Below are 57478 nucleotides of genomic sequence, written 5' to 3' on the forward strand. Positions count from 1 at the left end.
CCAGGCCTCCAAAGGTTAAATGCGGGTGTAGTTCAGTTGGCTAGAACGTTTCCTTGCCAAGGAAAAGGTCGGCGGTTCGAATCCGCTCACCCGCTCCATCCTTCGCTTGCGAAGGATGCCATTCGAAGCCTTGGCGAAGAATGGAAATCAACGCCTCTAAATTATTTAAAGATACCAATAGACCAAAGCATAAGGGCGAGTGGCGGAACTGGTATACGCGATGGACTTAAAATCCATTGGTGTTTATCCACCTTGTGGGTTCGAGTCCCACCTCGCCTACCACAAAATAAAAATGACCCCAAACATCTGGGGGCATTTTTTCTATTTCAGAATTTCAATTTATTTTTCAAAATATTTCTTCGGGCCAAAATCATCCGGCCAGTGTTGCTGATTTTTTATTTCTTCTGCACTGCTGTTCGGCGCATATTTGTAATCCTTGCCGTAATTTAAATCTTTCATTAATTTTGTCGGTGCATTGCGCAGGACCAATGGCACACCCAGACTGCTGGTTTCTTGTGCGTCTCTCGCCGCTTTCTCGTAGGCAGTATAGAGAGTATTAGATTTTTTTGCCTGGGCCAGATAAACCACCACCTGCGCCAGAGCAAGCTTGCCTTCGGGCATACCAATAAAGTGCACGGCGTCTTTCGCGGCATTGGCATAAACCAAAGCTTTGTTATCCGCCAAGCCGATATCTTCCGAAGCAAAGCGTACCAGCCTCCTGGCAACATATAATGGATCCTCGCCGGCTTCCAGCATTCTGGCCAGCCAATAAAGGGCCGCGTCTGCATCCGAGTCTCTCAAACATTTATGCAAAGCGGAAATAATATTGTAATGCTCTTCACCATTTTTATCGTAGTATAAAATGGTATTCTGGATTGCTTCTTTTATATCTTTTTCATTCAATTCATAGTTCTTCTTTCCATTACTGGCGATCTCAATCGTAGTTAAAAGACTGCGCGCATCACCACCGGAAAATTTAATCAGAACATTCTTCCCTTTACGGTTTATTTTTAATTTTTGCTCGCCCAGTCCGCGCGTTTTATCTTTCAGCGCCAGGTTAATAATTTTTTCCTGATCACTTCCGGATAATGGCTTAAAAGTCAGCACTCTGGATCTGGATAACAGCGCTGAGTTAATAGTAAAAGACGGATTCTCTGTTGTAGCGCCGATCAGCGTCAAAATTCCCTTCTCTACATAAGGTAATAATACGTCCTGCTGAGCTTTATTAAATCTGTGTATTTCATCCAGAAATAGAATTGTTTTCTGTTTCAAGAATTCCGCATCTTGTTTTGCATTTTCAGCGATCTTTTTTATTTCAGCCACTCCAATCAAGACGGCACTACTGGCGACAAACCGGCACTTAAATTCATTACTGAGTATCCTGGCTAGAGTTGTTTTACCGATCCCCGGCGGCCCCCAGAAGATCAAAGATGCAAGCGTCTGATTGGCAATCATCTGTTCCAATATCTTATCTTTGGCCAGAATATGTTCCTGCCCAAAAAATTCCGATAATTTTTGTGGCCTCAATCTCTCCGCTAATGGACTTAATTCTTTCATAGTGTATCTATTTTTTCCAAAATCTTCGGAATCTTTTTAAAATCCTTAATCAAAGTTTCGCGCAGACCGCCGTTATACAAAGCGGCCGCCGGATGATAGAGCGGGAGGTAAGTCTGTTTTTCTCCTGTTGATTCATTAATCAGTCTTTTTGGCTGGCCATGTATGTCAGATATAAATCTCCCGGGAATAAAAAACTCCATCGCGTGCCGGCCGAGTGTGATGATTAATTTTGGTTTGATTATCTTTATTTGTGCGTATAAATAACTGCCCGAGCAAGTCTGCACTTCTTCTGGCAACGGATCACGATTTTCCGGCGGTCGGCACTTAACAACATTAGTGATAAATACATCCTCCCGTTTCATCCCGATCGTATTCAGCATTTCCTCCAGAAATTTCCCCGCCTGTCCGACAAAAGGAAGTCCTTGCTCATCTTCATTTTTACCGGGGCCTTCACCGACGAACATTAAATCAGCATTCGGATTGCCGGAACCGGGCACTGCATGCGTTCTTTTTTCGAACAATACACACTTCTGGCATATTTTGATTTGTTCAGCAATTTTTTCTAATTCGGTCATAGGATTGTTGTTGATCTATTTACCGGTTAATGTCGCCACCTTCTCCACAATTTGAGCTGGAACTACTTTTGACTTTATTATATAATCTACCGCGCCCAGTTTCAATGCCTCGTCAACAACTTCCTTTTTGTCCAGATTTGAAAACACAATCACCGGGATACTTTCAGTCTTTATATTCTGCTTTATTTCTCTAAGTACCTGCATACCGTCCTCATTGAAAAGAATTATATCCAAAAGAATTACATCCGGCTTTTGTTCCCGAGCCATTTTACAACCGGATTCACCGCCTTCGGCAGAGATGAAGTCATAACTTTCCAAGCGAAATTTTGCACCATACAACTGGGCCTGATTTACATCATCTTCTATCATCAAAATTTTATATTTCCTGGCAGTCACTTTGATTATTTAGATTTTGCCAAAAGATTAAATTCCACACAAAATTTGGTCCCCTTATTTTCTGTACTCTCCATCCAAATTTTTGCTCCCGGATGTTTATCAATTATCCCCTTCACAATAAACAGCCCCAATCCGGAACCATCAGTATAGGCGCTCCTGGCGTTACTCGCTCTGATAAATTTCTTAAAAACCTTATTCTGATCCTCCTCCGGAATGCCAATACCGGTATCCTGCACTGTCAAAATTGCTTTTGTTTTTTTCTTTACTAAAAATACTGAGATCGTACCCTTGTTTGTATATTTGATTGCATTGTCCAAAATATTATTGATCGCCTCCTCAATATACCTTAAACTGCCACGCATCATCATTGGTTTCGCCGGTTTGCGCCAGACAAGCTTCAACTTCTTATTCTTAATATCCAGACTGTGCTGCACGACTATCTTTTCAATCAGTTCAGTTAAATCAAATTTATCACTTAAACTCATTGCCTTTTCACCGGCCGTATCCATCTCTGAAGCCATTAAGATATCATTGATTATCTCCTCCAGTTTAATACTCTTCTGATACATCCCGTCAATGAACTTAGCTTTTTCTATTTGTTTCATTTTGTCCAGATCACCATCTCTCAGCATGGCCAATGTACCCTTAATAACTGACGTGGGTGTTCTCAATTGATGTGAAGCGATGTCCAAAAATTCAGAACGCATCTCAATAAGCTTCATCATGCGGTCGGCCTTTTTCTGGATTTCTCTGGTTTGTTCTTTAACCCTGTCTTCCAGTTCATTTGAAAGCTGCTTTAGACTTTCCTTCGTTTTCTTTTCAAAAAAATTAGATTTAATTATTTTCTCCGTGCTCTTATTGAAGAAATAGCCATAAACGATGACCAGGGAAAAAATTATAATGATAGCTGAAACAGAAATATTTTTATCAACCAGATAAAATAACAGGAAAGAAAAACAAATCAGAACCATACTGATCACCTGATACTGCAAAAACAAGCATTTGCGGAATCTTAATTCACAATACTGGCAACGTTTATAGGGAAGAGAATTAAGATTATTTACCAACCAACAGTTTCTATTAAGATAACAACTCTTTCCAATTTCTTTTTCCCCGTTTTGTTTTTTTATTTTGCTCATTAATTAAGAGCTGATTTTATTTTTGCTAAAAATCTTTTTTAAAACTATATACATCAGCGTCGCAACGCAAAACCCGACCAGACAGGCCAGAAAGATCATTAGATCAACAACCAGTATGTAAATCCAGGCAAAATTAGTCAGCTCGGTGAAATGTAAAAGCAAAAAACCGACCAACAGCAGCACCCCGGTAGCGGCGGCAACAAAATTCAACTCCCCCAATTCTTTCTGTATTGGTTCAACTTTTTTCTTAAAAATACCTTTAGAAACCATGGCGTGAATTTGATATGGGATGTTCAGTTTTAAGGAAAAAGCACCAAAAATCGCCAAAAGCGCCACAATTAAAACCAACCATTTATTATGAATGAAAAAAGCGAGCAGAACCAGAACACCATAAGTAGCCCGGGAAAATTTCAGAGATTTATCATAAATTGAACATTGTTGCATATTTTTTTATTTAACGGATAATTTATTGTCCTCGATAATTTTACCAACAGCCAAACACGCCTTTCGCACATCTTTAATATTATTATATATATAGAAGCTTAATCTGCAGCTGGCCGGGGGATTCAATTCATAAAAGTGATGAGCCAGAGTGGCACAATGGCATCCGGCTCTGGATTCAATATCCAGCTTGTTTAATTCTTCCGCTATCTTAAACGGGCTTATGTCCGGATGGTTAAAAGCCACCAGACAGGTCCTGGCTCCCGGGTCCTTCGGTCCGTATATTTTTAACGAAGGGATTTGTGACAATATTGTCAGTGCTTCACCAATTAATTCCTTCTCATGAACTTCAACAACATTCATCGTCTTTCTAATATCTGAGATATCCAATTTTTTTCCAGTCATAAAATACAAACTCTTCCCGTTATTCAAGGCAAAATCCATCAACAGCCTCAAAGTCTGAGCGGATAAAATCGTCCCTAAGATATTAGGGGTGCCCGCGGTGAACTTCCAGGGGAGCACATTGTATTCCACTTTCTCCGGCGCAACCTTCCCTTCCGCGATCATGTCACCGCCATAAAGAAATGGTTTCATTTGTTCTAATAGTTCTTCTCTGGCATACAGCGCGCCGACACCAAAGGGTGACATAATTTTATGAAAAGACCAAGCCAGAAAATCCACGCCCAATTCTTTCACATCCACAAAAACATTTGGGACCATCTGCGCACCGTCAATTAAAAGTAATGATTTTTTTTCTCCATTCGGCTGACTATATCCGCTGGTATCGGCAATCGCCCTGATTTCTTTGACCGGATTCTTAGTACCCAAAAAATTTGATGCCCCGGTACAGCAAATCAGTTTCGTTCTTTCATCCACAATTGATTTTAAATGCGCGAGGTCCAGCTGTCCAGTTTCTTTATCAAATTTTGCTATCCTGCATTCAACATTCACCCCGAACTTTGGTAATATTTCTTTCGTCAATCCATACCATGGAACGTAATTTGAATTATGTTCCATAAATGTCGTGACTACATTATCTCCGTCTCTAAACTCGGTCATTAGAGAATACATGACTGAATTAATCGCTTCCGTTGTATTTCTGTATAAAATTATATTCCTTTTGGATGGAGCGCCAATAAACTGAGCAATAGTATCATAAGATGATTCAAATAATTCCGTAGTTTCTATTGAGGACTGCGACTGACCCCGATGGACATTGTCATATTTTACAATGAGTCTTTTCAGCAAATCCAATAACTGGACCGGGGCCTGCGTACTCGCTGCATTATTAGAAAGCACCCTCCCGTACTTTATCGCCGGAAAGGATTTTCGTATTCTGTCAGTATTAATCATAAAATTATTATATTTTATATAATTGATCCTGCAAAAAAACATTAAACAACACTATCATTATAGCCACTTGGTCCGTTATAAGCAATATATTAGCCAAAACCAACAAGCCAGCCAATCGACTATACGATGTCTGGTTTTCGGCAAATTATAGGATTGCTACTTCTTTTATCAACAAAAATGGTGGCCGATCTCGAATTTATCAATCAGTACCTGCTAACTATCTTCAGTAAATTATTATGCACCTTACCGTTTGAGGCAAGCATATCTTTCGAGCTCAAGCTCCACTCATTACCCTTGAAGTCCGTCACCTTACCACCGGCCTCCCTGACTAATAAGACGCCCGCACCTACATCCCAAGGATGAGCGCCAGGGATCACGATTGTTTCCGTCCGACCGTCCGCGACAAAACCGAGTTCGATTGACGCAGCGCCCAGTTGTCGGATATCTCGGCCATCATGTTTTAGTCTGCTGTAAATTGCGATTGCCCTTTTCCTGTCCTCTGTCCTGTGGCCATGACAATAAGTAAGCATTGATTCTCCGACGGTACTTAACTTGGACACCTTTAATTTCTTGCCGTTCAAAAATGCACCTTTACCTTTTTCCGCAACATAAAGTTCTTTCATGAACGGTGCGTAGACAACCCCGAGCACTACCTCGTCATTTTTAAAAACCGCGATTGAAACAGCGTACAACGGATTGCCCATAGAATAGTTTGTAGTGCCATCCAGCGGATCAACAACCCAAAGGTACTCTGATTTTCTTTTTTTGCCACCACCTTCTTCGCTCAACACACTATGATCAGGATAATTCTTCTTTATATGTTTTAAAACAATTTTTTCCGCCCGATAATCTTCCGACGTCACTATTTCATGTTTATCTTTAAACTGCACATCTTTGGAAGAAATATTGTGAAATCTCTTTAATAAAGATGCACCGGCCTCTCTTGCCGCTCTTATGGCTACTTGCTTCATGATATGTTGTCTCAATGTTAATTGGTTAACTGTAAATATTAATTTCCGATTATGCCCTCAACAAATTGAATTTGTTCTTCTACAGGTTGGCCCATTTGAAGATAGTGATAGTCCAGCCCTATTTTTTCGAGTGCCACTTCATGAACTTCCGGGAAATTGCGTTCGAATTTTTTCATCAAAGCTTCCTTATCAATTACTCTATCCCTTTTTTCTTCTCTTAATAAACACTCCTCCTTTGATAATAGACAAAGAAAAATATTTAAATCTACAGTGTTATCGATTTTTTTCAGCTGCTCGGCATTAAAATCATGATGATTAGTACCTAATTCCAGAATAACGTCTTGGTTAAGCTTTCCTAAGTCAGCATACATTTCCTCATATGCCTTGATTGCCAAACTTTCATCCCTCAATTTACCACTCTCATCCTTATATTTCTTAATATATTCATAAACATCATGCAGTTTGAAATTCGGGTATTTTTTCATAAAAGCATTGGCAAATGTCGTTTTGCCCGCTCCCGGATAGCCAATCAACACTATAATTTTTTTCATACTATTTGGGGTTAAACTTCTTTTGTACTCTCAGAGCCCACTCATCCAAAGGATTTTCTATTCCATATTTTTGGTTCTCCCGCAACCACTTCGAAATGTTCGTCCATGTTAAACCATGGAAACCAAATTGGTTTGTCCAATCGATACCATCTTTCTCATTAGATTCAAAGGAAAACTGTTTAGCTAACTCAATTGGCGCAAACACTATGCCTTTCTTTTCTAGATAATCACGAATCTTAACAGAGATAAACCAGTCTTCTGGGTCTTTATCTGGTATTTGGATAGAATCATCTTTTTGTAATAATTTGAGTAGTTTTTTACTTCGCAAACTAAACCCGCCATTCCCGACTGTATATTTTTTATTTTCCCACCATGGAGAGCCAATATAATCATAGCTCAGAAATTTATCAGACCACGCAGAAGGGTTAAGAATAAATCCATCATACTGTATTACCAAAACAAAATCGGTATTTATATAGCTATTGATATCTTTGATCATAAAATGGTTATAAGCCTCAATACTATTTATTGGATCAATAGCAACAACATTTATATTATCACTGCGCAAAGAAGTGAGTAATTTTATCTTGCCGAAGTTAAAATCTTTCATGCAGATTTCCGCTGCTTGAATTAATCTATCTATGTTAATACAATCTAGACCAAAAAGTGTTACAGTTGGAAGAAGTGTTTTCATCAGATCGCTCGAAGCAACCGTCCTTTTCATGTTATTACGATATATTTATCGGTTATAAATAATAGTAGCCTCTCTATCCCTCATAATTTTAACACACTTTCAACAAAATATTAACCAGAAACTTGACAACTTTGTGACAATGATATATCTTTACTTAATTAAAGTGCTTTATTACGATAAAGTACCAATCGTTCCTTGATAAGTGAATCATGCGGAATATACCCAAAAAACAAACGACTTTCGGTACAAACCACGATCCTCAACCCAAAGACAGGGAGGTGTCATCATGACGATTGACTCGACCAGTATTATTACAGCCCTCAACAACCTGAGCGGAGTCACTCACATTTCGGAAAACGGAGGTCTGACGGTCCGAATTCCCGACAACAGCGGGAAAACTGTTCACGTTGCCGTGGACCGCCTTACCGGCATCTGCACCTCGGACGGTCAGGTGGTCGGAACCCTCCCCACCAGCGAGATCAGCCAGGCGCTTCCTAACTCCATCTTCCCCCACAACCAGAAACGGTGAGTCGTTCCCCACCAACACTCTCCTCGTCCGATGACGCGTTCATTCGGAACGCACAGCACAGGAGGGTTACCATGACCAGGCAGCTCATCATCGCCGAGATCTATAGGTACATCCGGTCCATTCAGGACCAGGAGCTCGGCGCATGCATCGACGTTACCATCCCTTGGGGTAGGCAAGGTGAGATTTCCGTCCGCGTCGAGCGGATGACCGGTAAGTGCACTAATCTGCACACCGACATGGAGATGCTGACCATCGACCCTAAAGCCCTCGACGCGGCATTTGCCGTCCGAGCAACGAAGCACGGCATCAATGGAACCGAATCCATGGGAGCACACGCATGATTTGCATATCGTTCGTCCCCACCGGACGAAACACAAAAAAGGCGACCAACAACTTAAGATCGCAACATCTTCAGAGGTCGCCTCATTTTTTTTCCTTCAAGATTTCACCGATAGTATAAAGTGAGCCGGTAACAATTACTGTTCCATTATTCCCCGCCAATCTCTTCGCCATCACGATACCATCATCCAATGAAGCGGTAATTATCCCTTTTGGATAATATTTTTTTAATTTTGATGCACGATAAAAATCCCTAAGATCATCAATCTTCGTTACATCCGGAAAAATCAGTTTATCAGAAAATTTTGCCAGCGTACGCAATATAGCCGGTACCTGTTTTTTCGTGTTCTTTATACTGACTAGAAAAACAGTATTATGCGGTTTAACACCCACGTCATGCAGTGCCTTGACTAATGCCCTGATGCTGAATAGATTATGCGCACCGTCCAGGATCACCATGGGATTTTTCTGCCAGATCTGGAATCTTGCCTCGTGCGCGGTGTTTCCGGCAGCTTTAATAATAGCCTGTGGCGGTATCACAAAACCCTGATTACTAAGTTGCCTGGCGGAAGCAAAAGCACAGGCAAAGTTTTCCGCCTGATGCCTGCCGATCAAGGACAGTCTCAGATTTCGATATATATCACCCTGATAACTGATATTAATATAAGTACCGGTCAAATCGACTTTTTTGATTGAATATTTTAGATCCTTGTTAATATTAATCAATGAGGCTTTTTTAGCTTTCACTTTATTTTTTATTACTTTCAGCGCGTTACCCTTAGCTGCTGTTGAAACTGCGTCATTGTTTTGGATTATGCCGGCCTTTTCTCCCGCTATTTTGGTAATTGTATTACCCAGGGATTTTGTGTGATCAAAGCTAATATTGGTAATGATTTTATTTTTCAAACCAACCGCCGTTGTTGCATCTAGCCGACCGCCCATGCCCACTTCGATAACAACTACATCTGTTTTTTCTTCGGCGAAATACTGGACCGCCAGAGCGGTAGTAAACTCAAAAAATGTAACGTGATCTCCGCGTTTGCCGATTTCTTTCAGTAAGGGGATCATCCGGTCGCCGATTTTTTTCACTCTCCGAAGAGTAATCGGCCTACCGTTGATCATAATCCTTTCACTGGGCGATACTAAATACGGAGAATAAAATGATCCGGTCTTATACCCAGCTTCCCTCAGAATCTTTTCTAGAAATGCCACGGCAGAACCCTTTCCTTTTGTGCCAGCTACCTGCACACCGATCAGTTTTTTTTCGGGACTGCCCATTTTCTGAAGCAGTGATTTGACCCGGTGCAGTTGCAAAAAATCCTTACTGACAAAGCGCGGGTCGTAAGGTTTCAGATATTTTTGGTACTGATTGAATATTTCTTTTGCTCTCACTATTTTTTACGCAACTGTTTTAATAATTTAATATCATTTTCTCTGCCTTCGGCAGGAGTTTCCAGAATAAAATCTACATTTCTTAATTTCGGATGGTTGATTAACGCCTCAAATCCATCTTTGCCAATCTCTCCTTGGCCGATATGTTCATGCCGGTCAACCTTGGCGTTTAGTTCTACTTTAGAATCATTGGCGTGGATTAATTGCAACAAATCAATCCCGACAACCTCATCAAACTTCTTGAGTGTTTCATCAACATCTTTTTTAGTCCGCAAATCATAACCGGAAGCAAACGCGTGTGCCGTATCAAAACAAACTGCCACTTTTTTATGATTTACTTTTTTTATAATCCTGCCAATCTCCTCGAAACTGTCACCGATAACACTCCCGGAGCCAGCAGCAATCTCCAATAAAAAAGTCGCTTTACCAGTATATCCTTTCAGTAATTCTTTTATTCCGTCTATTACCATTTGCAGTGCTTTTGCTCGCGTAAAATCCTTTGATGAGCCTAAGTGGGTCATTACTGCTACAACACCTAATTGCGAGGCGCGATCCAATTCCTCACGAATAATACTGATAGAACCGTTCCGAACCCGATCCTGTTTTGAAGCTAAATTAATATAGTAAGGTGTGTGAATATACGCCTTACCTAGTCCGCTAGCTTTAATATTTTTCTGAAATTTTTTTACAACTTCATCGTTGATTTCAGGTGCTTTGCCTCCGCGCGGTGAACGCGAAAACATCTGGAAACATTCACAGTTTTCAGTAAAGGCATTCAGCGGAGCATTTTCCATTCCGCCGGCTATGGATACATGGGCGCCAATATTCATAGCCTAATTATAGCAGATGCCGACAAAATTGACATTGAACTATTTCATTGTTATTATGGCGACTCAGGTTAGTGCAAATTAGCATGAACCTAAACCCGCACATTTTAATGGTGGAAGGAGCCAGTCGTGGCTGACGATGGAAAGAAGCGACACGCTTTTGAATACCTTGTGCACTGCCTCATGGGAGACGTAGCACATGCTAGGGTATTGCGTACCCTAATCCAAACAGGGTTCGTTACCCACGAGGAATTGGGCATCAAGCCCGAAGACGTGGACACATTCCAAGCACTGTCCCGTATCGCGGACCCCAAAGAACGTGCCATTACGGCATTCCGCGGTTGCCGTGAAGGCAACGTTCTTGCCAACTTCGGCGTGATCCAATTTCTTTTCCGTTCCCGCCAGATCAGGCCCACCGATCTGCGCGAGGGTGACGACAGCATCCTAAAGGTAGGCTCCGACCTGAGTCATTTTCACAAAGCGCACACCGCACATCTCGCCAGGATTCTCCCATCGGAAAAATCCGCGCAAGACTAACCCCTTGCGTTTTTTTATTCTGCATATACAAAATAAATCCGCCTCTGGCGGGTACTATGTTTATATCCATTGACACTATGATTCAATCATGATAAATTCCACAACCTCCTCCTAGACAGTCTTCAGTTGTGCTCACGGTGAGGACAACTGAATCACCTGTTTGTTCAGGGAGGAAACTAATGACGTTTATTGGCAACACTCAACTCCCGAAATTCGGAGACATAATCCAGATCACCATTCCCGGCAACCCCGGTTTCGTGCTGAAGGTCACCGTGATCTCCGAATGGGCCATCGACCAGGAGGAAGAAGAACACATCAGCTTCGTGTTTTTCCTGCCCCGTGACTCGTTCCCTCTGGTGTTCGCCCGTCGGGTCGTAACCCTGGACAAGACCAATGAGAAGTGGACCGTCCGCATCAAGAACGGCGAGTCCACCATTATCCAGGAAGTCACCGTGAACATCCTCCGCGACTGACTTCATCCCGCTCTTTCCCGCCACTCCACCATTTGGAATGGCTTTTTTTATTCTCACCAAAACGTAACCAATTATAGAAAGTTGACTTTCCATTCATAAAATATATAATTTCTTTAGTCATACGTGGAGCAGGGGGTCTTCGTTTTGGACAGCATCCTCCACGGAGGGTGTCTGGGGTTAAAATCCCAGCCGGAGATCCCCTCTCCACCAAATATCAACGCTCTTTCCTAATCCATTCCTCCCTTTGGGATGGTTTTTTTTATTTTGACAGATTTTTTGCACCGTGTTATGTTATGCCAACTGCCTTTCAGCAGAGAACCGACACCCGCGACTCAAGGAGAATAATATTGCTCTCGAAACGCAGAATCAGAAGGCTCGTACGGCGCACCATCGCGTCATTTGTCGGCATTATTTTCGGTCTGGTTCCTGCCTGGTTCCTTCTTTATGATCTACACACAACTCAAGGTAACAAACTCTATTTTGCCAAATGGTTATGGCCAATACTTACTGTGCAGTTCTTTCTGATCATTTTCACCTTCGCCTGGATCTGGGCGATCTGGACCAATCGGATCCCAGAACTCTAACGCAAGCTGACCCTTGCGTTTTTTTATACAAAGAAAAAAGGCGACCCTGCAGAGGTATCGCCTAAAACTCTCATAAACAGCAACGATGCTTAACGCGGACGATGGTGAGGATTGTACTTGCGGAAAGGCTCCCGCAGTTCTTGTGCCCGATAGAGCACGAGGCTCAGTTCGAGCATCTCGTCCAGGGAATCGACCAGAAACACATTGGCAAGCCGGAGCTTGCGAAGGTGTTCGCGCACGAGTGCGCGTGCGCGCAGACTCTCCTTGCGCGCAACGGGATCGTTGAGCTCATCGTTCAGCTTGTCATCGATCATGATGACGAACTCCCGATGATCATCGAGCCGGATGGCGTTCAGGATGCTGAACCCGGTTTCAGCCAGCGACCCGGTCCCGTAGGACTCGTCGGTCACGGGGAAGAGGATGACTGCATCCTCAGCGAGATGCTGTGCTTCCTCCACGGCACATTCGGGGGTCCAGTCCTCGACTTGGGGATTGAAGAAAGCGACACCAAGATCCTGGTACAGCTTGATGAACTTCGCGCGCCAGGTACTTGATCCACAGGTCCCGAACAATCCGATTGTTAGCATTACGCTCACCCTTTCATCCTTTTGTCCACTGACACGAGTGAACAGTCATCACTAGTCGCCACGAATGACATTGTGACGACACGATAGGATATCATAAAATATGTTTCATGTCAAGACTTAATCATATTGTATAAATAAAAAAGAGGCGGCAACGAAGATGAAGCCGCCCTGTGCCTGACTGGGATCATTTGTCCCTCTTCCTGGGCTAGCCAGGCGATAGCCGAAAATGCGTGATGCATTTCCCTACCATTCGCCTTTTCAGGCGGGGGAAAAGGAGCTCGAGCTCTCTCTGTGGAGAAAGAAATGATAGCGACCCTTCTCTCGCAAGGGGAGTGTTTGCCTCGGCGCAGTGTGGTCCGGCTCCGTATCCTTGCCTTTTCCCCGAAACAGATCGGGGACGGAGAGACGCTCCTCTCGACGCTGACTTTCAGGCGATCTGGGCCGTCCAGTGAATCATACGTCACCTCCCTTCCGGTTTTGGACGCATATTTATATTAACATGAAAACATGATTAATCAATGTCGGCCTGATACAGACTGCATATTATATTCTGCTCGCATATAAAAAAAGAGTCGCATGCAGTATGAGCAATTGACTCTAGCGAAAGAACATGCCCGATCTTCAGTTGAGATCGAACTGCACAGACCAGATAATTGTCGGGTGGCTGTGCTGCTGAAGCACCAGATTGGGTTGGAACTTCAGTGCCCCCTGTCGTAGCTCGGCACCGACAACAACCTCGACATCATCCGTCACCAGTTGTTCTTGTGCCATCGTCAGTAGTGCAAATTGAGTCCGCTGGGTACAGCGCGCGGTCAGTGCGAATGATTCGTTCAAATCCGCCACAGCAGTAACCAGCCAGCCCCGGCTGTGTTGGAAATCTCTCCGCCACAGCATGGCGGATTCCACACTCAGTCCAGATGCCGGACAAACCGACAACTTGCCGTAATACAGTGTACGCTCACCCGGCGGCTGACGACCGGACTGAAATGCTCCGGAGAGACGCAGTGGTCCAATCCAGGACGACGTAACAGATGCTGTGAAGTCGCGTGACTGGTTGTCGTCCGGGACATTATGTCCCGATCCGTTGAATACGCACGACTGGAATGATCCGAGCCGATTCGCGAACAGGATCGATACGCCGATGTCATACTGGTCAGTAATGTAATAGTCCGTCAACGCATAGGCTACGAACCGCTTTTTCCCCGGCGAGGATTCAACCTGCATCATCGGGTTGGTGAACTGACCCAGACGCAATTTGCTCCTGCCTAAGATAGGCAGAGTCATCCGGTATTCGAGATAGACCTGAAGTGGGATTGTGTTCTTCCCCACCTGCGCCTCACCGAACAGTGTGAGACTGTCCATACTCGCGGTAAGGAATGGCCGAAGCCGGCGTAGTTCGAAGCCCTGCCCCGCATCCTGAATCTGACCGTAACCGCCGGCATGCAGAACAGGAAAATATTCCCCCGTCTGAGCCATGGCGCTCGCTGTACAGAACAGCATTACTACCAGAACCACGTTTCTCATGCGCGTCCCTCTCTTTCTGGATGTACACACCCTCCTTAAGCAAAGTTGTGTATCTTAAACAAACTTGCAGAGGATGTCAAGGATCATTTTATAACCAAAAACCACCCTAACAAACGTAACCAGGGTGGTTTTTTAATTACTCTTGAGTAGCCAGCTTGTAAAGCATATCAATCACTTTCTGATTGACCATCACATTTTTTACGAAACTGTGATAGTCAGGATAGTCTAGCTGTTTTAACATTTCATCATTACCCTGCTGTTCGTACATTTTTTTGCTCTTATCTATTTCTTCATGAATCTCCGCTTCCGTCGCTTCGATTTTTTCCAGTTCAGAAACTTTCCGGATCAACAACGCTGTCCTAACTCTCTTTTCCGCCCGCGGTTCAAAGGACGTTCTCAGTTCTGCTTCAGTTTTTTTGATACTCTGTAGATAGTCTTCGTATTTCAATCCCTGATTTTCAAAATCGTGACGTAATTCGTGAATCATTTTGTCTATTTCGGAAGCCACCAGGTCTTCCGGAAATTCACCGAACTTGCTTTTGCCCGCAATGGACTCCAGCATTTCCAGCTCAACCCGCTGACGTTCTTTGTTTTCCAATTCCTGAAGCAAGTTTTTACTGATCTGGTCTTCCAGATCCTTAATCGACTTGAACGGACCGAATGATTTCGCAAATTCATCATTGGCTTCCGGTTTTTCAATCTTGAAAACTCCATTCACTTTAATCCGGAACTCGGCCGGTTTACCGGCCAGGATTTTTTGGAAATATTCCTTCGGAAACTTCAGTTCAAATTCCTTGGTTTCACCTTTTTTCATCCCAATCAATTTATCTTCAAACCCGGGGATGAAATTTCCCTCGCCGATGATAATCGGCTGGTTCTTACCCTGTCCGCCTTCGATGGGAACTTTATTTTGAAATACTTCAATATCTACTTCCGCTTTATCACCTTTTTGTACTTCCCGGTCAACGAGAGCTTCTTTACTGCGCATCTTTCTTAAATCATCCACCGCTTTCCCCAATTCTTTCGGATCTACTACCACTTTCTTCTTTTTGACTTTTACTGATTTATAATCTCCAATTTCTACAGTCGGCAGCAGTGACACGGTTGCTTTATAGATAAAGGGATTGCCTAAAGCCTGTTTGATTATATCAATCTTTGGTGTTGAAATGATAATTATTTTTTCCTGTTCAATCGCTTGACCAATACTCATCTGGATCGCAAAATCAGCGGCCTCGGCCATAATCTGGTCCGCTCCCACCTTTTTTATTACCACATCATCCGGCACCTTACCTGGCCTGAATCCGTCAATGCGGATACCGGCACCGATCTTTTTGAGTGCCGCCTGGTAATATTTCTCTAATTCTTCAGCCGGAAGCTCAATGGTTAATTCCATTTGACCTTTTGGCAGCTGGTTCTTTGTTATTTGCATAAAAAAAATCCTTTATTCTTTAAGGAAGTTAAGTAAGGGCATTATAGCGGATTAGGGGTTTTTTGCAAATGCAAACAAAAAACGGGCCTTGATATAACCCGCTTTTAGGATATTTTAGTTTTTTGGCCGGTTATCTACTATTCTTTTTTCCTTTAATTCGGTTTCCATACCCAGCTGATCCAGGAGGGATTTCAGATCCCTTTTCTCAGTAAGAACCTGAATGAACATGTCGTTATGGATTTTTTTCTTTATTTCCTCTGACAGATCTTCATATGACATCCCTTCTTTGGGACAAAGATAGACAACGATTTCGTCAATTTCATATGGATCATTATTTTTCTTTCGAATCTCCACTTGCCATTCTTCAACCTCTTTCATACCGGACAATAGAGGATATAATATGTTCAGATTTACTAGCTCGCCTTTCAATTTAGTAAGATGAAATTCTTTAACATCCGAAGACCGCTGAATATCCATTTTAATTCTTGGTACAGTTTTACCGCAGAAGGCACATTGTCCGTATTCAATCCCCTGGACCATATCGCCGGTCTTATAACGAAGTACCAGCGAGCCTCTCCAATCCAAGGCAGTATAAACCAATTCGCCCGACTGACCTTCCTCAACCCGCTTGCCGTCTTTGTCAATCACCTCAAAAAATTCCAGGTCCGGATAGGTATGATAGCCGGAATCTTCCGCACACTGGATCCAGGCGGTCTTACCTTCAGTTAAAGCATAAGTCGCAAAAATTTGCACATCCTTTGCGCCTACTTGCGTCAATAGCTCTTTAACTTTAATACGGAGTCCCGGACTGACACGCTCCCCCCCGAAAATAATATATTTTAAGTTTGAAAAATCTCTTTTCTGTTTGACCGCTTCGCGCAGCAGATGATAACTATAGCCAGGAATAAACGCCACTAAGCCGGCTTTCATATTCTGGATCGCATCCATTATTTTTTGAGTCCCCATCACCTTACCACCGCCGGTGGCTAGTGATGTCATACCGATTGTTGTGAAACCATAGTAAGCCAACCAAAACGCCAAATGCGGTGAATACGGGAAAGCATTGATAGCCACGTTATCTCGGCTGACATTAATCACATCAATCAGACGGTTTGCTGATTCTTTAAGATATGTGAGATCCCTTTCCGAATAACCAAAAGGTGTAGGAAGTGCCGTTCGTCCGGTAGTAAAATGCAAATGGATCGGTTTGTATTCCCTGCCCGATTCCCTTTTAATATCTTTACCGGTAATTTTACCCCAGACGATTTTCAGCAAGGTTCCCTTGGAAGCATATTTTTTGATCATATGCTCATCCGGTTGGAGCATAAACCGCTTCGGTTTTGCCCTGTCATCTTCTGTTGGTGCGAGATCTTCTTTGGATGTAAAAGGCAGTTTAACCAGATCATCGGTCGTTTTAATATCATCAAAACTCAGTTTATTTTTTTCCAGCAATTCCCGATAATAAGGATGGAAGGGAATCTGGTACTTCATCAGCGCCCGTAGTTTTTTATTTTGGATCCTTCTTTGTTCATCTCTTGAACTATGGGCAAGTTTTTTCCAGTTTTCGTACATGTTTTTTAATCAATATTTAATTTTTTAAAATTCTTTATTAACTGTAGCACGATCAGAGTTATCAGTCATCCCGATATATACAAAATCACATTTCTTTCCGCTTTTCACTACTTCGTCTTGGTTTATCCATGGTAAGTATCCAGCTTCAATAATTTGCCTGGAAAATTCTTCTGGTGGTAATTTAATGCCAGGTAGATATACGCTTACCGATTCAAATCCATCTGCCATCGTTAATGCTCGATCCAACAATTTTTCATCTCGCATCCTCTGTTCTGACAAGGCATGTATCGCTCCGATTGTTTTTACACCTGTTTTAATAATTATATCCTTTACCGCATCATAAGACACATCTTCAGCCTCCCAGTGTGCTTCTTTTTTAACATTATCAGGATATGGCTCGGACCATTCTTTGATAAATGAATAAACAATGCATCGATGCGCCCCAAGCTGTTGAATAATTTTTTTAATTTTTGGTAACGCATTTTTATGTTTACAATCCAAAATCAATACAACGTCCGGAGCTTTATCCAGCATTTTCACGGCTGTGTCTATATCAATGTTTTGGGGTAGAGGCAAATTATTTTTAACATAATACTCTTTTGGGTGCCCAACATATATTTTACCGGTTTGATCATCATATGCTATATCCAATTCGATGCTCGTACCTTTACTGATCGCTTCTCGTATTGTATCTTCATGCACCTCCCGCATATGCCAATAGATATAAGGTCTGTTTATTTTTTTTGCTTTTTCAATCGGATGAATATTTTCTATCGGCTTGCCGGTCAGAAGAGAAATTTTTTCTAAAACCTGTCCGGTAATTTCGTGCAGTATATCTTTATTTAATTCCTGATCATAATATGAATCAAAGGTCATCGGTTGTCCAAAATTTATTCTGATTTCATGTTTTCTGCAAAAAATTAATGACAATAACTTCACATCTTTATCGTTCGGACCAATATAGCCGACGGGGATTACCGGGCACTTCGCCCATAGTGCCAGACGAGCCACCCCTGTTCTCCCTCTGCCGATCGTATCATCATAGTGCCTGTGCCCCTCCGGGAATATTCCGACTATTCCTCCCTGTTTCAGATGATCCGACGCTATTTCCAAACAGCGCCCCGGGTTTTCTTTATCAACATAAATCATCCCAAACCACCGTTCTCCAACCAGACTACCAAAAAACTTTTTTAATTCTATTTTACTGATAAATCTTGGTTTGGTTCTGCTATGACGCCCCGTAATAAAAGCGATTAACAGCGGGTCCATAAAACTTACATGGTTGGCAGCAATGATGTATGGCCCCTTTGTCGGTATATTTTCTATGCCGGTAATTTTTTTTATCCGCAACATAATAATCGGCGTCAACAAAATCCGCGTTAAATGAAAAAATATCGTATCTTTCTGTCTTTCTACCATCGCTTGTTGATTTTTAAATAGTAACCGATATTGCGCACCAGAATATGCAAAACAAAAGTGAATACAATCAGCGCCAAAGAGCGTACCCAACCGACCGGCCAAATAATTGATACTAAAGCGATCGCCCCAACAGCAGCATCTATCTGGTCCCAGGGCATAAACTTTTTTCCCGGCGCAATACCCACCCGCCTTTTGATAAAACTTTTGACCATATCACCGAACAGTGCGCCGAACCCGATTAAGAAACCTACAAGCCATACCGAATATTGATCATAAGGAAATATGCTGATCTTTTCAAATGTTTCAAACTGCATCAACCATTTTTGAATCGCAACAATTATTATACTAATAGAAGTCCCACTGATTAGACCTCGCCAAGTTTTATGATCACCGAGCAGGTTTTTGCCGTCAAACCATTTAAAATTAAAATCAACCGGATGCGCCAGCCACTTCCAGTGTTCTTTCATCAAAACCGGCATCATATTAGCAAAAATGCCGGGCAACATAAAATATAAATAGGCTAAAAGAATCATCAATTATCGTTTTACATATGATAAATCAGGGTTATTTTACCATTTTATCGACCTTTTTAAAAGTATCTTGACGTGTCTTGGATAATACTCTAGTATGGTAATTACATTGACAATTTGTTCAAGTTATCAAGAGTGATTCAGATCCCGCCTTTGCGGGAATACGCAGGACCGGCCTGCTAAAAACTGAATCCAGCAACCCTCTCCAAGGAGGAATGGGTGCTAACTCCGGCCCAATGCGGGGAAGATGATAGAAGTCAGATGCTTTCCTTAGGGGAAGTTTTTGTTTTAACAAGTCACTCCAGCCGGGAGGAACCCCATGGCCAGCCCAACTAGCAATCAGGTTTTTCACGCACTGTGCGTCCGCGCCGAAGCATCCGGTCACCATTCACATGGACATCCGCTCTGTGTCCTGATTCAGGGACGCGAGGCGTTCCTCTGCGAACGTCACGACACTCCCGAAGGTTGGGTTACGCGGACAGTCTGCATTCCACCGGAGGATATCCTCAACTACGTCGGCGAAGAAGACGCTGACGCAATTCGGTCGAAATTCCCGATCTTCTCCGATCAGTTCACCGTCAACGGTGACAACTACCCCCAGCCGGAAGGATTCGGGGCTCCCGTGAGAATCGAACCGAAACCGGAGCCTGCACCGCAGGCAAGCTAAGGAGCGAAACCATGTCACTGCGCGACGGGCTCACACTTGCTGAGGCGACCGTTCGCCAACAGCACCTGGACCAGGTACACCAGTCCAATTCTCTGACTGAAGACGAATGCGTCATTCGGAGAGTTATCGCTCAGTACGAAGCGGGCGAAGACACTCCGGCTACCCGGGTACTCTCCGACTGGATCGCCAGTCGCACGGCACAATCCACCTAATCGTTCATTCACCCAAATCGAAAGGACCATGGTTCCCCACGGCCCTTTTTTTTATTTCTACCAATCGATCCTAGATTAACAAACCAACAATCAGCAGTGCTACTACATTGATCACTTTGATCATCGGGTTGATCGCCGGACCGGCCGTATCTTTATACGGATCGCCGACTGTGTCGCCGGTAACCGCCGCCTGATGCGCCGGAGAATTTTTTCCGCCGTAATGCCCGTCTTCAATATATTTCTTGGCATTGTCCCAAGCCGCTCCGCCCGCTGTCATTGATAGTGCGACAAAGACACCGGTAATGATTGAACCGATCAACATTCCGCCCAGCGCGTCGATCCCTAATAAAAATCCAACGGCAATTGGCGCAACAACCGGGATTGCTGCCGGAAATATCATTTCTTTCAATGCCGCCTTAGTTACAATATCAACTGCTTTGCCGTATTCCGGTTTGGCAGTACCTTCCATAATCCCCTTAATCTCACGAAACTGTCTGCGCACTTCTTCAACCACACTGGTTGCAGCCCGGCCAACAGAGCGCATCGCGACTGAACCGAATAAATATGGTAGGGAACCGCCGATGAACAGACCGATCAGAACATTATGATTACTCAAAGCAAATTGAGCATCAATTCCTTTATCCATAATTTCCTGTACATATGATGCAAACAACACCATCGCAGCCAAGCCGGCTGAGGCGATTGCATACCCCTTTGTAACTGCTTTAGTTGTGTTGCCCACTGAATCCAGTGGATCAGTTACCGCTCTGACCGATTCCGGCATGTCGGACATCTCGGCAATTCCGCCGGCGTTATCAGTAATCGGGCCAAAGGAATCGATGGCAACAATAATTCCTGTTAAAGAAAGCATCGCCATGGTTGCAATGGAAATTCCATAGAGACCAAGATCATAATCGCCAAGTAACATATAGCTGGCCAATATTCCGCCGACAATCACCAGTACCGGCAAGAAAGTTGATTCCATGCTGACTGATATTCCTGTAATAATATTTGTTCCGTGACCACCCTCTGATGATTTGGCGATACTCTTAACCGGACGGTATTCTTTTGATGTGTAATATTCTGTAATCACTACAATTAACCCGGTAATCACTAATCCTATTAAACTGGCATAAAATATACTCATGGCATAAGGTTTGTCGCCAAATGCATTATCAGTCGCAAAGTAAAAAAGAACTGCCGCGACTAAACCGCTGACAATTATTCCTTTATACAGCGCGCCCATGATGTTGGGTTTGTTATTGTTTAGCCGGACAAAGAAACTGCCGATCACCGAAGCGATAATCGCCAGTCCGCCCAGAATCAACGGGAACTCAACTGCTGTCTGTTGTAACACACTGTCACTTTTGAATATCAGTGAGCCCAGTAACATCGCGGCAATTGTTGAAACTGCATAAGTCTCAAATAGGTCCGCGGCCATACCGGCGCAGTCACCGACATTATCACCGACATTATCCGCGATCACGGCCGGGTTGCGTGGATCATCTTCCGGAATACCGGCTTCAACCTTACCCACTAAATCCGCTCCGACATCCGCACCCTTGGTAAAGATACCACCACCTAAACGGGCAAACACAGAAATCAGTGATCCGCCCAGACCCAAACCAACCAGAGCTTTAAGATCTGAAGTAATAAAATAAAAACCGGCGACAGACAGTAACCCGAGGCCAACTACCATGAACCCCGTTACTGCACCACCTTGAAAAGCAATATCAAAAGCTTTCTTAATTCCGGATCTGGCCGCTTCCGCTGTTCGGACGTTGGTACGCACCGAAACATTCATTCCGATGTACCCGGCGAGTGCCGAACTGATTGCGCCAATCAGAAATCCGAATGCAGTCAGTTTACCTAGTGCGAGCCAAAGGATTACGAAAAGAATTGCGGCAACAATTGCGACTGTTCTATATTCCCGTTTAATAAAAGCGGCGGAACCCTCGCGGATAGCCTTAGCAATATCTTTCTGTTTGCCTTCACCCTCTGGTTTTTTCATTATCGAAATAATAAGGAAAATACCATATGCAAGCGCGATCAGCGCTGCTACGATAGACCAATGCACAAGTCTCATTGCTTCACTCCTTGTTTATCTTCGGTCCGCAAATTAGCGGCATCGAAATAGTTAATAATTATTTGTCTTTTTTATCCTCTTTTTTTGCTGATGCTTTTTTCTTGGCTGTCTTTTTTTCTGGTTTATCTTCTGTTTCCTTTACTTCTTCTTTTCCTTCAACCTCATCATCAGATGATTCAGATTTTTCTTCTTTCGGTTTATCTTTTGCTTTATTCTTTTCTTCTACTGTTTCACCTTCTTTAATAATATCTATCTTGAGGCCGGTTAGCTTGGCGGACAGGCGGACGTTCTGACCGCTTTTTCCGATTGCCAGAGATAGCTGATCTTCCTTCACTTCTGCGATCGCTCTCCCTTCCTTTTCATCCAGTTTGACGCTGATGACTTTCGCCGGTGATAGAGAATTGATAATAAACTTAATCGGATCCTCGTCATATTCGATAATATCAATTTTTTCTCCGCCGAGTTCCGCGATAATTGTCTGCACGCGGGTTCCGCGCTGGCCGACACACGAACCGACCGGATCAATATTTGACTCCTTTGACTGAACTGCTATTTTTGTCCGGGAACCGGCTTCTCGCGCTACTGCCTTTATCTCGATTGCGCCATTGGCAATTTCCGGCACTTCCATTGTAAACAGTTTCTTCACCATTTCCGGATGAGATCTGGATACAACAATTTCCGGTCCTTTGGTGGTTTTGGTAACAGAGACAATATATACTTTAATTCTTTGACCAGAATTATAACGTTCCTGTTCAATCTGCTCCTGTGGAGGCATGACGGCTGTAGTCTGGCCGATATCAACTAAAACAACCCTTCCTTCAACCCTTTGGATAGTGGCATTGATGATTTCTCCTTCACGGTCTTTGTAATCACTGTACACAACATCCCGTTCCGCTTCGCGTAATTTCTGAATAATAACCTGCTTGGCAGTTTGCGCAGCCATTCTACCGTATGCTTCCGGCGGAAACATTTCGGTTCTGATTTCATCACCCAAAGAAACATCTTTTTTCAATTTCCTAGCCTCTGAAATCATAATGTCAGTTTTGGGGTTAAACAGTTCAACCCTCTCTTCTTCAGTTAATTCCCTTTTCTCTTCTTTGGCCTTTTCCCGCTTTTCTTTTTCTTCTTCCTTAGCCTTCTCAATTTCTTCTTCCGTCATATCCGCTACAACATGCTTTACATCAAAAATACGTGATGCGGCCGTTTCGATATTAAACTCCACTTTAATATTCTCGTCTTTTTCGCCAAAATCTTTCCGGTAAGCCACGGCTAAAGCAGCCTCGATTGTCTCAATAACCGAACTCTCGGAAATATTTTTCTCGTCGCAAATTTGTTTGATCGCTTTTTGAATTTCTGATGACATATCTTTTATCCTTATCGTTAAACATAAATAAAACTAGTCTTCATAATGAACACTAGTCAACACCAGTATAACAAAGAGGCAAAATAATGCAAGTCGACAAATAAAAAAAGCTACCTTGGAAAGATAGCTAGCGCTGTTCGAAGCAGATTGCCGAGACGGAAGTCTCTGTGGTAATTGCCTCGATGGCGGGGGCAAAAACATCCGCGAATGAACAAACCTTGATATTCGAGCCGAAACCCGCCTTCATGCCGATAGGGATGGTGTCTCCCACAATCAGCGACTTCAGACGAGACTGCCCGATCTTGCCGACAGCATCCCCGGAGAATACCGGATGTGCTGCGATCCCGTGAACAACCCTGGCACCGCTATCCAGCACGGCTTCCGCGGCACCGATCATCGTACCACCACCATCGACCATGTCATCCAGAATGATGCAGATGCACCCCTTCGGATCACCGTAGATCTCGTTGACCCGGGAATGTCCGTGTCCACTACGTTCCTTGTCGATGATCACGACACGATCTCCCGGGAAACGGTGTTTGCGGTAGTTACGGACCATTTTACCGCCATTGATATCCGAAGATACCAGCGCAAACGGCGTATCCGGTCCGTATTCTTCCCGTTCACTCGCCACGATCCGCTTGATCTCCGGCACCATTACCGGATACATGTACAGGTGGTCACAAGGGATGTTGAAGAACCCTTGGATCTGCGCGGCGTGCAGTTCCGCCGTGACTACCCGGTTGGCACCGGCGGCAGCCAAAAGGTCCGCGACCAGTCTCGCGGTGATCGGCACCCTACCTTCCTTCTTGCGGTCCTGGCGCGCACAGCCGAAATACGGCATCACTGCCGTAACCGCGGCGGCCGAAGCTCGCTTGGCAGCATCAATCATCACGAGCAGCTGCATCAGATTGTCGGCGGGTGGCTGAGTGGACTGGATGATGAAGACGTGTCTTCCACGCACATTCGCATCCAGCTGAGCGAAAGGTTCTCCGTCAGCAAACGGAGTGGTTTTGGCCGGGCTCAGAGGAACGCCCAGTTTGGACGCAATCGCCTGAGCCAGCTCAGGGCACGATCCGCCGGAAAAAAGCACGATTCTGGAGAGATCCATTGTCGCCACCTCCTCACAGGCAAGTTACAGGGTCTTAGTTGTCAAAGGTTTATTACCTTAACATGCCTATTTGAAGAATTCAAGTAAATAAAACCACCCTACATTGTAGGGTGGTTTTATTACCTTCTATTTACTAGGAGGGGGAGGCGGCATATTATTACCACCTTCACTTTTTTCCGAATTCTCTTTATGTAGCAAGGTTTGTTGTCCCGAATGATCGGAAGGTTTATTTTCCAATCCGCCTAATTTCTCAAGTCCTTTGAGACCACCTTGGTCTCCTTTATCACCGCGACCGCGGAGATTTACTGCAATTATGATTACAATAATTGCCAGAATTACCCACCAAACTAATGCTGACTGATCACTATCAGAATTACCATTCTCATCAGTTTCAGTGTTGGTGTTAGCATTGCTATCATTTTCATCCGAAGCTGTTGTTTCTTCATTATTCTCATCTGCAGTAATTTCTTGTTCTGCTTCAATTGAAGTAGCGACTGAAGCCTCACTTACGCCCATAACCTGGGGGTCAGTGTATTCTTCAGTTGACATATCGGGCGCCTTAACAAAAAACCCGACGACATTTGAATAACTGCTTTCTTTGCTCTCGGCATTTACAGCTGTTACATACACCAGATGAGCTTTGTTTGGATCAAGATCGAGAAATGGTTGATAAGAAAAATTGGCAACGCCTGACTTATCATTTTCAACCATAAATTGTCCATTTAACTCTTTATCGATGAAAACTTTGATCAACGAATCATTCACAGCTAAGCCGGTAATAAACGGCTTTGTTGAAACTGTTTTATTGTTTACAACTAGTTGAAACAAAGTGGGGGCTGGAAACGGATCCTCTATTCTGAATAATGTCTCTTTTGACATTAAACTTTTTAGATTGGATTCCTTTTCTATTGCCACCACAGAAACAGTATGTTCTCCGGATTTAAGCGATATAGACGGAACAAATGAAAAGCTTGCAGTCCCGCTTTTATCTTCTGAAACCTTCGCCATACCGTTTAACTGGCCATCGATAAATACTTCGACCTTGGTATCATTTTTTGTGAGGCCGGTAATCACCGGTTGCTCATAGATGGTGGAATCCTTCGCTTTAGGCCATATCAACGTTGGGGTTGAGACAGTCGAGCTGGCTGCCAGTAGACTCTGTGGAACAACCAACAGAGTGATGACACAGACAGACATAAAGATTCCGAAAACCTTGCTTAAAGAGGATTGCTTAAAATACTTTAACATATTCATAATTTTTCCTCTTTTACTTTTTTAAGGGACACTTGTCTTATACAGACAGTGTTTCATCTTACTACAGCAATTCTAAAAGTGTCAAATTAAAAAATATCAATCTCACGATTATTTACTTCCGAAATTCCAACTCCTTTAATATGTTTGATCAGGTGAGTAAAAAAATCCATACGAAACTGCACAACAATAACATCAATCCGATATTCTGACACTTCCGGGTAAGTTGCAAGAAAAACTTCAATTGTCTTAATTATTCTATTTATTTTAATATCAGTTATCGCTTCTTCCGGGGCACCGAACGAATTAGTGCAACGGCTCTTAACCTCAATAAAGACGGTCTCACCCCCATCCTTGCCGATAATATCAATCTCCCCGAATCGGGAAGTATAGTGCCGATCAATAATAAAGTACCCGAGCCCCATACAATACTCCACCGCAATATCTTCCCCAATTTTGCCGATATTTTGACGGTAATTCTGCATAACAAAACGCCCTTTCAAGGCAGTGCGCTTTATAAAAAAGCGCCCTGCCAAGAGGGCGCCCAATAATCAATTTATTTATAGCACTATTTCTTTATATATTCAAGTAAAAAATGATAGGGTCCGGTATCTAGTGTTTTTTCTAAACTATAGCCCAGTTTTTCCACAATTCCTTTGATTTCATCCTCTGAAACACGATCTTCTGTCTGTGGCCCGAATGGCGTGCTCATTTTTTTCCAGTCAACAATCACCAATTTACCACCCTTTTTTAGAAGACGGGTTGCTTCCGTAATAACCGCTTCGTGTTTTTTTGTCTGGAACAGCGTATTCACCAATAAGGCAAAATCTAGACTGCTCTCGCGGATTTTTGTCGCACCGAGAATTTCCAAATTAGACCAGACCATTCTAACGTTCGTCAGCCCTTCCAGCTTTACTTTCGTCCACACGCTTTTCAAAACATTTTTCAGTACATCAACCGCGTATACCTGCCCTTTATCTCCAACCGCCTTTGCCGCCTGCAAAGTAAAATATCCCATACCTCCGCACCCCAAATCTCCCACCACGTCTCCATATCCAACACCGGCCTGATGAATAATCGCCTCCGGGTTTAACAATTCGTTTCCTCCCGCTGCTTTTCTTTCCATGTTCTTTGAGATTAGTGTCCTTTATTATTATACTTCATTTCTTGTTCTTATACCAAATCCTTCATCGGTGAAAATGAGATCCGATGGATTTTACAAATTCCGTATTTTTCAATCTTCTTCTGATGATGTTCTGTACCATACCCTTTGTGAGCATGAAAATTATATTCCGGATAATCTTTGTGCGCCTCTACCATAATAAAATCCCTGGTGACCTTGGCGATAATTGACGCCGCTGCAATTGAGGCAACTTTTTGGTCGCCTTTGGTAATTGCATGGTGTTCAATCCCAACATGATCCAGAAGAAAATAATCCACAAGCAAATAATCCGGTCGCAGGATTAGTTTTTTCACCGCCTGTTCCATCGCGAGTGCGTTTGCGTCGTTAATACCGATGCGGTCAATTGTTTTTTCTGAAACGATCCCCACGCTCCAGTTTAATGCGTTTTTGACGATTTCAATATACAGCTGTTTGCGCCGTGTCGGAGATAGTTGTTTTGAATCCCGCAAACCGTCTACGCGAATTCTGGGATTCAAAATAACACTGGCCGCTACAATCGGGCCGGCCCATGCTCCGCGCCCGGCTTCATCAAGTCCGGCAACTTTTAAGTAGCCTTTCTTTTTTAATTTTTCCTCTTCTTGATATGTTGGTTCAACCATATTCATCCCTTCTACAAACAGTATATCACTATTAATAGTAACGGAAAATGGCTGTTAGTAACCCTTCGCGTGCAATGCCTCAGCCACTCTCTCGATAGCAAGAATATAAGCAGCGGTCCTCATATCAGTATTATATTTTTCTTTATTTTCCCATACTTTGTCAAAAGCGGAAGTAATCAGCAGTTTCAGTTTTTTATTTACCACTTCTTCGGTCCAGTATTCATTAGAGATATTTTGTAGCCATTCAAAATAGGAAACCGTTACTCCGCCGGAATTCGCCAAGATATCCGGCACCACCATTATTCCCCTCTTCGCCAGTTTTTCATCCGCTTCCGATGTGACCGGTCCATTAGCCAGCTCAAACACCACCTTCGCTTTTATCTTCCCTGCATTTGTTTTGGTAATCTGATTTTCTAATGCTGCCGGCACTAAAATATCACACGGTAATTCAAGCAGTTTTTTATCGGACAATCTTGCGTAGTTCTTACAGTCACAAACTGCCCCAGTACAATAACAACCGCTTGCTAGTCCTTTTTCTTTTTTAGTATCCATTACGTGAACCGGATCCAACCCTTTGCCGCGTTTATCAAAAATACTTCCTTGCGAATCTGATATAGCGATTATTTTATATCCTGCCTGATGTGCAAACTGTGCAAAATGATACCCGACATTACCGAGCCCCTGTATTACAATCTTTGTGTTCTTTGGATTAAGTTTCAGTTTTTTAGCTACTTCTTGCAATAAATAGAAACCACCCAGCCCTGTTGCCGGCCCCCTACCCTGTGACCCGCCCAACGCCAAAGGTTTACCGGTTATTACCGCAGGAGTAAAACGCCCAGTCAGTTTACTGTATTCATCCACCATCCATCCCATTATTTTCGGATTGGTATTTACATCTGGTGCGGGCACATCCTGATCCGGTCCGATAAAATCCCTTACGGCATTAATATACCCTCTAGACAATCTTTCGAGCTCTCCTTCAGAAAGTTTTTTCGGATCAACTTTAATCCCTCCCTTACCCCCGCCGAAAGGAATATTGGCTACGGCAGTTTTCCAGGTCATCAGAGCGGCCAGTGCTTTTACTTCGTGTAAATTAGCCTGGGGATGGAAACGGATACCCCCCTTATAAGGCCCTCGATCATTATTATACTGGACGCGATATCCCTCAAATATTTTCCATGAGTGATCATCCATTTTCACTGGGATGGAAAATTGAAATGTTCTATAAGGAACTTTCAAAATCTCATAGATATTCCGGTCTAAATCGATCAGTTCCGCCGCTTTCTTTAACTGCTCTAGTGTATTAGCAAAAGGATTTTTAGTTGTAGCCATTGAATTATCTTTAATAATTATTTGTACTCTTCTAATGCAATTTTTAATATTTCCATCGCCCGGGTAAGTTGTTTTACATCTAAAACAAACGCGATGCGTATTTCATTTTTCCCAGCCCCTTCCGTTTCGTAAAAACCGGCAGCCGGTGCGAACATAACTGTTTCATTCTGATCATTAAATTCTTCCAATAACCAACGGCAAAAATATTCCGCATTATCGATAGGCAATTTAACAATTAAATACAATGCACCCTGTGGTTTGTAATATTCTACGCCAGGGATTGTGTCCAGAGATTTTATTACGACATCCCTTCTCTGCTTATATTCTTTCACCATAGGATCGATATATCTATCGGGTTGCTTTAATAGAGGGATAACTGCAAGCTGTTCAATTGTTGGGGAAGAAAGACGGCCTTGAGCGAATTTTAAAACATTCTCCATGACTTTTTTATTTTTTGATGCGATACAACCGATACGCGCCCCACAAATATTAAAACGTTTTGAAATACTGTCCACGACAATTATCCGATCGTGAATCTCTGTAAAATCCATCATGCTGATTGCTTCACCTTCAAATACAATTTCTCTGTACACCTCATCAGCAATAATAAATATATCATGCTTTTTTGCCAGCTCCGCGACTTTTTTTAATTCCTCACGGGAATAGACCGTACCGGTAGGATTAGAAGGGTTACAGATAATAATCGCTTTCGTTTTTTCAGTAATCTTTTTTTCTATTTCCTCGTCTGATGGCAGATGAAATCCGTTTGTTAAAAATGTTTGTACCGGTACCGGTTTAACTGAAGCCATCCGGGCAAACGTAATATAGTTAGCATAAAGCGGTTCAAAGATTATTACTTCATCTCCTGGGTCTGCCACAGTCATTAAGGCAAAAATGATTGCCTCACTCCCGCCGGTGGTGACAATTATATCCTCGCTGACAAAAGGAATATTGTTTTGCTGATAATAATCGCTCCACGCATTTACAACTTCCGCATAGCCCTCCGACGGAGCATACGCTACAGTCTTTTCTTGATACTTTCTTACTTCCGTGAAAAATCTTTTTGGGGTCTCCAAATCCGGCTGCCCGATATTTAATTGATAAACTTTTACCCCCCGCTTTTTTGCCGCGCCGGCAAAAGAAGAAAGCTTTCGGATTGAAGAAGCGTGCATCCCATCTGCTCGAAAAGAAAGCGGAATAGAGTTATTTGATGGCATAGTATTTTAATATTATTTTTTTTCTCCCCAATCTACACCGCCTTGTCTTCCGGTTTTTCTCTGTAAATATTTGTAAGTCTGTAATGCTGCCTTTGCCCCTTCTCCGGCAGAGATCACAACTTGTTTATAAACAATATCAGTAACATCCCCCGCTGCAAATACACCGGGACAAGATGTCTCACAATTACTATTAATTACAATTTGATTGCGGTCATTGCGATCCACTAAATCTTTTACAATATCAGTCTTTGCAATATAACCAACCTCCACAAAAACCCCGTCACAGTTGATTTTGTCTTCTTCTTCAGTCTGATTGTTTTTTATACTGACCGCTTCAACTTTATTACTCCCATGTATTTCAACTACTTCACTATTCAACAATATTTTAACGTTTTCTTTCTGCTTTATTTTATCTAAAATAATATTTTCCCCACGGAAAAAATCTTGCCTGTGGATCAGATACACTTCGTTGGCAATTTTTGACAACAGCTCAGCAGAATCCAAAGCGGAGTTGCCACCGCCGACCACTATTACAGTTTTATTTTTAAACAATGGGCCATCACATGTGGAACAATATGAAACGCCCCTGTTTTTTAAACCATTTTCACCTGGCACACCCAGATCTCTCGGCGTAAGCCCAAATGCCAAGATTACTGTTTTCCCAATAAATTCTTCTTTTGAAGTTGTTATTCTGAATTCACTATCTGTCTTTTCAATTTTATTTACTTCCTGATAAATAATTTCTGCACCGCTGTCTTCTGCTTGTTTTTTAAATTGCTCCATTATTTCCAGTCCGTTCGTTTTGCCCAAACCGGGATAATTCTCCACAATCCCGGCGATTGAAGCCTGCCCACCAAGATCCTTTGTGATTACCAACGTCTTCAGTGTTCTGCGTGCAGCATAAATAGCCGCGGTCAGTCCGGCAGCCCCAGCACCAATAATAATGCAGTCATATTCTCTTGCAGATGGCATTAAATTTGATTTAAAAATTATAGGTTTTCGTCGATGACTTTCTGCAGATCTTCTTTTGACTGTGCTCCGATCGATTGCTTAACAACTTCCCCATCCTTAAAAAATAAAAAGGTCGGGATACTCATGACGTTATATTTCTGCGTTGTGGCCTGATTTTCATCAATATTCATTTTTGCAATTTTTACTGCCTTACCTTCATTGTCCTTCATTAATTCTTCCATTACCGGTAACATGATTTTGCATGGTGTACACCATTCCGCCCAGATATCAACCAAAACTAGCTGGTCGTGCTTTAACACTTCCTGCTCAAAATTATTATCATTTATTTCAACGCCTGCCATTGTATAATTCCTTTCCTATTAATTAAGTTAATTTAAATAAATTAGTTGTAATCTTTTCCAAATCCTCTGATTTCTTTTTAATACTTCCCTCCCCAGTTAGACACTCTCTTGATTCATTGCGCAACACACTTACGCCCAACGAATCCAGTGACGCTCTCGCGGCCATTAACTGTGTAATTATTTCACCACAGTTACGCTTATCCTGTAACATTCTCTCAATGCCTTTTAGTTGGCCTATAATTCGCCGTAGATGTGCCTGATTCTTTGGTATTTTATCAGTATTTGCCATGATTGTGTAATTATAATATACCCCCCTAGGGTATATTATATTAATTCCAAAAAATTGTCAATAGACATAACTCATTTCAATTATATCCTCAATATGACTTGGGTCTTAAATAAAAAATGCCCCAGCCAATGATGGTGGGGCGGGCGAGAAATGTACAGCGAATGAAGAGTTACCTGTTTTTGGTTTTGGTCCCTCGTTTGCGCGAGCCCTGAGGGATTTCGCTGGCGATCTCGATAGCGATCTCCTCGCGGTGAACAGGGATGCTCCTGGGAGCGTCGATCCCGATCTGAACCTGGTCGCCCCTGATGTCGACGACCATGATCGAGATATCGTCCCCGATCATGATTTTTTCGTTGCGCTTGCGGCTGAGGATCAGCATGGGTCTTCCTCCTTGAATGGGCCGTTTTGCTCCCTGAGAATCCATGGAAGCCGGATTACAATAACAAATAATGAAATATTAATCAAGCCCCTACCTATTTATCTGATGTTCCACGTAGAACAAAATCAAAAACCGCCCTATTCATATGGGGACGGATTTATCATTTGCCGTATAATTTTGTTTATTTAGTTCGACTCACACATTGATAAGGATGAATTTGGTATTTTGATAATATGAATCACAACCTGCACACCATCTGCACTCGAGACATTCGGTTATTAATAGTTGAGTGGCCGAAACCCTAACAAAGTGAGAGATACCCTCCAGACATAATCGGGACACTCGACTCATTGTTGGATAAGATAATCCTTGTCGTTAGTAATGAGTGGTCGAAGACCACGTTAAGCCTCTCGACTTCGCTCGAGGCACTCGATTCTTCTTTTGATATTGTCGAAGGCGTTAGTAGCGCCATAGACCACGAGTGAGTCCCGAACTTGTGAGGGACGAATCGAGTGGTGGAGATGAGGGGACTCGAACCCCTAACCCCTTCCATGCCATGGAAGTGCTCTACCAATTGAGCCACATCCCCATTTATATTTAATTCAACAATTTATTACATAACTGAATTTGAAGTAATCAAATTATATTATGGTTGAGGCAATATGTCTAGAGAATTAATAAAGTAATTAAATATTTTGTAATGCTGTTGATTAACTGTTTATATTATGTAAACAAAGTAAGATATTATATTTGCTCATAGCATGACAAAAGCAAAGACTATAATTAATTTGTATTAACCATTTTAATATTTTCGATGGTTATAAAACAATATTTATCTCTCTTAATCAATATATGATAATGGACTCAATTAAAAAACAAAATGTTCCACGTGGAACATTTATCCTAATATAGTAACAATGGGGGATTGTCTTAAATATTCATACGTTTGACCCGTGTCTGGTGGAGATACTGGGAATCGAACCCAGGCCTCAGCAATGCGAATGCTGCGTAATACCACTTTACTATATCCCCAGCAAACATGGATCAGTAAATCAAGAATTAATACTCAATTTACAAATAATACATGGTGGTGCCCCCGGCAGGAATCGAACCTACATCTAAAGCTTAGGAGTCTCTCGTTCTATCCATTGAACTACGGGGGCAAAAATATAAATACTTTATTCACTATCAAGAGGTGTCCATTGTCAGCCCAAGGCTGATCCGCCTCGGGCGGAAACTACGAGGGCAGAACACTAAATATATAAATGAGATAACACAGTTACATACACATATCCTTTTATAACCGCAAAACTCACTTTACCAATAAAGCCTGCTTTTTGCTACCACAAAACCTATATTTGGCTAATTTTAGTGCAATTTTAGATTATATTACTGAAATTGAAAATCATGCTTGCTTATGCGTCGCACAACTATTTTATAACTATTTCAGCTATTTTTTTACTGAGATCATTTATAATTTCAGTATTGGTATCCAAAACAACTAAACCTGCAAGAATTGCAGAAAATAGTAAAACTACCGCAAACAATATTTTCAAATCTGTTCTAAGAAATGATTTACTTTCTTCCATATAGTGTATATTCTAATGAAAAATAAGTAATTACACAAGTAGTATTGACATTATACTAATAGTATGTTATATTCTGACATTTATCCACAGTTGCTTGATTTTTAATCATTTAAATAGTTTGATCCCGGCAGCACCTGTAATTAGCAATTTTGAGATATTAGACTTTTCTATTAAGCATATAATTGTTTGCAGTTGCTTTAGCGAATTAAGATACAAAAAAACCTCCCTTACTAGAGGGAGGTTTAAATATATTTTATAATGAGATTGGGGGAGCAGATTTATTTTTCCCCAGTTCCTTTGTGTTGAATAATTTTTCTTTGTCTTTACTAATTGAATCGTCCACAGTCATTCTATTTTGATCAATTGAAATTACCTGCGTTCTATTTACAATAAGGTCTTTGGAAAAAAACTCTTCAATTAAGTTACTGCCTCTTACGATATATTGATCCACTCCGTGCGTTTCAATATTAATTATCAGCTCAGAAATTTTTCCTAACTCTTCGCCTGATTCCGTAAAAACAGGGAGATGAAGAAGTTTTTTCGAAGAAATTTTCATGATTATTTTTGATCAATAACTTGAGGAATTACTTTTTTTGTATTTTTATCCCTAAAAAGCAAATACTGCTGCCCCACTTGAAACAGTGTGGACGTTGCCCAATATAAAGTCAAACCGGCGGGGAACTGGATGCCGAATATCACGGTTATTACCGGCATAAAATACATCATTTGTCTGTTAATCGCGGCTGACTTACCCTCATCTTTACTTCCTTTTGTATCTATTTCCGGTTTCTTTCTCATCATCATCTTGCCTTGTAAAAACTGCAAACCGCCGGCGAGGAAAGCAAGTATATAATTTCCTTTTTCTGCTAAATCAACAAAACCTAAAAACATCAAATTCACCGGCGTTGTCGTGTAGGTATCTTTTAAATACCCATATAAATGTTTCACTTGATCTGCGACCAGCACCCCTGTTTCTGAGTCCGTTGTGAGACCACCAAAGAATACCCGGTATAAAGCAATCAGAATTGGCAGTTGGATCAGAAGGGGGAGACAGGAAGAAAAGGGGTTAACCTTATTTTGCTTATAAAAACTCATCAATTGTTTACCCATTTCCTCTCGATTATCCTTATATTTGGCCTTAATTGCGTCTAATTTGGGCTGTGTCTCCTGTAGCGTCTTTTGCGATCTAATAGATGAACGAGAAGGAAGATATAGGACCAGTTTGATCAATAAAGTGAGGACAATTATTGCGATTCCTAAGTCCTTCCAGGGTAAAACATCATAAATATAAATCAGTCCGTTAAATAGCGGCTCGTAGAGTACAGTGTTAAAAAATTCTGCCATTGTTTAGTATTTTTATTTAGTTAAATCTAACGGGTCATACCCGCCTTGGCTATAAGGATTACATTTTACAATCCTTGCCGCCGACTTAATACCGCCTTTTATCACCCCGTATTTTTCAACCGCCTGATACGAATATTCGGAACAGCTGGGAAAATGCTTGCAATAACCATGAGGATATTTATAAGAAAAAAATCCATGGTCGGGCGACAAGGTTTTTTGGTAGCTTTTAACCAAGAATAATACCGCCTTTCGCGGCATTAGCACCCATTTATTAATCTTTTTTTTCGGCATATAAGCGTGATTTTCTGAACAGTTTTTCTATATCTGCTTCAATTTCTTTAAATGACTTATTTTTTACCCCCGGTCTTGCGGAAATTATAAAATCGTATCCGGAAAAGATATTGGGGAGTTGTTTCTTAATTATCGCCCTCATTCTTCTTTTCAGTAAATTACGATCAACACTATTTTTATAAATTTTTTTTGAAATTACAAACCCAAACCGGCTGTTAACTTTTTCTTTTTTCTGAAGATATCTTAAGGAAAGAGAGGGGAGAAAAATGGATTTCCTTTTTTCATAAATTTTTTTATAGTCTCCCTCGTTCGTAAGTCGGTATTGCTTAGGAAGCATAAATAAAAAAATTAGACAGATAATTTAGCTCTTTTTTTTGTTCTTCTTCTTTTAATAACTTTTTTTCCGGTTGGCGAACTCATTCTTTCCCGGAAACCGTGCGTTTTTTGTCTCTTTCTTTTTTTTGGCTGGTATGTTCTTTTGGGCATCTTTTTTTTATAATTTTTCTATTACTCATTTATAAGTACATGTAGTCTAACAGACGATTGCTCGACGGTCAACGCCAAAATAGTTTATCCTCATTCTTTCCACAGATTATAAACAAGTCAAACCATTTTTGACGATATCTGTCTTTCATGTTTTATGCTATAGTCAGTGATAGTCTATATTTAGCAATAAACTATATATTATCATGACGAAGGAGCAGCTTTGGCAAGCAGTTTTGGGGGAGTTAGAATTATCGCTGAGCAAAGCAAATTTTACCACTTGGTTTAATAATACCTTTGTTTCCGAATTCGATGATGAAAAGATTATAATAGCGGTTCCAAACACTTTCACCAAAACTTGGTTTGAAAATAAATATCATCAAACCATCACCCAAGCTCTCCAAAATGTCACTGAAAACAAAATTAGAGAAGTAACTTATAAAGTGGAGTTTTCAAAGAACCCAAACAATTCCACTTTAAAACCTCAGATATCTGAAGCAGAAAAAAAGGTGGATTCTTTAAAGAAGAAAAGTGCGCAGGAAAATGATAACGGACTTAATCCTTCTTATACATTTGAAAATTTTGTTGTCGGCAAAGGAAATGACCTAGCTAAGGCAGCCTGTATAGCAACCGCGGAAAAACCAGGGATTATTTATAATCCTCTTTTTATTTATGGCGGAGTGGGGTTAGGAAAAACCCATTTACTACAGGCGGTCGGTCATAGAACAATGGAAATATATAAAAACAAGAAGGTTGTTTATGTTACTTGTGAAAGTTTTACTAATGATTTCATTCAGTCGGTAAGTAATGGAAAAACAGAAAAATTTAAAGACTATTATCGCTCTGTAGATGTTTTGTTAATTGATGATATACAATTTTTGGCAACAAAAGAGCGCACACAGGAAGAATTTTTCCACACCTTTAATACACTCCACCAAGCTCGGAAACAAATTGTTATCAGTTCCGACCGACCGCCAAAGGCAATCCCGGCATTAGAAAAAAGGCTTATTTCTCGTTTTGAATGGGGGATGATCGCGGATATTTCCAGTCCTGATTTAGAAACAAGGGCGGCTATTTTAGAAACAAAATGCAGAGAAAAGGGTTATCAACTAAGCAACGAAATTCTCTCTTCTATTGCCGCTTCAGTACAAAACAATGTTAGAGAGCTTGAGGGTGCTTTAAACCGCATTATTGCCCATCACCAGCTCAATAACAGTACGCCAACGCTTGAATCAACGAAAGAAGTGTTATCTGCCCTTGCCAGCACACCAAGAAAAGGCGCATTAACTCCAAAACAGGTTATCGCAACTGTGGCCGAGTTCTATGAAATTAATATAAAAGATTTGATTGGTGAAAGCAGAAAAAAGGAATTGGTCGTGCCGAGACAGATTTCCATGTTTTTAATGAGGGAGGAAATAAAAACTTCTTACCCGAGTATTGGACAGGAGGTTGGTGGTAGAGATCATACAACCGCAATGCATGCATATATGAAAATAACAAAAGAAGTGGAAGAAAATGAAAAAATAAAGCAGGAAATTGATTTAATCCTTCAGCGTCTTTATAATAATTAACAATTAACTTTTTTGTGTAAAAATCTGTTGATAAAGGGTGTAGATAATTTGTAGAAAAACAGAAAGAATAATTCTCTTGAACTTTATACACAAAACAACCAACCACTTATCCAAAATAAAATGTTAATAAACATTCCAAAAAATAAAAGGGAAAACAAAGAATTAAAATCTTTATCCACTTATTAACATTATTACTACTATAATTAATATAATATACTATGAAACTATATTGTACCCAGGAAAATTTAAATAGGGGATTAAATATTGTAAGCCATCTGGCAGGTAAGAATACTACCCTTCCAATCCTTGATAATATTTTAGTAAGTATTGAAAATGGTATAATTCAACTTTCTACCACAAATTTAGAAATGGGGATCAGTTGTAAAATTAGAGGTAAGGTGGAAAGTGAAGGAAAAACAACTATTCCAGCAAAATTATTTTCTGACTATATCAGTCTTCTACCAAATGAGAAAATTTATATTGAAGAAACTGAAAAAAAGATATATATCAGCTGTACCGATCAGGAAACAACAATTCAGGGGATGTCGGCTGAGGACTACCCTTTAATTCCTTCATTAGAAAAAAAGAATAAGATTGTGATTAAAACCGAGGATTTAAAAAATGTTGTCAAAGAAACACTATTTGCCGCTGCCTATGATGAAACAAGGCCGGAAATCAGCGGAATGTTAATAAAAATTGAAGGGAATAAGGCAAGATTTGTTGCAACTGACAGCTACCGACTCGCCGAAAAAACAATAATTATTGATTCAAAAGGAGTGGGTGATGTAGAAAGCATTTTACCATCCAGAACTATGCAGGAGCTTGTTAGGATTGTTGGCATGTCAGAGTCGGAAGAAATAGAAATGTATATAGCAGAAAATCAGGTTCTCTTTTGTGTTGATGATATTGAAATAATTTCCCGGGCAATCGAGGGGAATTATCCGGACTATCAGCAAATAATACCAAAAGAGAAAAAAACCGGCGTCCTGGCAAATAAAGAGGATTTGTTAAAAGTAATAAAAACAACAAGTCTTTTTTCAAAGAGTGGGATTAATGATGTAAACATCAAAGTGGTAAAAGAAAACAATGAATTAATTGTTTCCGCAATTAATTCACAACTGGGAGAAAACATATCTAGGCTGAAAGTTGAGATCGAGGGGGAGGATAATCAAATTGTTTTTAACCACCGTTATCTTTTGGACGGACTGCAGTGTATTGATTCAGAAAAAGTGTTTTTAGAAATAATAAATAACACAAACCCTGGTGTGGTTCGACCGGAAAATGATGAAAATTACGTTTATATAATCATGCCGATTAAACAGTAGGAAGAAATGAGAAAAATAGAAAATCTTCTGGAAGGCTCTTTGGTTCGTGCCGGTATAGAGCAAAGAGTAAATTCTTTGCGGGTAATTTATGAAGTTAAGAAAATATTTCTTAATATGTTCGGGGTAAACTCCCGCTTCACTGTCGTCCCCAAAGGGGTTAAAGAAAAAATTTTATTAATAGAGGTTAGGGACGAATCAGAAATCCAGGAGATTAAAAACAGGGAAGAAGAAATATTAGTTGAACTTGAAAATAAATTAAAAAAAACAGCAGTCAAAAGATTGCGATTCTTATTAAGGTAAAATATCTACTCAATAGTTAAAGGCAACAGGTCACTCGTTGCCTTTTTGTTATTTCTGGTTGTTACAGAAAGATAAAGACTGTATAATCCTGCTTCTGGGTAGTTTTCCCAAACAAATGTGTTCGAGTTTGATTTGGGGTCTGAGATGGAATTAATTAAAGTCGGTGGTTCTGATGTGTTCGGTTTGGAATAGTATAAACTTATTTTTTCAACACCAGCTGGGCTGTATGAATAGCTTTGGATGGTTAAGGGAAAATCATCTTGGTTGAGGGTGGAGGAAGAGCTTGGAGAAACAAAATATACAGTTGCCGAAAGGTCGGAGTTATAAGAAAATGTTACACTTGCCTGAGAAAAATTTGAAACTTCATCATACGCTATAACAGTTAGGGTATGCGACCCGTTCGTCAGGTTAAATGGGGAATATGAAGTTTGAAATGGTTTTTTTGTTACTGATTCAACGAGTGTTTTATCAATAAAATATTCTACCTTATTAATTTTGTGATTTCCGCTTGCTGTAGATTTTGTTGATACTGAAAATGTCTCTTCATTTAACTCCGAATCTTTTATTGGTTTTGTTATTGTTACTGTCGGCTGTTCTTCTGTTGGTCTGAAACCACAATCTTCAAACACTTCTTTCCCCGGAGAAACATACCCGTTTCTTTCTGCCCATGCTCGTACAGGAGCTTCCCACTGGTTGAATTGAGGGTCGCTGGCAGGGTTTTTAGGGTTAGGTCCTTCTGGGTCGTTTTTATCAACATAATATAGGATACTATGAGTTTCTTTAAAATCAACTTCCTTTTTATATTTTTCCGGATACGTATCAATACAACTTTGCGGGATTGTTTTACCGGAATAAATATCGACTACCCTTTTTGTGATGGTATCAATTTCCCCTTTTAATATTGGCTTTTCAGAATTATTTGCTGGCGGTTGTTTGAATATTTCAACAGGTGATCCGACTAAAATTCTTTTCATAAACTGGTTCCAAATTGGAGCGGCAACGACAGATCCGTCTGCGCCACGGGACATCTCAGTGTTGTCATTATTCCCAACCCATACCCCAGTTGCGATAGAAGGGGTATATCCCATCGTCCAGCCATCTTTATAGTCATTGGTAGTGCCGGTTTTAACCGCTACCGGTCTGTCCGGGAGAGTAAGAAAATTTGAAGAACCAAATATATAAGCGCGGGCATTATTATCCGTGAGTATGCTGTTTAGTTGCTGTACGGCCACCCGATCAATCACTTCTTCTCCTTCCGACTCGGTAAATTCTTCCAGAGTCTTACCATCCCGGTCCTCAACTTTAATAATTGCAGTGTGGGGGTAACGTACGCCCTCACGGGCCAGTGTGGAAAAGGCGGAAACATGTTCCAGTAGTTTAACATCTCCTCCACCCAACACTAGGGAAAGACCATAACGGTCTGGGTCGTTAAGTGTGGTATAACCAAGATCGTGAGCAGTATCAATTACATTGTTAACTCCGGCCAAATATAGGGTCTTTACTGCTGGGATATTAAGCGATCCTGCCAGTGCTTTTTTCATTGATATGGGACCTCGTTCACCGCCGTCATAGTTAGATGGGGTGTAATCGCCGAAATCTGTTTTCAAATCAAACAGCATGGTTTCCGGAGTATAACCTCTTTCAAAGGCAGTAACGTAGGCGATCGGTTTGAAGGATGATCCCGGTTGGTTGCCACGGATTGCTATGTTTACTTGTCCGTCGATTTCTTCATCAAAGTAATTTCTGGATCCGACCATGGTCAGTATCTGTCCTGTTTTAGTATCAATCGCTACCAAGGCGGCGTTCTCCGCGTTATAACGTTCCTCGTTCTTTGGTGCTTGTTCGGCAATCACTTCTTCGGCAATTTTTTGTTTGTCATAATCAAGAGTTGTAATGACTTTTAATCCCCCCTCTTCCACAACTCTTTCACCGTATTTTTCTGTGAGCAACTCTTTCACATACATCACAAAGTGGGGCGCTTCAATATCTGTAAATTGAACTGTAAAATCCAGCTCTGTTTTTTTTGCTTCTTCTGCCTCCGCCTCTGTTATATACTCCTGTTCAGCCATCATGTCTAAGATGTATTGTTGGCGACCAATCAACAAATCTTTGTTTGATCCATATGGAGAATAGCGGGTAGGGGCTTGCGGTAATGCTGCAAGAAGCGCAGATTCCGCAAGGTTAATGTCCTGAACTTTTTTACCAAAATATTTTTGACTTGCTGCCTGGACTCCATAAGCAGTAGAACCGTATGGGATTTCATTTAAATACATTTGTAGGATCTCATCCTTGGAGAATTTTTTTTCAATCTGGTATGACAATATCCATTCTTTCACTTTTCTAGTTATAGTTCTTTCGTCTGTGAGGATCGAATTTTTAACAAATTGTTGGGTAAGAGTTGAGCCACCCTGGACGCTCCCACCTCTCAGTTTTTGCAGTACTACACCACGAAATATACCCCAAAGGCTTACGCCTCCGTGTTTGTAAAAAGTTTTATCTTCTATCGCAATGGTCGCGTGCTCTAAGTAATCCGGGATTTCTTCCAAAGTTACCAAAGTTCTTTTTTTGTCGCCGTAAATTTCATATAAAAGGTGTTCACCAGTGCGGTCAAATATCTGCGTACTTTGAGCAATATTTCTTTCTAATATTTTGTCCGGATCCGGGAGGTCTTTTGATATCCAGGCAAACATTCCCACCATAATAATAACACCTGCCAAAGAAACAATACCAAATAACTTCAAATAAAAAGCTTTCCCCCGGTGTCTCCACCCTTTTTTATTTTTTCCAGCTTGAGAGGTCCCAACCGGATGGCTTTTCCAAGAACGACGGAATTCATTTGATAGTTGTGGTATAGGCATTTTTTGGAATTTTAATTTCCACGAATGACAATAATAACTTAGTTATTGTTGCTTTGTCAAAGTTTGTTTAGCCAGCATCGCTGCGCCGATAATTGCACTGTTTTTTAGTGAAGAAATTCTGATTGAGCATGGCCTGATCAGTGATCTTCTGGTCATCTCTTTGCGCATGGAAAGAGAAAAAAACTTCCAAGCCTGGCTGATTTTTCCGCCGAGTACAATCACATCCGGATCGTAGACATTGATTGTATTAACCAGACCGATCCCCAAATATTTTCCCATTTCACGCCAGGCACGGAGAGCTTTTATATTGCCGTGTTTAGCAAGTTTGTATAGGCCAAGGCCGTCGGCTGTTGGTAGGTCGTATTTTCTGGCCAGCCAGGCGATTCCTTTCTTGCCGACGTATTGTTCAAAACAGCCGGAATTTCCGCATTCACACTGTGGTCCGTTATAGTCCAGTGTCGTGTGTCCGATTTCTGAGGCTTCCTTTCTGCCGTGGTAAATCTTCTGGTCAATTACCAAGCCCCCGCCGATCCCTGTACCCAGGGTAATACCGGTTACAATATTCTGGTGTTTTCCTTTCCCCACCATAGCTTCCGCCAATGCAAAACAGTTGGCATCATTATCTAGAAATACCGGCAGTCTGAAAGCACGTTCCAGTCGGCTTTTTATTAAAGATCCGCGAACGGGGATATTAACAGCCGCCGGCCAGCCTAAACCGATCCCAGCGCATTCTTCAGAAGACTGTAATAGTAGTTGGACATTTTCAATCACCTTTTTTATTATTAATCTTTGGCGATGACGGGTTGGTACCAAAGTGGTGAATGTTTCCAACACCTTACCTTTAGAAGAAACAAGCCCACCCTCTAAAGTGGTCCCGCCCATATCGATCCCGATGTATGTTTTTTGTTTCATTTATGTCTTTCTATTATATCAGGAGTGGTGTATAATTTGAATATCTAAGCCTTATTTCCCAGTAAAAGTGAATAAAAAAGAGTTACAACTGGAATTATTATCCCGCGGTGTTGAAGAAATAATTGACCGGCAAAGTTTAGAAAAAAAACTGAATTCCGGAAAAAAATTACGGATTAAACTTGGTATTGACCCGACCAGCCCAAATCTACATATCGGCAGAACAATCCCGTTACTAAAATTGCGTGATTTCCAGGAGCTGGGGCACAAGATAATATTTATTATCGGCGATTTTACTGGTGTGATTGGTGACACTTCAGATAAAGAAAGCGAACGTCCGATGCTGGATGAAAAAACAGTCGCGCAGAACATGAAGAATTATGTTAAACAGGCAGAAAAAATTTTAGATATTGAAAAATGTGAGATCCATTACAATAGCGAGTGGCTTGAAAAACTGGATTATCATGATATCGGTAAACAGGCGGACATATTTTCTCTGAATGAATTCATCTCCCGGGAAAATATCGCAAAACGGCTGGATGCCGGCAAGCGGGTTTCTTTACGCGAGTTGCTTTACCCGCTGATGCAGGGTTATGATTCGGTTGCGGTAAAGGCGGACGTAGAAATCGGCGGAACCGACCAGCGGTTTAATTTGTTAGCCGGACGCGAATTACAAAGACATTATAACCAACCGGCGCAGGATATAATTACTAATCCGCTGATTGAAGGTTTGGACGGGCGCAAAATGAGTTCCAGCTGGGGTAATACTATTGATCTGCTGGATCCGGCGGAAGAGATTTACGGCAAAGTTATGTCACTCCGCGATGAATTAATTATCCGCTATTTTGTATTGACGACCCGCGTTCCGCTCAAAGATATTGCGGTTTATGAAAAAGATTTGAAGGCTGGTAAAAACCCCCGCGACTATAAGATGAAACTGGCATATGAGTTGGTAAGATTTTATCATTCGGAAAATAAAGCAAAGCAGGTGGCCGAGGAATTTACCAAAGTATTTGCAAAAAAAGAAAAACCGACTAATGTGCCGTCTGTAACAATTAAATATGATGATTATTTAATCCCGGATTTGCTCGTCGAGTTAAAATTGGCCAAGAGTAAAAGTGAAGCCCGCCGTTTAGTTGAACAGGGTGGTGTGAGAATTGATACTAAAGTAAAAACTGATTGGAAGGAAAAGGTGAAGGTTCAGAAAGGTACATTGGTACAGGTGGGGAAGAAAAAGTTTGTTGAAATAAGATAGCATGAACATTAATAAATATAATAATGAATGAACAAGGTTTTGAAAGCGATTTTGACATTGAGCAGTTTAGAACGATACTAGCTGCTAAAACTGAGGAATTTGCGACAGATAGCTATATTACTTATGGGAGTGAATCGAACCAGGAAGAGAATGAAAGAAAAAAAATGAATGCCGCCGAACTTCGTGGCAGGTTATTAGTGGATTGTGCCGAGGCACTCTTAAAATCGAATGATGCAGAGACAGTAATGTCAGTGATAAGAGAAGCTTTGGTATATTATAGATATGGCAATGGTTCTGAACTGTTTCCCGGTAGAGCAAAAGAAGATTTTTATTATGATCTTGCTTTAGCAATTGCCAAAGCAAAAAATGAATAGCAACTATATTTTTAGTGATAGAAAGTAATGGAAGGATAAATTCTTTAAAAACACTGAGTAGTTTAAAGGAGGATTAAATCAAATAATATGGGTGAAATTGTTAAATTATTTCCATCGGGGAGTGATGACTCTGAGAAAGGCGGGGGGCTTAAATTTGATCAGCGTTTGAACGCTGAAAATATTACTTTGATGTTGGAATTTCTTACTGCACTTACCAGGGGTGATCGGTCAGCATTACACCAACCCAATATAGAAATTAGAAGAAGTTTAGTTGCCGTGGCGACAAATGAGGAATTACTTGCAATAGCTAATCAAAGTAACGAATCTGATTGGCAAGAGCATCCTTCTTATTATCACGCGTTGATTGCGGAGTTAAGAGAACGGCGCCTGATCGGGTAAATATAAATAGAGCCCCTTAATAAAACAAGGGGTTTTATTATTATAATTATCTTGCTAGTCTCTAATATTTGCCAATATAAAAGAGAAGTAGTAGGCTAATCTTAGCATAATATCAAAATCAGTTGTTTTATCATTGATTTTGCCCCAAAACTTAGTATTAAACATAGTTTTGAGTAATCCCCAGTATTATTACAGGGGATATAAATCAAAGTATTTGATATAAATTAATTAGTCGGTAAATGTTAAATCTAGAAAAAGTAAACAAATCTTTCGGTAGGGATGATGATTTCGAAGTTATAAAAGATATAACCCTTTCAGCCAATGATGGTGAATTTATTTGTATCCTTGGTCCAAGTGGTTGTGGAAAGACAATTTTGCTTTATTTGATGGCGGGGTTTTTAAAACCAACTGGTGGAAAGATTTTGATGAATGGTGAAATGATTTCCGGTCCCAGTTGTGATCGCATGATGGTTTTTCAGGGCCATGTTCTTTTCCCTTGGAAGACGGTTTATGAAAATATTTATTATGCTTTGGATAAATCAACATTCAGTAAGGATGAGAAAGATAAACTGGTTATGAAATATTTGGACCTGATGGCACTGGCTTCCTTTAAAGATTGGTATCCTTATAAACTTTCCGGCGGAATGCAACAACGCGTTGCTTTGGCAAGGGCGTTGGTCACAAATCCGGAAGTTCTGTTGATGGACGAGCCTTTCTCTGCACTCGATTCTCAATACCGAAAATTTTTAAGGAAAAATCTGGAAATTATTTGGAGAAAGACAAAAAAAACCATAATTTTTGTTACGCATAGTGTGCACGAGGCAATAAATTTGGCCGACAAAATTTATCTCCTGTCTGCCAGGCCTGCGACTATAAAAAAAGTGTATACAGTAAATCTCCCCAGGCCAAGAGATCAATCTAGTAAAGATTTCATACAGCTAAATAATGAAATTGAAGAGGACCTAACTGAGGAATTTGAAAAAATAATTAAAACACCGTCAATGGGAGAGTCTTTATCTCATATATTAAAATTAAACGGTAGAAGAGGTATTTTATGAATAAAAAATATTTTTTTGGCACCCTGTTTGCATTATTTGCATTAGTATTTATTTATTATTTCAATAATTCACTTAACGACAAAAATAACAAGGAAGAAAATAAAATCAAGATAGGGTATAGCATAGACAGCGTAAATCATGCCCCAATTATTATTGCTGACAATATGGGTATTTTTGATAAACACAAGCTCAATTTGGAACTTATTCCTTTCAAGGGTGGTAAAGAGGTGCAGCAGGCGCTAGCTATGGGCAGTATAGATATCGGTTCGGCCGGCGCAACAAATTTTTTCATCCCGATAGCCAAAGGATCCCCGATAAAGATTATTGCTCCTTTAGCAGTTTCCCCGACATTAGTATTTGTTGATCCTAGTAGCAATATTAAGACATTTGATGATTTAGTGGGAAAAACCATAGCATCACGAATAGGGCAAAGTTCCAACATCTCGTTAGGTTATGCTCTTAGGAAAGAGAATATCCCTATCAATACGATAACTTTTGAAGATATTGAGGGTAATCTGCGCCCCCTTGCCTTAATGGAGAAGAAGGTGGTTGATGTAGCGGTGGCAGGAGAATACAATGAAAAAATATATCTTGATTATGGAGCGGTTGTTTTCGAAGAGTGGATAACAAAAGGTTATGCAGACAAACCAATGCCCAGAACAGTTATTGCCGTTAATACAGATTCTTTGGAAAAAAATAAAGAAGAAATCAGCAGTTTTATTGATGCAATTATTGAAAGTCAAAGATATATTAAGGATAACCCCGATGATGCAGCGGTAATCATTTCCAAACAAATAGAAGAAGCAACTGAAGGAGCGGTAGTCTTTTCTGTCGAAGAATTAAAAGAACAATGGAAAACAGTAAAATATGTTCTTTGGTATGAACCTTCGGATGTCGTGGAAATTTCGAAAGTAGCGCAAGAAATAGGAGATATACAAACAGCGCTGAGTGTGGAACAGATCTTTGATCTGAGTTTTGAGGAAAAATTAAAAAATGCTCAAGATGAAATTTACTAAGCGAAAAATAAGAAAAATTGCATTGGGGTCGATACCATTTTTGACTATTTTAGTTGTTTGGGATTTGTTTTACTATTTTAACCAAGACCTAAAATGGCTGATTCCTTCCCCGCTTCAGACTGTCTCATCTTTTTGGCAGATGGTTACTGATGGAACGTTTTTAAAGTTGATATCAGTCAGTATATTCAATCTGATCCCGCCCTATATTTTTGCAATAATTTGTGCTGTAGTACTCGGCACCTTGATGGGGGTTAATAAAACTGTCCATAAAATTTTCTTTCCATTCTTGTCTGCAATTTACCCGGTACCATCATTGGCTTGGCTTCCGTTTATGATACTGTTTTTAGGATTTACCAGAGAGGCAATTTGGTTTGTTATTTTTGTTTCCAGCTTCATGAAGATTATTTACAATGTTATCAGCGGGATTCAAAATGTTAATATCGAATATGTTTTGGTGGCAAAGAATTTCGGTTTTAGTAAAACTAAGATTGTGTTTGATGTATTTCTGCCATCCGCTCTTCCTCAGATTATGACGGGGCTTAGAGTAGGTTTTGGTTCTGCTTGGAGATCTTTGATTGGAGCGGAAATGTTGGTTGCGACAATCGGGGGGTTAGGAAAATTTATATGGATGTCCCAATGGTTTTTTGATTTTGACAAGGTAATGGCCGGTATCGTAGTCATTTCTTTAGTAAGTATTTTTATAGAGCAAATAGTATTTAGGCGATTAGAAAAAAATACTTTGGTTAAGTGGGGGTTTATAAGTGATGAACAAAAAATTTGATTCACTTTATCAGCGGAGTTAATGTTAAAATAAATCCAAACATATGACCGAAATCCCAAATAAGCTTTACAGGACCAGTGTTAAAGCTTTGATATTGGACGATAAAAAAAGATTTTTACTTTTATTGGAAGAAAATGGTTATTGGGACCTCCCTGGGGGTGGACTTGATTTCGGGGAAAATTCTCATGATTGTATTATAAGGGAGTTAAATGAAGAAACGGGATTGGAAGTTATCCATATTAAAAAGAATCCGTCCTATTTTATAACGGCTTTGCATATGAACGGTCAGTGGAAAGCCAATATACTATATGAAACACAGGTAAAAGATCTAAATTTTACTTCTTCCAAAGAATGCGTGGAAATAAGATTTTTTACAAAGGAGGAAGCGTCCAAGGAAAAGATTTATCCTAATGTTAAAGAATTTTTAAAAGAGTACAATCCAAATAACCACTAGCAAAAAAACAGAGGAATCGATTTTGTATGAATAGAATAATTAACAAATTTGCTAAGGAACTAAGTTTCCAAACCGGCCGTTACATGCTCTCGCCGGAGTTTTTAAGTTTGTGAGGTAGTAAATTTATATTGGCATTGGTATATTTGGTGTATCACCATTGACTTCATGTTTCAGTTATGATACAATAATGTCATACATATGAAACGTAAATCAAAAAGTAATCTCCTTGAAGAGCTAACATCTTTACCATATTTTACTAAAGATCTTATTTGTCAATTAGGTAAAGCCGAAAATAGCTATAGTCTAAAAGATAGCACTATTGATACATATATAAGCCGTTTTCTTAAGGAAAAAGAAATAATCTCTTTAAAAAGAGGTTTATATGTGTCGATGGACTTTTATAATAGTAACAAGGATAATCTGTCATATTCATTTTTTCTTGCGAATATTATTAAGAAGCCTTCATATATAAGTTCTTGGGCCGCTCTTCAGTACTACAATCTTTCTACTGAAATAATACATACAATCACATCAATTACACCAAGAGTCACAAGAAATTATGAAACAAAAATTGGTACTTTTTCATATCAGTCTGTAAAGAAGAACTTATTTTCTGACTTTTCTTTTGTAAAAGATAAGTTTGAATTTTTTATTGCCTCCCCCTCTAAGGCTTTATTTGATTTACTTTATTTCAAAACAAGACAATTTAGAGGTATAAAGATTAACGATGTAGATTCAATAATTGAAGACTTACGCATTGATATTAGTGAATTGGGCGAAGAAGAGCGGAAGAGATTTTATTTTATGATAAATAAAAATATACGTCATGGATAATCAAATCATTGTAGCACTTAAAAAAAAGATAGAAGAAATTTCTGCATATGAAGGGGTTGATGCGGAAACTCAACGCAACTCAATAAAGGAATACCTACAGTTTTATGTGCTTAATTTTATTTATCACCATCCAGAATACAGCAACTGGATTATGTATGGAGGTTCAGCGCTTCGCATTTGTCATGATCTTAATAGGATGTCGGTTGATTTAGATTTTGAGGTTAATCACGTAATCACAAACGATTTTCTGGAAAAACTGAAGGTAGAAATAGCCGTCCATTTTGAAAATATATATAATATCGATTCTAGTTCTCTTAGTATTGGGATTACAAATAATAGGGGTGTCACATTAAAATTTCATATAGGAGAAGAGCTCGGTTTGGGGTTTGCTTCTAAGCAGGTGCATATAAAAATCGATCTAAATCATTTTGTCGCACCAAAAACGGTAGTTGTAGAGCACATACCAAAGAACGAGAATCAACTTTCGTTTGTAATTAAAACGTATAATTTATCCGCGCTCATGGCAAGTAAAATTGCCGCAATTTTTCTACGAGGGCCACGTGGAGTTGGTAGGGTGGTACATGAAGAAAAAGGACGTGATATATATGATCTGCTTTGGTATATGAATAAAAAAATTGTACCTGATTTGGATTACTTATCCGCCAAAGATATTAAGTTTGCAGATCCAAAAGAACTATTCAATAATATTACCATTAAGATATTAAACAATCCAAAAACAGATGTAAATCTTAAACATGATTTAACCCCTCTTTTTATGGATCAAGCCTTTATAAATAATTGGCTCATTAATTGGAGGGATAGTTATCTACAATATCTCAAAGACTATAGAATTCATACCGTATCCACTCTCGAAAAAATAAGTATAACCCAAGAATTTCATACTGACATATTTTATTTTATATATTGGTATAATATTGAAGATGGAAATCAAGCGAGAATCATATTTCGTATTAGTGATTATTGGATTGAATATGGGGAAGGGGATTTAGCAGTCAAGGTTAGTGAAAAAGTAAAGAGGCTGTGTGAATTTAATAGTAATGGATGGACAAGCCATCCTCCGTCGCAGGATAAATTAATGGAATATGCCGAGCTATTTTACCAAAAGATTGAGCGGTATCTTAAAAAAACAAACCACATAATGCTGGGTGAAATTATTACTACTAAACTAATACGGATGACTACTGATCATTTAAACCAGCAAGAACAAATATTATTAAATAAGTCCGCTCTACTTTCTTGTGAATTAGATGATTTATTAAAATAAATTATTATTGTGAATAAAATATTAAACAAACTAGCTAAGGAACTGAGTTTCCAAACCGGCCGTTACATGCTCTCGCCGGAGTTCTTAAGTTTGGTGATCACCATGAAATGCAACTTCAAATGCCAATCCTGTTCGATCTGGCAGAAACCGTTTGAGAAAGAATTGGAGCAAGAAGATTGGGTAAAGATTATTGAAAAATTGACTCACACATTAAAGCCGAATACTTTCGTAGAAATCAATGGCGGAGAGCCGTTAATCAGAAAAGACCTAGTAATATTTTTAATCAAGGAATTAAAGAAACATTTTAATAAAGTTGCATTGAACTCCAACGGATTACTGGTAAATGAAACAAACTTGGATGAATTGAAACAGGCCGGTTTAGATCTGATTAAGATATCACTCTACAGTTTAGAGGAAGAAGTACATAATAGTATGCGCGGGCACAGTCTGGCCTTTCAGCATGCTAAAAGAGCGGTAGAACTGATTACCCAAAAGCAGATTCCACTTGAAATTGGTTTGTTAGTTACAACGAAAAATATTAAAACTGCTCCGGCACTTATTCAGTATCTTCAAAAATTACCGAACACTTCAATCATTCTTCAACCTTTGGATGAAAAAATTGAATCAGCGGAATCAAAAGACCAGAAGGATAATAATCTGATTCCTGACCTTTGGCCGGAGAAAGAAGATGTGGTCAGTTTCTTCGACTGGGTGGAAAAACATAACCAGGGTATCAAGAATTCCTTGCCCAATATTAAAGCGATACGCCAGTATTATTTGAACCCACCCGACATATTGAAATACCGTTGTTTTGCCGGGCAAAGGAATCTGGTGATATATCCAGGTGGAGATGTTGCGTTTTGTTTTAAAAGGAAAGCGATTGGCAATATAAACAATCAAGACATAGAATTAATGTTAAAAAATGCCTCTGGTGAAAGAAAGCAGATAAAATATTGTCAGATCGTGGGTTGTAATTTTTCGCGCGGATTAAAGGAAGCAATCCACGACAGAATTACGAAATAAAATTAAATAAATAGCATAAATCCCTCATTAGCGAGGGATTTTTTAGATTAATATGTTAGTCTTAATAACTAGTTGTCTGGATAGATAACTATCATGACTCTCCGACCATTTGTTGGGTCGCCGTTGTTCCAATCATGAGTGGCATTGATCAGAACATCCGGATCATAGACATAGTCGTGTCCTTTGCGGGTGCCGGGGTCATTGGTAATAATCTGTGTTTCCGTCCAGCCTTTAACCACCAGCGCGTGATAGAGCGGACCCGGTTGTTTAAAATTCGGATTGCCAAGCTCGCGTCCTGCGGAGAGCAGAATCACTGGTTTTCCTTGAGCAACTTGTTGTTTAATGTCATTAATTGTGATGTCATAAACTACATCCACTCTTTTGTAATGGTAAAAATCTTTGATCAACTGAGCGGTTTCTTCCGCGGAAGTACTTTTATAATCGCCATATTGGACATTTTGAAAATCTACCAGCGCGAGCAGCTCATTGTCGGCGGTTTGAGTGTCTTCAAACGGTTTGTTTTCGTAAAAACGATGTACCATCAAAAGCGCCGCTTCTTCGCAAGTGTCTTCGTGAATTTCATCCCAATTTGCAAGCGGGGCTTGTGAAGTAAAGGGTACATCGAGATTGAGTGTTTTTGGTATGTTAATTGCGACATTTGCATTTACTTGATTCAAGTTGACATTAGCAGAATTGGTATTTCGGTTTTCGTTTGACGCCTTCGTGTTTGTATTGGCTGAAATATCATTATATGAAACAGCATCAGGTACCGGTTCTTCAAACTGCTCTTTAACCCAATCAGAAACCGGCACGCGGTACCAGTAAAGTACGGCGAGTAATGCGGTGATGATAATTATGCTGATGAATAATTTTTTCTTCATGGTTTTTTGATTGGATCAGGAAGGTTACTACATCATGACCGCTTTGTCAAGCCACTAAGGCGCGTAAACCAGGAACGGACGATAGTTGTGTTTTCATCACGCAGGGCATTGCTTACCAAAAAATAAACGAATGCACCGATTAAAACCCCGCTGATGATTTGGATAATCCCCGTCAATGTTCCGGCTGTGAAAGCGGAACGGAACCACCACAAATAAACGGAGAGAATAGCTGACATAGCCAGCGTGGCAATAATACTGGTACGGGTAGTTGTGATGAAAGAGGCAATATGGAATCCCTGTACGCGTTTATGGAGGATTAGTAATAGTAATGTTAATTGCAATGCATTCGCAATAGCAAATCCAAGTGGAAGTCCCGCAACGCCGATCCATTTTGTGAAGGCAAGCGCGCTGACGATATTAGTGGCGGTCATTGCCAGAGAAATTAAGAGCGGAGTCTTGGTATCAAGTTGAGCATAAAATGCGCGTAGCAGCAGATGGACGACGCTTTCTAAAGGTGTTACCAGGCAGAAGACGCCGAGCGTGAAAGCGGTGGCACGCATGTTGGCATCTGTGAATTGCCCACCACTAAAAAGCACATCCGTTATCTCGAAGCGGAGTAGGAACATACCTACGCCAGCCGGCAAGGTAAAAAAAAGGATCCGGGAAAATGTACGGCGGATATGTTCCACAAATTTTGGCCAGTCACGGGTACTGGCGGTATCGGTTAGTGTCGGTGAAACAGCGGTGGCCAGCGCAATCCCGAATAAACTGACGGGTAGACTTTGCAAATTTCTGGAAAGATTAAAAACGGCGATACTGCCGACTGCGAGTGTTGATGCAATGGCATTCCACGCCCAGAGATTTGCCTGAACCGCCATCAGATTAATCATGCGCGGGACCATCAGCGTGCCGATCTTGCGGAGTGCCGGGTGTTTTAAATCCAGAATGGGAGTATAACGATATGGTGTGCGGATCAGTTCCACAAATCTAAACAGCAGATGCAAAAAAGCACCCGCAATAGTGCCGATAACAGCGGCATGGATGCCGAATTTTTCACTGAATATTAATAGGCCACCAACAATACCGATATTATAAAAAACGGGGGAAAAAGCATAACTGGCAAACCGTTTCATGGAAACTAGGATTGAACCGAATGCATTGGAAAGTGAAAAAAGCAGTGGCGAGAGCAGCATCAGGCGGGACAGTTCGACGGTAAGCGTTCTTTGTTCACCGTCAAATCCTGGCGCCACCAGTCTGATCAGCACCGGCATCAAAAAGAAAACGATTACTGAAAGTATGGTCAGGACAATCGCTGTAAGGTTGAGTACTGTGTTTGCAACACGAAATGCTTCAGAGTTTTGTTTGCGCGCAGTGATATCGGTCAGGACCGGCATCAGTACCGAAAGAGAAACACCGGCAAATAAGAGATTGGCAATAACATCCGGGATGATAAACGCGGTGTTATATGCATCAAGCGCGGCACCGGCGCCGAATGTCGAAGCCAGAAGGCGGTCCCGAAACAAGCCAAGTAGATAACTCAGTAATGATGCTGCGCCCAAAACTAAAGCGCCTCGGGTAATGGATTGTGATTTCAATTGCATAAAAATTGGTTAGCGGACGACGACTCCGGCATTGCCGAAAATGCCCCAGTCCTGTTCGAAGCGGGCCTTGGTCCAATAAATTTGCCCGGCATAAGTGTCATTTAAAATAATCTGAGTTGGGTTATCTTTATTACCGACGTAGCCGATGACGGTGCGGGCATGTTCGCCCTTCCAGGCATAGATATATTTTCCGGCGGGTGTGTGCCAGGAATCTTCATAGCCGGAGCCATAAACTCCCCACACAACAACCGCGTTGCCTTTGCTGATTTCTTCCGTGATTTGTGTCACAGTCCAACCGGTAAAGGCCTCAGAGGGACGCCAGTGGTTGGCTGCGCGGGCAATTGGGTCCCAATAGACACCGTAGCCGGAGGTATTCTGTCTACCGCGGATATCGCCGACAAAAGCTTCATATGGATCACCCCAAGTTGCGCCGGAGTGTGGTGTAGTATCGTAACCGACATAGGCCATAATGTCGCTTTCTGAGACAGAAACTCCTTTACCAGCCAGCGCCATTTTCAAGGCGGCGGCCTCGCAGGATAAAGGTAAATCCTGCAGGTCGCTTGCGATAGTAAGCTTCACTACTTCCGGTTCTGTTGTGAAAGAATATGATAAATCTTTTGTTAGATCGAGCCCGTGCACACTTACTATGCCACTTTTTAAATTCAGTTTATAGGTTGAATTATTCTGGAAAGCGTCTGATGGCTGGATAATCATCGTGTTCCCTTCCCAGCGAAAGGTAAGTGGTATACTTGGTTCAAGTGTAATATGTGCTTCGGCTGACACATGATCTACTTCCTGATTAAATGCGATTCGAATTCCGCTTTTACTCCCAACTCCGGTGGCATTGTTCCCCGGAGATGTACGGAGTACTTTAATTTCTCCAATGGTTGTAAATTTATATGAAAGAGGTTCTTCGAGATAGCCACCACCTTGAGTTTTTGTATCAGCTTTGATCATAACTTCATAATCGGTTCCGTAAGCTAATTTTGCAGCAGGGGTGACAGTTACAACTGTGGCATCTTCAGAAAGTGTGATGCTAGGGTTGATGTCCGGCGTGACTGATAAATTCGCGCGCAAGGATTCCAAGTCCATTGCTTTGGTAAATGTAACAGAAATCGGTGTGTCAATAAAAACCGCTTTCCCAGTTGGAGTCGATTCAGCTATTAGTGGTGGCGCGATTGTCTTAAAAGCGCCGTCATACATTTTTTCTGGCTCACTGCGATGCACGATTTCGCGGGTTGAAATATCACGAGATACGCTAACCCTGAAAACAGTTAAATTATATCTTGTTGATTGCTCAAGCGGTTCAGTCGGTGTGAGTGTATATAGATTTTTTGTTTCATTAATTGTTTCTAGAAAAGCAATTTCCGGATCGAACACAAACTCGAATTCAGCGATATCAGGGTTCGGTTCGGTCAGTTCAATGGTAATTGGGGTAGCTGGTGAAATGTTTTGTGAACGTATTTCAGGGAATACCGCAAAAATATCCGGCAGGGGTCTTGTTGTAAATTGAAAAGTGGATGAACTTGTTTTACCTACCGGAAGCGGGCTTTGAATATTTTTTAAATCAACTTGATAAGTAGTCCCCGCAAGTAGTGTGTGGTTTGGTACAAAACGGATGCGCCGGAAAAAACGTCGGTTGAATAAAGGCGCTTCAAAATGCCACTCACCTTCAATATCGGGTGAAAGGGAAACTGAAAGCGTCTGCCGATCTACCGGACGGCTGAAATCAATAACAATTGATGTAGAAAGGTCTATGTTTTCAGAAGCTTGCGGACTAACCTGCGTAATTGTCGGGGTGAATAAAAAGTTTCTTGCCAGGAAAATAAAAAGTACCAGCACGACTGCAAGTACTCCAAAAATAATAATTGCTCGTGAACGTAAAAAATTTAGATATTTTTTATTGGCTATATATTTATTCTTTTTATCCTCGGTAAAATTCTGCAGCATCTTCTGGTGAAACGGAATTAATAATTACACCTGATCCAATTTCCACACCCGCCCAGATTGACCCCCGCGGGGTTATTTTCAGATATAGATGCTGGTCTTCATCATTGATAACCTGATGGAAATAGTAGTTGTAAGGAAGCCCCAGTTCCGCAACTTTGAGTAAAACCTTTTTCAAGATCTTGGCAAATGACATTCTCTCCGCGCTGGTTAAAACTGTAATATTATCCAGATGACGTTTGGGCATAATCCAGATTTCGTAGTTGTGGATGGAAGCATAAGGAGTAAAGGCAATTACGTTTTTATCTTCAAAGACAAAACGTGGTCCTTTGCGTTCTTCCTTTATTACATCACAATAGACACAAGTTCCTTTTTCCAGTTTATACTCCTGGGTTTTTTGCGATTTATCCATGAGGTGCGGGGGGAGAAATTCGGTGGCGAATACCTGTGAATGAGCGTGGGCGACTGACTGCCCCGCTTTTCCGCCGTCATTTTTGAAGATTAATATATATTTGATTTTATCCAGTTTTGAAATTTCGTAAGTCCGTTCCGCATAAACGTCAAATAGTTTTTTAATGTGGCTTTCCGGCAGATATTCCAGTTCAGTCGCGTGATCCGGTGTTTCAATCACTAATTCCTGAACGCCGTAGGCATTAGGATTGTCCAAAGTTACGGCCGGGAATTTATTTTTTAGTGTCAGGAGCGACCAGTTTTTCCCCTGTCCGTCATATTTTCTGATGATCAAATCCTTTTCAATATTTTCCGGGCAGAAAACACATTTTTTCTCCCTGGTTATTTTACTGACAATCTGTTCAAAATCATGCGGGCGATTTCCCCGGCGGGGTGCAATGATCACATATTTATCTTGGATGTAATCTTTTCTTATTTCAGATTTTTGGACGTTTTCGCTCATGGTAATTATTTTGAATTTAATGATTTTTCGTATAGTTCAATATATTTTTGCGCCGACTGAGTCCAGGAGAAATCCTGATTCATGCAATTAACCACCAATCTTCGCCAGAGTTTTTTATCCTGATAAATTTGCAGAGACTTTTTGGTAACGGCCAACAGTTCGTCGCTTTGATAGTTCTGGAATACAAACCCGGTTCCGGTTCCTAACCCTGCATTGTAATTCTGGACGGAATCCTTTAACCCGCCGGTAGCTCTGACAATCGGTACAGTTCCGTAACGCATGGCGATCATTTGTCCGAGACCGCATGGTTCAAATCGGGAAGGCATGAAAAACAGGTCGGATGCGGCATAAATTTCCTGTGCCAGGTCAGCTTTAAATCCAATTACTACCGCCACCTTTTCCGAATGCTTTTCCGCTTCCGCTTTCAGTTTTTCTTCCAGCACCGCTTCGCCGGTTCCTAAAAAGACCATCTGTACTTCCAGTGTAGCAAGTTCATCAATGATTTCAAGAATCAGATCCAATCCTTTTTGGTCAGTCAGCCTGGAAACCATGCCAATTACCGGAAT

Annotated in this window: 62 protein-coding genes and 5 tRNA genes (1 of these 67 cut by a window edge); 20 read left to right on the top strand and 47 right to left on the bottom strand. The window is 40.9% G+C overall.

Annotated features, from left to right (window positions below):
• Nucleotides 1–21: 21 nt before the first annotated feature.
• Both WCW66_04785 and WCW66_04790 read left to right on the top strand, forming a co-directional pair.
• Nucleotides 22–98: transfer RNA gene (locus WCW66_04785), tRNA-Gly, on the top strand.
• A 95-nt stretch (nucleotides 99–193) separates the two neighbouring features.
• Nucleotides 194–282: transfer RNA gene (locus WCW66_04790), tRNA-Leu, on the top strand.
• A 57-nt stretch (nucleotides 283–339) separates the two neighbouring features.
• Here WCW66_04790 and WCW66_04795 read toward each other — a convergent pair.
• The 10 genes from WCW66_04795 to WCW66_04840 all read right to left on the bottom strand — a co-directional run bounded on the left by WCW66_04795 (nucleotide 340) and on the right by WCW66_04840 (nucleotide 8218).
• On the bottom strand, nucleotides 340–1557 hold the full coding sequence (locus tag WCW66_04795; GenBank protein MFA6392034.1) for a replication-associated recombination protein A: 1218 nt from the start codon (nucleotides 1555–1557) through the stop codon (nucleotides 340–342).
• Complete coding sequence (locus WCW66_04800) at nucleotides 1554–2132, bottom strand: uracil-DNA glycosylase (GenBank protein MFA6392035.1); 579 nt, start codon at nucleotides 2130–2132, stop codon at nucleotides 1554–1556. The genes WCW66_04795 and WCW66_04800 overlap by 4 nt, the downstream gene beginning before the upstream one ends.
• A 15-nt stretch (nucleotides 2133–2147) precedes the next feature.
• Nucleotides 2148–2501, bottom strand: coding sequence for a response regulator (locus WCW66_04805; GenBank protein ID MFA6392036.1), 354 nt, complete (start codon nucleotides 2499–2501; stop codon nucleotides 2148–2150).
• 32 nt (nucleotides 2502–2533) lie between these two features.
• Nucleotides 2534–3667: a HAMP domain-containing sensor histidine kinase gene (locus tag WCW66_04810; GenBank protein ID MFA6392037.1), complete on the bottom strand. Its 1134-nt coding sequence runs from the start codon at nucleotides 3665–3667 to the stop codon at nucleotides 2534–2536.
• A gap of 3 nt (nucleotides 3668–3670) precedes the next feature.
• Nucleotides 3671–4111, bottom strand: a complete 441-nt coding sequence (locus WCW66_04815) for a DUF4395 family protein (GenBank protein MFA6392038.1) — start codon at nucleotides 4109–4111, stop codon at nucleotides 3671–3673.
• A gap of 6 nt (nucleotides 4112–4117) precedes the next feature.
• On the bottom strand, nucleotides 4118–5461 hold the full coding sequence (locus tag WCW66_04820) for an aminotransferase class V-fold PLP-dependent enzyme (protein ID MFA6392039.1): 1344 nt from the start codon (nucleotides 5459–5461) through the stop codon (nucleotides 4118–4120).
• A 203-nt stretch (nucleotides 5462–5664) separates the two neighbouring features.
• Nucleotides 5665–6432, bottom strand: a complete 768-nt coding sequence (locus WCW66_04825; protein MFA6392040.1) for an inositol monophosphatase family protein — start codon at nucleotides 6430–6432, stop codon at nucleotides 5665–5667.
• 38 nt (nucleotides 6433–6470) lie between these two features.
• Nucleotides 6471–6983 carry a hypothetical protein gene (locus WCW66_04830; GenBank protein MFA6392041.1) on the bottom strand — a complete coding sequence of 171 codons (513 nt, stop codon included), beginning with the start codon at nucleotides 6981–6983 and terminating at the stop codon, nucleotides 6471–6473.
• 1 nt (nucleotide 6984) lies between these two features.
• Nucleotides 6985–7707 carry a DUF5672 family protein gene (locus WCW66_04835; GenBank protein ID MFA6392042.1) on the bottom strand — a complete coding sequence of 241 codons (723 nt, stop codon included), beginning with the start codon at nucleotides 7705–7707 and terminating at the stop codon, nucleotides 6985–6987.
• Between the two features lie 229 nt (nucleotides 7708–7936).
• A complete protein-coding gene (locus WCW66_04840; protein ID MFA6392043.1) occupies nucleotides 7937–8218 on the bottom strand; it encodes a hypothetical protein in 282 nt (93 codons plus the stop codon).
• A gap of 59 nt (nucleotides 8219–8277) precedes the next feature.
• Here WCW66_04840 and WCW66_04845 point away from each other — a divergent pair, with 59 nt between their 5' ends.
• Entirely contained in the window at nucleotides 8278–8547 is a 270-nt protein-coding gene (locus WCW66_04845) for a hypothetical protein (protein MFA6392044.1), read from the top strand.
• 82 nt (nucleotides 8548–8629) lie between these two features.
• On the opposite strand, the gene WCW66_04850 is transcribed toward WCW66_04845, so the two are convergent.
• Nucleotides 8630–9937, bottom strand: a complete 1308-nt coding sequence (locus WCW66_04850) for a Mur ligase family protein (GenBank protein ID MFA6392045.1) — start codon at nucleotides 9935–9937, stop codon at nucleotides 8630–8632.
• Nucleotides 9937–10767: a deoxyribonuclease IV gene (locus WCW66_04855; GenBank protein MFA6392046.1), complete on the bottom strand. Its 831-nt coding sequence runs from the start codon at nucleotides 10765–10767 to the stop codon at nucleotides 9937–9939. Before WCW66_04855 ends, WCW66_04850 begins: the two co-directional genes overlap by 1 nt.
• Before the next feature lie 126 nt (nucleotides 10768–10893).
• On the opposite strand from WCW66_04855, the gene WCW66_04860 reads away from it, so the two are divergent.
• From WCW66_04860 to WCW66_04870, 3 genes are all read left to right on the top strand, one after another.
• Nucleotides 10894–11301: a hypothetical protein gene (locus WCW66_04860; GenBank protein MFA6392047.1), complete on the top strand. Its 408-nt coding sequence runs from the start codon at nucleotides 10894–10896 to the stop codon at nucleotides 11299–11301.
• Nucleotides 11302–11480: 179 nt separating this feature from the next.
• A complete protein-coding gene (locus WCW66_04865) occupies nucleotides 11481–11774 on the top strand; it encodes a hypothetical protein (GenBank protein ID MFA6392048.1) in 294 nt (97 codons plus the stop codon).
• 293 nt (nucleotides 11775–12067) lie between these two features.
• Nucleotides 12068–12358 (top strand): hypothetical protein, encoded by a 291-nt coding sequence (locus WCW66_04870; protein MFA6392049.1) that lies wholly within the window; start codon nucleotides 12068–12070, stop codon nucleotides 12356–12358.
• 89 nt (nucleotides 12359–12447) lie between these two features.
• Here the strand turns inward: WCW66_04870 and WCW66_04875 are convergent, their stop codons facing one another.
• The 6 genes from WCW66_04875 to WCW66_04900 all read right to left on the bottom strand — a co-directional run bounded on the left by WCW66_04875 (nucleotide 12448) and on the right by WCW66_04900 (nucleotide 19422).
• Entirely contained in the window at nucleotides 12448–12945 is a 498-nt protein-coding gene (locus tag WCW66_04875) for a hypothetical protein (GenBank protein MFA6392050.1), read from the bottom strand.
• 621 nt (nucleotides 12946–13566) lie between these two features.
• Nucleotides 13567–14445: a hypothetical protein gene (locus tag WCW66_04880; protein ID MFA6392051.1), complete on the bottom strand. Its 879-nt coding sequence runs from the start codon at nucleotides 14443–14445 to the stop codon at nucleotides 13567–13569.
• A 160-nt stretch (nucleotides 14446–14605) separates the two neighbouring features.
• Nucleotides 14606–15898, bottom strand: coding sequence for a trigger factor (gene tig, locus WCW66_04885; protein MFA6392052.1), 1293 nt, complete (start codon nucleotides 15896–15898; stop codon nucleotides 14606–14608).
• 114 nt (nucleotides 15899–16012) lie between these two features.
• Nucleotides 16013–17470 carry an AMP-binding protein gene (locus WCW66_04890; GenBank protein MFA6392053.1) on the bottom strand — a complete coding sequence of 486 codons (1458 nt, stop codon included), beginning with the start codon at nucleotides 17468–17470 and terminating at the stop codon, nucleotides 16013–16015.
• Between the two features lie 24 nt (nucleotides 17471–17494).
• Nucleotides 17495–18889, bottom strand: coding sequence for a lysophospholipid acyltransferase family protein (locus WCW66_04895; protein ID MFA6392054.1), 1395 nt, complete (start codon nucleotides 18887–18889; stop codon nucleotides 17495–17497).
• Nucleotides 18883–19422, bottom strand: a complete 540-nt coding sequence (locus WCW66_04900; protein ID MFA6392055.1) for a CDP-archaeol synthase — start codon at nucleotides 19420–19422, stop codon at nucleotides 18883–18885. Before WCW66_04900 ends, WCW66_04895 begins: the two co-directional genes overlap by 7 nt.
• 316 nt (nucleotides 19423–19738) lie before the next feature.
• Here WCW66_04900 and WCW66_04905 point away from each other — a divergent pair, with 316 nt between their 5' ends.
• On the top strand, nucleotides 19739–20086 hold the full coding sequence (locus WCW66_04905; protein MFA6392056.1) for a hypothetical protein: 348 nt from the start codon (nucleotides 19739–19741) through the stop codon (nucleotides 20084–20086).
• Nucleotides 20087–20368: 282 nt separating this feature from the next.
• Here the strand turns inward: WCW66_04905 and WCW66_04910 are convergent, their stop codons facing one another.
• The 22 genes from WCW66_04910 to rpmH form a co-directional block, all read right to left on the bottom strand.
• Complete coding sequence (locus WCW66_04910) at nucleotides 20369–22384, bottom strand: sodium-translocating pyrophosphatase (protein ID MFA6392057.1); 2016 nt, start codon at nucleotides 22382–22384, stop codon at nucleotides 20369–20371.
• 58 nt (nucleotides 22385–22442) lie between these two features.
• Nucleotides 22443–23747: a transcription termination factor NusA gene (gene nusA / locus WCW66_04915; protein MFA6392058.1), complete on the bottom strand. Its 1305-nt coding sequence runs from the start codon at nucleotides 23745–23747 to the stop codon at nucleotides 22443–22445.
• Between the two features lie 127 nt (nucleotides 23748–23874).
• Complete coding sequence (locus WCW66_04920; GenBank protein MFA6392059.1) at nucleotides 23875–24858, bottom strand: ribose-phosphate diphosphokinase; 984 nt, start codon at nucleotides 24856–24858, stop codon at nucleotides 23875–23877.
• 126 nt (nucleotides 24859–24984) lie between these two features.
• Entirely contained in the window at nucleotides 24985–26112 is a 1128-nt protein-coding gene (locus WCW66_04925; protein ID MFA6392060.1) for a hypothetical protein, read from the bottom strand.
• 86 nt (nucleotides 26113–26198) lie between these two features.
• Nucleotides 26199–26594 (bottom strand): YraN family protein, encoded by a 396-nt coding sequence (locus WCW66_04930; GenBank protein ID MFA6392061.1) that lies wholly within the window; start codon nucleotides 26592–26594, stop codon nucleotides 26199–26201.
• An 83-nt stretch (nucleotides 26595–26677) separates the two neighbouring features.
• Nucleotides 26678–27235 (bottom strand): class I SAM-dependent methyltransferase, encoded by a 558-nt coding sequence (locus WCW66_04935; GenBank protein MFA6392062.1) that lies wholly within the window; start codon nucleotides 27233–27235, stop codon nucleotides 26678–26680.
• 47 nt (nucleotides 27236–27282) lie between these two features.
• A complete protein-coding gene (locus WCW66_04940; protein MFA6392063.1) occupies nucleotides 27283–27891 on the bottom strand; it encodes a ribonuclease HII in 609 nt (202 codons plus the stop codon).
• A 54-nt stretch (nucleotides 27892–27945) separates the two neighbouring features.
• Nucleotides 27946–29223 (bottom strand): Glu/Leu/Phe/Val dehydrogenase, encoded by a 1278-nt coding sequence (locus tag WCW66_04945; protein MFA6392064.1) that lies wholly within the window; start codon nucleotides 29221–29223, stop codon nucleotides 27946–27948.
• A gap of 17 nt (nucleotides 29224–29240) precedes the next feature.
• Nucleotides 29241–30440 carry a pyridoxal phosphate-dependent aminotransferase gene (locus WCW66_04950; GenBank protein MFA6392065.1) on the bottom strand — a complete coding sequence of 400 codons (1200 nt, stop codon included), beginning with the start codon at nucleotides 30438–30440 and terminating at the stop codon, nucleotides 29241–29243.
• Between the two features lie 12 nt (nucleotides 30441–30452).
• Nucleotides 30453–31412: a thioredoxin-disulfide reductase gene (gene trxB, locus WCW66_04955; protein ID MFA6392066.1), complete on the bottom strand. Its 960-nt coding sequence runs from the start codon at nucleotides 31410–31412 to the stop codon at nucleotides 30453–30455.
• A 17-nt stretch (nucleotides 31413–31429) separates the two neighbouring features.
• Nucleotides 31430–31753, bottom strand: coding sequence for a thioredoxin (trxA, locus tag WCW66_04960; protein ID MFA6392067.1), 324 nt, complete (start codon nucleotides 31751–31753; stop codon nucleotides 31430–31432).
• A gap of 22 nt (nucleotides 31754–31775) precedes the next feature.
• Entirely contained in the window at nucleotides 31776–32042 is a 267-nt protein-coding gene (locus WCW66_04965) for a metal-sensitive transcriptional regulator (GenBank protein ID MFA6392068.1), read from the bottom strand.
• Between the two features lie 169 nt (nucleotides 32043–32211).
• Nucleotides 32212–32421, bottom strand: coding sequence for a carbon storage regulator CsrA (gene csrA / locus WCW66_04970; protein ID MFA6392069.1), 210 nt, complete (start codon nucleotides 32419–32421; stop codon nucleotides 32212–32214).
• A 513-nt stretch (nucleotides 32422–32934) separates the two neighbouring features.
• Nucleotides 32935–33010 (bottom strand) — tRNA-Ala (locus tag WCW66_04975).
• Nucleotides 33011–33379: 369 nt separating this feature from the next.
• Nucleotides 33380–33453: transfer RNA gene (locus WCW66_04980), tRNA-Ala, on the bottom strand.
• Between the two features lie 56 nt (nucleotides 33454–33509).
• Nucleotides 33510–33584, bottom strand: a tRNA-Arg gene (locus WCW66_04985).
• Nucleotides 33585–33851: 267 nt separating this feature from the next.
• Nucleotides 33852–34010: a hypothetical protein gene (locus WCW66_04990; protein MFA6392070.1), complete on the bottom strand. Its 159-nt coding sequence runs from the start codon at nucleotides 34008–34010 to the stop codon at nucleotides 33852–33854.
• 253 nt (nucleotides 34011–34263) lie between these two features.
• Complete coding sequence (locus WCW66_04995; GenBank protein ID MFA6392071.1) at nucleotides 34264–34566, bottom strand: PRC-barrel domain-containing protein; 303 nt, start codon at nucleotides 34564–34566, stop codon at nucleotides 34264–34266.
• Nucleotides 34567–34568: 2 nt separating this feature from the next.
• The gene (locus tag WCW66_05000) at nucleotides 34569–35354 is read right to left on the bottom strand and encodes a YidC/Oxa1 family membrane protein insertase (protein ID MFA6392072.1); all 786 of its coding nucleotides are present in this window, start codon (nucleotides 35352–35354) and stop codon (nucleotides 34569–34571) included.
• Nucleotides 35355–35366: 12 nt separating this feature from the next.
• The gene (gene yidD / locus WCW66_05005) at nucleotides 35367–35645 is read right to left on the bottom strand and encodes a membrane protein insertion efficiency factor YidD (protein ID MFA6392073.1); all 279 of its coding nucleotides are present in this window, start codon (nucleotides 35643–35645) and stop codon (nucleotides 35367–35369) included.
• Entirely contained in the window at nucleotides 35626–35982 is a 357-nt protein-coding gene (rnpA, locus tag WCW66_05010) for a ribonuclease P protein component (protein MFA6392074.1), read from the bottom strand. Before rnpA ends, yidD begins: the two co-directional genes overlap by 20 nt.
• An 11-nt stretch (nucleotides 35983–35993) precedes the next feature.
• The gene (rpmH, locus tag WCW66_05015) at nucleotides 35994–36131 is read right to left on the bottom strand and encodes a 50S ribosomal protein L34 (protein MFA6392075.1); all 138 of its coding nucleotides are present in this window, start codon (nucleotides 36129–36131) and stop codon (nucleotides 35994–35996) included.
• A 203-nt stretch (nucleotides 36132–36334) separates the two neighbouring features.
• Between rpmH and dnaA the strand changes: the two genes are divergently transcribed.
• From dnaA to WCW66_05030, 3 genes are all read left to right on the top strand, one after another.
• A complete protein-coding gene (gene dnaA, locus WCW66_05020; GenBank protein ID MFA6392076.1) occupies nucleotides 36335–37699 on the top strand; it encodes a chromosomal replication initiator protein DnaA in 1365 nt (454 codons plus the stop codon).
• 218 nt (nucleotides 37700–37917) lie between these two features.
• Nucleotides 37918–39024, top strand: a complete 1107-nt coding sequence (gene dnaN / locus WCW66_05025) for a DNA polymerase III subunit beta (protein ID MFA6392077.1) — start codon at nucleotides 37918–37920, stop codon at nucleotides 39022–39024.
• Between the two features lie 6 nt (nucleotides 39025–39030).
• Entirely contained in the window at nucleotides 39031–39324 is a 294-nt protein-coding gene (locus WCW66_05030) for a hypothetical protein (GenBank protein ID MFA6392078.1), read from the top strand.
• A 5-nt stretch (nucleotides 39325–39329) separates the two neighbouring features.
• On the opposite strand, the gene WCW66_05035 is transcribed toward WCW66_05030, so the two are convergent.
• Nucleotides 39330–42182, bottom strand: a complete 2853-nt coding sequence (locus WCW66_05035) for a penicillin-binding protein (GenBank protein ID MFA6392079.1) — start codon at nucleotides 42180–42182, stop codon at nucleotides 39330–39332.
• 42 nt (nucleotides 42183–42224) lie between these two features.
• Complete coding sequence (locus tag WCW66_05040) at nucleotides 42225–43094, bottom strand: ROK family protein (protein MFA6392080.1); 870 nt, start codon at nucleotides 43092–43094, stop codon at nucleotides 42225–42227.
• 67 nt (nucleotides 43095–43161) lie between these two features.
• On the opposite strand from WCW66_05040, the gene tyrS reads away from it, so the two are divergent.
• The 10 genes from tyrS to WCW66_05090 all read left to right on the top strand — a co-directional run bounded on the left by tyrS (nucleotide 43162) and on the right by WCW66_05090 (nucleotide 51570).
• Nucleotides 43162–44346 (top strand): tyrosine--tRNA ligase, encoded by a 1185-nt coding sequence (gene tyrS / locus WCW66_05045; protein MFA6392081.1) that lies wholly within the window; start codon nucleotides 43162–43164, stop codon nucleotides 44344–44346.
• Between the two features lie 23 nt (nucleotides 44347–44369).
• Nucleotides 44370–44720 (top strand): hypothetical protein, encoded by a 351-nt coding sequence (locus WCW66_05050; protein MFA6392082.1) that lies wholly within the window; start codon nucleotides 44370–44372, stop codon nucleotides 44718–44720.
• Between the two features lie 87 nt (nucleotides 44721–44807).
• Nucleotides 44808–45119, top strand: coding sequence for a hypothetical protein (locus WCW66_05055; GenBank protein ID MFA6392083.1), 312 nt, complete (start codon nucleotides 44808–44810; stop codon nucleotides 45117–45119).
• 239 nt (nucleotides 45120–45358) lie between these two features.
• On the top strand, nucleotides 45359–46177 hold the full coding sequence (locus WCW66_05060; protein MFA6392084.1) for an ABC transporter ATP-binding protein: 819 nt from the start codon (nucleotides 45359–45361) through the stop codon (nucleotides 46175–46177).
• Entirely contained in the window at nucleotides 46174–47193 is a 1020-nt protein-coding gene (locus WCW66_05065; GenBank protein ID MFA6392085.1) for an ABC transporter substrate-binding protein, read from the top strand. The genes WCW66_05060 and WCW66_05065 overlap by 4 nt, the downstream gene beginning before the upstream one ends.
• Nucleotides 47171–47974: an ABC transporter permease gene (locus WCW66_05070; protein MFA6392086.1), complete on the top strand. Its 804-nt coding sequence runs from the start codon at nucleotides 47171–47173 to the stop codon at nucleotides 47972–47974. Before WCW66_05065 ends, WCW66_05070 begins: the two co-directional genes overlap by 23 nt.
• Before the next feature lie 43 nt (nucleotides 47975–48017).
• On the top strand, nucleotides 48018–48428 hold the full coding sequence (locus tag WCW66_05075; GenBank protein MFA6392087.1) for an NUDIX hydrolase: 411 nt from the start codon (nucleotides 48018–48020) through the stop codon (nucleotides 48426–48428).
• Nucleotides 48429–48626: 198 nt separating this feature from the next.
• Nucleotides 48627–49262, top strand: a complete 636-nt coding sequence (locus WCW66_05080) for a hypothetical protein (protein ID MFA6392088.1) — start codon at nucleotides 48627–48629, stop codon at nucleotides 49260–49262.
• Complete coding sequence (locus WCW66_05085; GenBank protein ID MFA6392089.1) at nucleotides 49255–50547, top strand: nucleotidyl transferase AbiEii/AbiGii toxin family protein; 1293 nt, start codon at nucleotides 49255–49257, stop codon at nucleotides 50545–50547. The genes WCW66_05080 and WCW66_05085 overlap by 8 nt, the downstream gene beginning before the upstream one ends.
• 9 nt (nucleotides 50548–50556) lie before the next feature.
• Nucleotides 50557–51570 (top strand): radical SAM protein, encoded by a 1014-nt coding sequence (locus WCW66_05090; GenBank protein ID MFA6392090.1) that lies wholly within the window; start codon nucleotides 50557–50559, stop codon nucleotides 51568–51570.
• A 68-nt stretch (nucleotides 51571–51638) separates the two neighbouring features.
• Here WCW66_05090 and WCW66_05095 read toward each other — a convergent pair whose 3' ends face one another.
• The 5 genes in view from WCW66_05095 to WCW66_05115 are tightly spaced (at most 32 nt apart) and all read right to left on the bottom strand, a layout consistent with a single transcriptional unit that may run on beyond the window.
• The gene (locus WCW66_05095; GenBank protein MFA6392091.1) at nucleotides 51639–52451 is read right to left on the bottom strand and encodes a C39 family peptidase; all 813 of its coding nucleotides are present in this window, start codon (nucleotides 52449–52451) and stop codon (nucleotides 51639–51641) included.
• A gap of 32 nt (nucleotides 52452–52483) precedes the next feature.
• The gene (gene murJ / locus WCW66_05100; GenBank protein MFA6392092.1) at nucleotides 52484–54052 is read right to left on the bottom strand and encodes a murein biosynthesis integral membrane protein MurJ; all 1569 of its coding nucleotides are present in this window, start codon (nucleotides 54050–54052) and stop codon (nucleotides 52484–52486) included.
• 9 nt (nucleotides 54053–54061) lie between these two features.
• Complete coding sequence (locus tag WCW66_05105) at nucleotides 54062–56002, bottom strand: Ig-like domain-containing protein (protein MFA6392093.1); 1941 nt, start codon at nucleotides 56000–56002, stop codon at nucleotides 54062–54064.
• The gene (gene galT / locus WCW66_05110; GenBank protein ID MFA6392094.1) at nucleotides 55977–56912 is read right to left on the bottom strand and encodes a galactose-1-phosphate uridylyltransferase; all 936 of its coding nucleotides are present in this window, start codon (nucleotides 56910–56912) and stop codon (nucleotides 55977–55979) included. The genes WCW66_05105 and galT overlap by 26 nt, the downstream gene beginning before the upstream one ends.
• 5 nt (nucleotides 56913–56917) lie before the next feature.
• A protein-coding gene (locus WCW66_05115; GenBank protein ID MFA6392095.1) for a glycogen/starch synthase crosses the window boundary here: on the bottom strand, nucleotides 56918–57478 show its end. The gene runs 915 nt beyond the window's last position; 561 of the gene's 1476 nt are visible here — the last part of the coding sequence; the start codon falls outside the window, past its right edge — the gene reads right to left on this strand; its stop codon occupies nucleotides 56918–56920.

The sequence above is a fragment of the Patescibacteria group bacterium genome (genome assembly GCA_041664365.1).
GTDB lineage: Bacteria > Patescibacteriota > Patescibacteriia > UM-FILTER-42-10 > UM-FILTER-42-10 > JAHJEX01.

Bases quoted from the DNA above. Each gene is read 5' to 3' on its own strand.
- WCW66_04795 (MFA6392034.1), bottom strand. From the start codon at position 1,557: ATGAAAGAATTAAGTCCATTAGCGGAGAGATTGAGGCCACAAAAATTA.
- WCW66_04800 (MFA6392035.1), bottom strand. From the start codon at position 2,132: ATGACCGAATTAGAAAAAATTGCTGAACAAATCAAAATATGCCAGAAG.
- WCW66_04805 (MFA6392036.1), bottom strand. From the start codon at position 2,501: ATGATAGAAGATGATGTAAATCAGGCCCAGTTGTATGGTGCAAAATTT.
- WCW66_04810 (MFA6392037.1), bottom strand. From the start codon at position 3,667: ATGAGCAAAATAAAAAAACAAAACGGGGAAAAAGAAATTGGAAAGAGT.
- WCW66_04815 (MFA6392038.1), bottom strand. From the start codon at position 4,111: ATGCAACAATGTTCAATTTATGATAAATCTCTGAAATTTTCCCGGGCT.
- WCW66_04820 (MFA6392039.1), bottom strand. From the start codon at position 5,461: ATGATTAATACTGACAGAATACGAAAATCCTTTCCGGCGATAAAGTAC.
- WCW66_04825 (MFA6392040.1), bottom strand. From the start codon at position 6,432: ATGAAGCAAGTAGCCATAAGAGCGGCAAGAGAGGCCGGTGCATCTTTA.
- WCW66_04830 (MFA6392041.1), bottom strand. From the start codon at position 6,983: ATGAAAAAAATTATAGTGTTGATTGGCTATCCGGGAGCGGGCAAAACG.
- WCW66_04835 (MFA6392042.1), bottom strand. From the start codon at position 7,707: ATGAAAAGGACGGTTGCTTCGAGCGATCTGATGAAAACACTTCTTCCA.
- WCW66_04845 (MFA6392044.1), top strand. From the start codon at position 8,278: ATGACCAGGCAGCTCATCATCGCCGAGATCTATAGGTACATCCGGTCC.
- WCW66_04855 (MFA6392046.1), bottom strand. From the start codon at position 10,767: ATGAATATTGGCGCCCATGTATCCATAGCCGGCGGAATGGAAAATGCT.
- WCW66_04865 (MFA6392048.1), top strand. From the start codon at position 11,481: ATGACGTTTATTGGCAACACTCAACTCCCGAAATTCGGAGACATAATC.
- WCW66_04870 (MFA6392049.1), top strand. From the start codon at position 12,068: ATGCCAACTGCCTTTCAGCAGAGAACCGACACCCGCGACTCAAGGAGA.
- WCW66_04875 (MFA6392050.1), bottom strand. From the start codon at position 12,945: ATGCTAACAATCGGATTGTTCGGGACCTGTGGATCAAGTACCTGGCGC.
- WCW66_04880 (MFA6392051.1), bottom strand. From the start codon at position 14,445: ATGCTGTTCTGTACAGCGAGCGCCATGGCTCAGACGGGGGAATATTTT.
- tig (MFA6392052.1), bottom strand. From the start codon at position 15,898: ATGCAAATAACAAAGAACCAGCTGCCAAAAGGTCAAATGGAATTAACC.
- WCW66_04890 (MFA6392053.1), bottom strand. From the start codon at position 17,470: ATGTACGAAAACTGGAAAAAACTTGCCCATAGTTCAAGAGATGAACAA.
- WCW66_04895 (MFA6392054.1), bottom strand. From the start codon at position 18,889: ATGGTAGAAAGACAGAAAGATACGATATTTTTTCATTTAACGCGGATT.
- WCW66_04900 (MFA6392055.1), bottom strand. From the start codon at position 19,422: ATGATTCTTTTAGCCTATTTATATTTTATGTTGCCCGGCATTTTTGCT.
- WCW66_04905 (MFA6392056.1), top strand. From the start codon at position 19,739: ATGGCCAGCCCAACTAGCAATCAGGTTTTTCACGCACTGTGCGTCCGC.
- WCW66_04910 (MFA6392057.1), bottom strand. From the start codon at position 22,384: ATGAGACTTGTGCATTGGTCTATCGTAGCAGCGCTGATCGCGCTTGCA.
- nusA (MFA6392058.1), bottom strand. From the start codon at position 23,747: ATGTCATCAGAAATTCAAAAAGCGATCAAACAAATTTGCGACGAGAAA.
- WCW66_04920 (MFA6392059.1), bottom strand. From the start codon at position 24,858: ATGGATCTCTCCAGAATCGTGCTTTTTTCCGGCGGATCGTGCCCTGAG.
- WCW66_04925 (MFA6392060.1), bottom strand. From the start codon at position 26,112: ATGAATATGTTAAAGTATTTTAAGCAATCCTCTTTAAGCAAGGTTTTC.
- WCW66_04930 (MFA6392061.1), bottom strand. From the start codon at position 26,594: ATGCAGAATTACCGTCAAAATATCGGCAAAATTGGGGAAGATATTGCG.
- WCW66_04935 (MFA6392062.1), bottom strand. From the start codon at position 27,235: ATGGAAAGAAAAGCAGCGGGAGGAAACGAATTGTTAAACCCGGAGGCG.
- WCW66_04940 (MFA6392063.1), bottom strand. From the start codon at position 27,891: ATGGTTGAACCAACATATCAAGAAGAGGAAAAATTAAAAAAGAAAGGC.
- WCW66_04945 (MFA6392064.1), bottom strand. From the start codon at position 29,223: ATGGCTACAACTAAAAATCCTTTTGCTAATACACTAGAGCAGTTAAAG.
- WCW66_04950 (MFA6392065.1), bottom strand. From the start codon at position 30,440: ATGCCATCAAATAACTCTATTCCGCTTTCTTTTCGAGCAGATGGGATG.
- trxB (MFA6392066.1), bottom strand. From the start codon at position 31,412: ATGCCATCTGCAAGAGAATATGACTGCATTATTATTGGTGCTGGGGCT.
- trxA (MFA6392067.1), bottom strand. From the start codon at position 31,753: ATGGCAGGCGTTGAAATAAATGATAATAATTTTGAGCAGGAAGTGTTA.
- WCW66_04965 (MFA6392068.1), bottom strand. From the start codon at position 32,042: ATGGCAAATACTGATAAAATACCAAAGAATCAGGCACATCTACGGCGA.
- csrA (MFA6392069.1), bottom strand. From the start codon at position 32,421: ATGCTGATCCTCAGCCGCAAGCGCAACGAAAAAATCATGATCGGGGAC.
- WCW66_04990 (MFA6392070.1), bottom strand. From the start codon at position 34,010: ATGGAAGAAAGTAAATCATTTCTTAGAACAGATTTGAAAATATTGTTT.
- WCW66_04995 (MFA6392071.1), bottom strand. From the start codon at position 34,566: ATGAAAATTTCTTCGAAAAAACTTCTTCATCTCCCTGTTTTTACGGAA.
- WCW66_05000 (MFA6392072.1), bottom strand. From the start codon at position 35,354: ATGGCAGAATTTTTTAACACTGTACTCTACGAGCCGCTATTTAACGGA.
- yidD (MFA6392073.1), bottom strand. From the start codon at position 35,645: ATGCCGAAAAAAAAGATTAATAAATGGGTGCTAATGCCGCGAAAGGCG.
- rnpA (MFA6392074.1), bottom strand. From the start codon at position 35,982: ATGCTTCCTAAGCAATACCGACTTACGAACGAGGGAGACTATAAAAAA.
- rpmH (MFA6392075.1), bottom strand. From the start codon at position 36,131: ATGCCCAAAAGAACATACCAGCCAAAAAAAAGAAAGAGACAAAAAACG.
- dnaA (MFA6392076.1), top strand. From the start codon at position 36,335: ATGACGAAGGAGCAGCTTTGGCAAGCAGTTTTGGGGGAGTTAGAATTA.
- dnaN (MFA6392077.1), top strand. From the start codon at position 37,918: ATGAAACTATATTGTACCCAGGAAAATTTAAATAGGGGATTAAATATT.
- WCW66_05030 (MFA6392078.1), top strand. From the start codon at position 39,031: ATGAGAAAAATAGAAAATCTTCTGGAAGGCTCTTTGGTTCGTGCCGGT.
- WCW66_05035 (MFA6392079.1), bottom strand. From the start codon at position 42,182: ATGCCTATACCACAACTATCAAATGAATTCCGTCGTTCTTGGAAAAGC.
- WCW66_05040 (MFA6392080.1), bottom strand. From the start codon at position 43,094: ATGAAACAAAAAACATACATCGGGATCGATATGGGCGGGACCACTTTA.
- WCW66_05050 (MFA6392082.1), top strand. From the start codon at position 44,370: ATGAATGAACAAGGTTTTGAAAGCGATTTTGACATTGAGCAGTTTAGA.
- WCW66_05055 (MFA6392083.1), top strand. From the start codon at position 44,808: ATGGGTGAAATTGTTAAATTATTTCCATCGGGGAGTGATGACTCTGAG.
- WCW66_05060 (MFA6392084.1), top strand. From the start codon at position 45,359: ATGTTAAATCTAGAAAAAGTAAACAAATCTTTCGGTAGGGATGATGAT.
- WCW66_05065 (MFA6392085.1), top strand. From the start codon at position 46,174: ATGAATAAAAAATATTTTTTTGGCACCCTGTTTGCATTATTTGCATTA.
- WCW66_05070 (MFA6392086.1), top strand. From the start codon at position 47,171: ATGCTCAAGATGAAATTTACTAAGCGAAAAATAAGAAAAATTGCATTG.
- WCW66_05075 (MFA6392087.1), top strand. From the start codon at position 48,018: ATGACCGAAATCCCAAATAAGCTTTACAGGACCAGTGTTAAAGCTTTG.
- WCW66_05080 (MFA6392088.1), top strand. From the start codon at position 48,627: ATGAAACGTAAATCAAAAAGTAATCTCCTTGAAGAGCTAACATCTTTA.
- WCW66_05085 (MFA6392089.1), top strand. From the start codon at position 49,255: ATGGATAATCAAATCATTGTAGCACTTAAAAAAAAGATAGAAGAAATT.
- WCW66_05095 (MFA6392091.1), bottom strand. From the start codon at position 52,451: ATGAAGAAAAAATTATTCATCAGCATAATTATCATCACCGCATTACTC.
- murJ (MFA6392092.1), bottom strand. From the start codon at position 54,052: ATGCAATTGAAATCACAATCCATTACCCGAGGCGCTTTAGTTTTGGGC.
- WCW66_05105 (MFA6392093.1), bottom strand. From the start codon at position 56,002: ATGCTGCAGAATTTTACCGAGGATAAAAAGAATAAATATATAGCCAAT.
- galT (MFA6392094.1), bottom strand. From the start codon at position 56,912: ATGAGCGAAAACGTCCAAAAATCTGAAATAAGAAAAGATTACATCCAA.